The following is a 57063-nucleotide window of genomic DNA, read 5'->3' on the forward strand; positions in this document are numbered from 1 at the left end:
TGGGTCTTGCAAATGTAGATCTGTCCGTTCTGCGTGTGATGTCGAGAGTAGCGGATAATGGGCACAACGTGCCGCAGGACAAATTGGTCCAGAGGTTTCCTCGGACGCAGCTCGCCATTCGTGAAGCCGCGAAGGTCGCGGACGCGACAATCTTCACCGACAATAGCAGAGACGAGAAGCGGGCCTTTACCGTATCTCGCGTTCAACTGGGCGAGGAGGCGATCTTTGACTTGCGCGCGGAAGGTCGCATTGTTGCGCCCGTCATTTTGGAATGGCTCGAGAAAGTCAGTCCGGTCGATGTCCCCTAGCGCCCATGTGTGTACGTGGCGTTGGGCTTCTTACCATTGAACCAACGGCGGCATTGCGCCTCGCAATTTATTTGCGGCCAGAGAAAAATGGCCAACGCTTAGCAGGCTGGGTCGGTGCCTCAGTCATTGTTGAGATTTCCGAGGAACTCTCAACCTCGAATTTCCCTATTAGCTGACTGATCTCCCACTTTTCTAGATCAATGTATGTAGGTGCTGGCACATCAATCATGGGCCGAGGACTTTCCTCATACCATTGAAGAGCAACTCCATCTTTTTTTCTTTTCCCTTTTTGGAAGATATCGCGATATCGGTACGGAGAAATGCCCAAAAATGGCAAGAACGAGACTCGTCCTGCACTCTCTTGTGACGTGACCCCCTGGTTTCCACCAGCCGGGATTAGAGCCCAGCAGCTTTGTTGCGCATGAGCGCGGTGTAAGCAATGGCCTGCGCAGCGGAGCCCGAAGGGCGTAGCTGCGCAGGCCATTGCTTATGCAGTTCGGCGGCGAACGCCGCCGGTGTCTCATATCCAAGTGCCGAGTGCGGCCGCGACTGGTTGTAATCTTCGGCCCAGGCCGCGATCACTGTGCGGGCATGGTCGAGGTCGAGGAACAGCGTCTCGTTCAGAAGCTCATCACGCATCCGGCCATTGAAGCTCTCGACATAGCCGTTCTGCATCGGCTTGCCGGGTGCGATATAATGCCACTCGACGCCGACCTCACCGCACCATGCGAGCACCGCGTTCGATGTCAGCTCGGTCCCGTTGTCGCTGACGATCATCCCCGGCCTGCCGCGTTCCTCGATCAGATCGCTGAGCTCGCGCACGACCCGGCGCCCGGAGATCGACGTGTCGGGCACCGCGCGCAGGCACTCCCGCGTCACGTCGTCGACGATGTTGAGCACCCGGAACCGCCGGCCTGACGCCATCTGATCATGCACGAAGTCGAGGCTCCACCGCTGGTTCGGTAGCGCCAGCACCGGTGCGGGCGCCCGAGCACCGATCGCCCGGCGCCGGTTACGTCTTCGTCGGACCATCAGTCCTTCCTCCTGGTCTGCCCCCACCGAGTGGACCGATTGGTTTGTTAGTGCATTAAGCTCATCGCCGCCATATCCGGACGGAGGTGGAGCGAAGCGGAACCGGAGGCCGGATATGGCGGTGTCGCCGTTTCCGGTGCCGGTGGCCGGTAGCCCAAGCTGCTATGCGGGCGGACGGTGTTGTAATGCCGCCGCCATGCCTCGATCAGCACCCTGGCCTCGGCGAGGCTGTAGAAGATCTCGCCATTGAGCAGTTCGTCGCGAAGCGACCCGTTGAAGCTTTCGTTATAGCCATTTTCCCATGGTGATCCCGGCGCGATATAGAGGGTCTTTACGCCGATCTGCCCCAGCCATTTCTGGACGGCGGTCGCGATAAACTCGCTACCATTATCGGATCGTATATGCGCTGGCGGCCCACGCGAGATGAACAGGTCGGCCAGGGCCGCCAGAACATCCTCATGCTTGAGTTGCCGTGCAACGATGAGCGCCAGGCATTCCCTGCTGGCCTCGTCGATGATCGTGAGGATGCGGAACTTGCGACCGTCATGCGTCCGCCCCTCGACGAAATCGTAGGCCCAGACATGCCCCGGATATTCGGGGCGTAGCCGGATGCACGATCCGTCATTGAGCCATAGACGCCCGCGCTTTGGCTGGCGCTGCGGGACTTTCAGTCCTTCACGCCGCCATATCCGCTCGACACGTTTATGGTTCACCGTCCATCCCGCATGGCACAGCAACGCCGTGACCCGGCGGTAGCCGTAACGACCATATTGCTTCGCCAATGCAATGATGTCCTCGGTCAGTGCCTGTTCGTCATCCGCCCCGCGCGGCATCTTGCGCTGCGTCGATCGATGCTGACCCAGCACCCGGCATATCCGTCGCTCGGATACCCGGACTGGCAGATCCCGTCGTACCTGATCGATGCAGCGCCGCCGCCGCGCGGGGCTCAGAAGTTTCCCCGTGCAGCCTCCTGCAAGATCAGCTTGTCCAAGGTCAGGTCCGAGATCGCCCGGCGCAGCCGCTGGTTCTCCTTCTCCAGATCCTTCATCCGCCGCGCCTGGTCGGTCTTCAGGCCGCCATACTCCTTGCGCCACCGATAATAGGTCTGCTCGCTGACCGCGATCCGGCGACAGGCTTCAGCCGTGCTCGCTCCCTGCGCCAGCACAATCTCAACTTCACGCAGCTTGCCGATGATCTCTTCCGGCTTGTGCTTCTTGCTCGGCATTCAATGTCCCTTTCATGGTCCAGACTATCATAGTCTCTGGGCCACTCAGCGGGGGGCAGATCACTCCCGATACAGGCGCTGAGTCTTCTTCCTGTTGATCATCACGCCCTCCCGGCGCAGCAGGATATGCAGGCGTCGATAACCGAACCGGCGACGCTGCTGCGCCAGCTCGCGCAGCTTCTCCCGAACCTCGGCATCGTCACCACGCTGCGACCGGTAGCGCATGCTCTTCCGATCGGCCCCTGTGACACGGCACGCCCGCCGCTCGCTCATCCCATGGCAAGCCTGGAGATGGGCGACCGCTTCCCGCTGAACGGCGGGCGTCACCATTTTTTTGTGAGAAGATCCTTCAGCGCCGCATTGTCGAGCATCGAGTCCGCAAGCAGCCGCTTCAGCTTCGCGTTCTCGTCCTCGAGCGAGCGCAGCCGCTTCGCCTCGGACACCTCCAGGCCGCCATACTTGGCCTTCCAGTTGTAGATCGTTGCTTCCGACACCCCGTGTCGCCGCGCCAGCTCGCCGGTCTTCGCGCCCGCCTCCGCTTCCTTCAATACCCCGATGATCTGCTCTTCCGAAAACCTCAAACGCTTCATCTGTCCGTCCTTCCTTCAAGGCCGGACTCTAATCACTGTTGGAGGAAAATCAGGGGGTCACGTCATCGTCCTTAATCTCGTCGGTGATCCGTATGTTGATCGTCTTATAGTCGACAGCTTGCAGCGCATTGGTGAGCGTTTGAGAGATTGCATCGATATCGATGCCGATGGGGCCCGCGATCCCAAAAACCAATTCAGGGTGTGCAATCGCATTCGGTTCGTCGAACATTGGTACCCTCTTGTATGATTGTGCTGGAAAGGGGATCATAAATCGGGCATCAAATGCGCGCGGCAAATGGGAGGCAAAAAATGACAATCAGAGATCAGCGTACTCTAGATGTCATAAACGAAGTTTCTCGAACTGCTGATCGTCTTGCTCGTAGAATGGGCGGTCACTACGTTTTGAACAGGGATGTGAGAACGGCATTGGACGAGCGTCAAGACGTTCGGGCCCGAGCTGACGCGCAACAATTTCGATAAGCCTCCCAATTAATTTGGAGGATTATTATATCGAGCTGTCGGTTCGCGCAAGAAATTCGCGTGCCGCGATTCAGCACGAGATAATTTCCGGTGCGGATTTATCTTCGGTAAAATTGCTCAGGCTTATCACTAAGCGATACGCCGCTGTCAGCGCACAATTCGATCACACCTCGCCTCACCCAGAAATGCGCGAAGGAACCTACTGTCTGCCTTACCGAAGGGTAGATAGTTGGCCGACCGAGAAAATCCCATTTAACCCGCCAGCAAGGTCTATGATTCCGCATCAACGATAACTGGATAATCTCCGTCTGATCCTCTGGGCAACGGAAATAGGCCCATTTCTGAAAATCCCGACCACCCACTACGTAAACAAATCCATCCTTGATCTCATCGTCCATCGGATGTTCATTCACCAGGCAAACCAGAAGTTGTGGCCTTGAAATGATTCCAAGAAAAATCAGAAGTCGGCGGGTTAGCTTTATCATCGTGGTCTGCATGTTCAACCAACCCGGCCGATAAACGGATCCGCATCCCCTCGGCCCCAGAGGCCGTCATCATCGCAGATGCGGCAACCCGTCCTCGGACGATAGCCGGGACGACGATCTTCGCAGAGATGGAACTTGCGAACCCGGTTTGCCGCGCTTCCCTCCAATTTCCGAAACCCCACCATCCTCTGCAGCAGCTCGTTAACCGCCATACAGGCGACCTCGGTGGTGAAGGTGACTACAGCCGGAGCTGGATTTCCTTCGCCGACAACATACGCTTCTCTCTTTTGCTTTTCATAATCATCTGGATTTTGGCGCTTCAAAGCTTCCGCGCGTGCAATTTCGGGATCGACGAGTCCGCTACATACCAGACACGGATTTTCAGGCCCGAGCACACTTACTCGACCATCCATTGCCTCGATCTCGGGCGGATCTCCGTCTGAAACATCGATCGCAAGGCCCATATCTACTACCGGAACAAGATAGTAGTAAGCGAACCGGTTCAAAAACATACGGCCATCGTGATCGTCGGTGCAGCCGAAAATTACATCGCATGATCGGAGTGCATCACGATTCTCCTTCGCACCGATCCATTCTTCGAAAGGCAATACCCTTACGCCCAGCCCCATTTGTGCAATATGAGCCGCGACGACGTTGACTTTGGAGTTCATACCATCGGCGTCGCACTGCGTGGCTCCGTGAAGCCGATTGAGATTACTGGCCTCGACGATATCGTTGTCGAACAGTGCGATTTGTCCAACGCCGAGCCTCGCAAGTAACATGGCAAGGGCGCTGCCGGTGCCGCCGCAACCTACCACACCGACACGCATCCGCTTGAGATCACTATTGAGTGCATTCCCGAACGCCAATGCCTGGCGCGCTAGAACCGTAGAAGATTGGGCCGGGTCGGTGTCGGCAAACCAAAACCGAAGATCGCTTCCCCACGCCCGGATTGCGCGCAATTTTTCCCAACCCTTGTTAGCGGGACGCAGCCACACTCGCCCAAAAAGCTGGTTCTCGCCAGCGAGAACCAGGCTAATCAATTTTGTGCCGGGACCATTGCGATTGACAGCGAGTTGAGCAAGGTCTTGCTCGTTTTCATCGTCCTGGCCCGAAAACTCGGCGAAACCGGACGGATGAGAGTGGACGATGGCCACGATGTGATTATTCGCCTCGGCATCACGCAGAGCCCTCACATAGGAGTCCGTGAGCCAGCTAACATGAGTGCCGTCCGCGCTTACGATATCCTCGGGCGGAATCTCGCGAACGTTCACGGATAGGAACTTCTCGTGTGACTCCCGATCCCACGGATCGCGTTGAATATCGGCAGAACTGAAAAACACGTACGCCGCATGCTCCTTGCCGTCATCGTGGCGGAGTAACGATTTCAGGCGCTCGAGATGCCGTTGTTGTAGTGTGGCACTGTACTGGGTCATGCGGCAACCAATAGGGCGTGCTCAACACGCTTGAGCATCGTCCAAATGCCGTCGATGCCAGGCCGCCAATCGTCACAATGGCGTGACCAGCGCTGCCAATTCTGGCCATTAAATATTACGGGTTGGTCCGCCGCGTTTGGATATTTGTTCCCAGTCCTCAGTTTCACCCAAGGGATCAGGTGGAACATGTCCGGCCGAACGTCAGGATATCCGTTAGGTATGAGGATGAGGACATCCGCTCGCTCCGCGTCATACATCCCATCAGGTAATAGCCAGCCGCGAATGATAACGGCATTAGCATTCCCCTCCGTGAGTTCTTCGAAGCTAGTGCCCCTTGCTTGAAGGTACTCTAAATCCTCTGGCGGCAGAAAGCTCATTCAGCCCTCCGTGGAAGTTTTCTTGCCGGTGAAAAATTTTTCAACGCCGGGCTGGGTGAGGTCAACGGATTGGTCATCCGCAATGGGGAGGTCTTCCGGTCCTGCGACGTCTTGCCAGACATTATAATTGGCAACGTCCACGCCGGCGAGATTTTTGATCTGCAGCCCGGTGATGGTGTCCTGGCTCCAGTCGTACTTTTTACGGTCGATAAAGATGTGGTCGGGCTTGTTAGGCTTGTTCGCCATCGAAGTTCTCCTGTTTCAGCCTTTGGGGGGAAGGGGGTCGTTGCCGTGGCTGTCGCTACTTGCGATCCGGCCGTCACGATTGTGAATGCGAAATTCGGTTGACTGATTACGGCTGATCTCGCGGCCCCGATCGATCGCCTCGCGCTTCGTGTCGTGATGGCTGCTCGCGCGAGCGCCACCACCACGTTTCACATCCCATCCGCCATCCGGGTTGGGCACCACATGATGAGTCTTTGGTCCTTTGGGCATCTTGTTCTCCATCACTGAAATCCGTTATTCTGCGAATCCGCTAATTAGCGTACTTCGATTTATGCAAATAGGCAATGAAATTTAATTTGATTTCTTTCAATAACTTACCTGTTGAACAGCGATGGGCCAGCGTCGGCGGCACCAAGAACGCCAAGCTTCAACAGGCGAATCCTAGCTGCGTCCGCCGAAACCTGAAATGCGGTTTGGACAGTCTTTATCAAAGCCTGCCCATGGCGCCCATTTATGCCAATGGTACCGAACAGGCCGTTTGCTTCCTGATAATCGCCAACAATCCGACGAATAAAGGAGGCCGGCATCAGGAATGCGCCGCAGGCATAGCCAGCCTGCCACTCCATCCAATCTGATTGGGACGCGTCCAAAATGCCATCACGTTTGCAAATCTGCTTATTGGCGTTGGGACTTCTTCGAAGAAGGTCGGCTCCCGGCGGCTCGATTTCCCAAAGGTAGGCATGGAAGTGCACATGCCCATATTCGTGGGTCAAGGTAGTCCGGAGCCGATTTTCGCGACGTTCATCAACAGAAAGCGCTTCGGCAATCTTAACGTTGGGCTTTTTGCCCAGTTGAAATTCCGTAACCCCTTCTACATCATCCCCGTAGATTAAAAGGTCAGCATATGGATCGAAATCCTCCGTGTCCCTTTCGATCAGCAGGGTTAGATCGTCCGTAGAGACAGGGAATTCGATCTTCCCGTATCTGTCGCGAAGAAACTGGGTGATGATTGACTCGCATTCGCGATCAAGTTCTTCCGACTTGTAGTGGGGTCTTTGTGAGAAACGCCCTGTCATGTCCCGCACGTATCTCACCGATCGCTCCTAATGCCTATTCGGTTTGCCTCGGAACGCCATCATGGCCGTGGTAAACTGCGTTTCAGACAATCTTTCGTTTCGAACGTCCGCAGGAAATCGGCCGGCGAGGTAGTAAAGCCAGTCAGCCTTGATGTTGAGCACCTCGGCAAACTGCTGAACCATTCGATCGGATGATGGGCTACGCCGATCATGTTCGATATCGTTTAAATACTGTGGCGAAATGGGTTCCTCATCCTCACGGAAAATCCTCGACGCCAGCTCCTTCTGGCTCATACCCAAAGCCTTCCGTGCTTGGCTAATTGCTCGGCCAAAAGTCTGATCTCTATCCTTCATAACGCCCTTGAAATGATGCTTATACGCTAATTAGCGTACTTCGAATTTGAGTTTGCGTCAAGGTTGGTGGTTTGCCCTGCGTGCTGTGGCGTCCGCTCAGCCACCCTGAATGTCCGCTTCCCGCGATCTAGGTCCGAAAACGGACAGTCTCAAACCGGCCATAAGCGACGATTTCCCGAAAAAGAACGCCCGCCCGATCGAAATCGGACGGGCGTAAGATGAAGAGCCGTGTTTCCTGAAAGGAAGAGCCCTCCTGGGTCGCATGGCGCGGTTAGCCTCACTGGTTGACCTGATATTGTACCGCGACGCCAAAAAGAGCAGCGCTGACACCTCAGGGCTTGGCCGCAACCGGAAGGCGGAATGGTGCGCCGAGCCTGTTGAAGGCGTTCATCGCCGCAATCGCGATCGTCAGGTCCACGAGGTCTTTCGGTTCGAAGGCTTTGGCGGCCGCTGCATAGGCCTCGTCGGAAGCATGGGTCTCGCTGACGCGCGTGACTTCCTCCGCCCAAGCCAGTGCTGCACGATACTGGTCGGGGAAGAGATGCGGGACTTCATGCCACACCGGAAGGAGCGCGACCTTGTCGATCGACATGGTCTTGAGCAGGTCCCGGGTATGCAGATCGATGCAGTGCGCGCATCCGTTGATCTGGGAGACCCGGAGGAAGACGAGGTGGACCAGTTCTTCAGGGAGGGCCGTGTTGTTGGTGACATAATGGTGCACACCGTAGAGCGCCTTCGCTCCGGCGGGAGCGACTTCGGACCAATTCAACCGATTCATCTGATCTTCCTTTCTTCCTGAGCCGATATCGGCGTCACCATGACTGACGAGCGGGAGCCCGCCGCTGTGACATCCCGAGCAAATAAAAATGCCGGTTCGACCGGATGTTGGCGAAAGGGATTGGAAGAAAGGTCCGAGATTGATCTAGCGCAGTGTACCGATCAGGCCGCGCCAGGAAACGAGGGGCCACGGCATTGTCGTACCGCTACAGAATGTCCGCTTATCTGGAATCGGAGTTGAAAGCCGCCTGGCCCCAATCGGCCAGTCATACCCATCGAATGCCTCCCCGTTGGTTCGCTTCCCCGATCTCGCACCTGCCAACTTCAGGCCTCAAATCTTCTGGTGATAAATAGATTGTATTGTTGTCGATCTGCGATGGAGTACAAAAGAAAATATTGGACAATCGCAGCGAACAATGGCAGATGAGTTGCACGGACTGAATCATGAGTTCAGATGCGCGGTGGAGCCGTGTGGGTCCGAAATTACGCGGACGTAATTTGAAAATATATTTCAAATACATAGGTTTAACTTAACAAAACCACCCTGTCCGCCAGAGCGCGGCCCGTCGCGGGAGAGGACGCCATTACGCGAGTTGCCCGATATCTTGCCGACAGGCCTCTCCGGAGATGGCCGCTCATCCTTTCGGCGATCGCGTGTGCAGCCGTCGTGACATTTTCGATCAGGCCGGCGCCCCTCAGAACGCAGATTGCCGGCTTTCTTGCCGAAGAGCATATCGGCGGAGCAGTGATAGCCTATGGCAGGATCGGATCGCGGCCGACCGTCATCGCGATGGAGCAGGCCACACCCGATCGGCCGATGCGACCCGACGACCGCTTTCGTCTGGCCAGCCTTGCGAAACCGATAACCGCCGCCGCTGTGCTGCAGCTTGTCGATCAGGGACGCATCGCTCTGGATAGCCCCGTACCCGAAGCGGGACCGGGGATCACGGTCCGGCACCTGTTGCAGCATAGCGGCGGATGGGACCGAAGCCGGTCTATCGATCCGATCGGGAATCCGGAGGCGCTGAGTAAAATCGGTATAACCGGTGCCTATGGCTGCGAAGATGTGGCGGCGCGCCTGCCGCCGACGCAGTTTCGCCCGGGGGCGCGATATGCCTATTCCAATATCGGCTATTGTCGGCTGGGCCAGTTGGTCGAGCGCATCTCCGGCATGTCCTATGCGGCCTACGCCGAACGATATATTCTGGCACCGCGCGGCGCCACGCTTACCTATAATGGCGCCCCGACCGTCCGCCATCCCAGCACGTGGCCAGACAGCGCCTACCGGGCCCTGGGCCCGGGCGGCGGCTGGACGGGAACCGCAAGCGCTTACTGGGCTTTTGCCACAGGCCCGCTTGCGCCGCAGGTGACCGAACGGCCGCGCTATGCCAAGGCCGGGGAATCCTATTATGGCCTCGGCTGGCGGGTATGGCCTGACGGCACGCTCAGCCATTTCGGCGCGATACCCGGCGCGTACACGATGGTGGTGCGAAAAAACGATCACGTTGCCGTCCTGCTGTTCAACGGGCGCCCTGCCGATGACGAAAAGGCGTTCCGGCGGCTCAGGGCGATGTTGAAATCGGCGGGCATATAGGCTCCCGCTCGACCGGTTGCCGTCAATTTGATCGCCATGGAAGAATTTTTCCAAGGCTGCCGGAACATGGCGCCGTCTTGTGATTGTCCCGGGAGGACATCCCGATCGCGATCACAAGAGGAACCCAATGCGCAAGATCCTGCTAGCGTCCACCTGCCTGGCGGCGGTGTCGGCCACCCCCGCCCTCGCCGAAACCACCATCACCACCGCGACCACCGCACCCGTCCGCACCTCGACGGTCAAGTCGGGCGCGCCCGACGACGTGAAGATCACCTCGGCCGGATCGGTGAAGCCGACCAGCGGCACCGCGGTGACGATCGACAGCAATCACAAGGTGGTCAACGAAGGCACGATCCAGATCACCAATTCCGACAATGCCCGGGGCATCTTCGCCAACGCCGGCACCGTCGGTTCGATCACCAATAGCGCGTCGGGCAAGATCATCATCGACGAAAGCTATGCGCCGACCGACATCGACAAGGACGGCGACATCGACGGCCCCTTTGCGGTCGGCAGCAATCGCGTCGGCATCGCAACCGGCGGCGCCTTCACCGGCAATATCGTCAATTCGGGCACGATCACGATCGAGGGCAATGATTCGGCGGGCATCCGCCTCGGCGGCCCGCTGACCGGCAATTTCACCAACGACGGCACCATCTCGGTCCTCGGCGACCGTGCGCTCGGCGTCGGACTTCAGGACGTCACCGGCAACGTCCGCCTCGCGGGCACGATCAGCGCGCAGGGGCTCGACGCCGTCGCGGCACGGCTTTCCGGCGACATCACCGGCGCGCTCGTCGTCCAGGGCACCGTCGTTGCGACCGGCTACCGCACCACGACCCCACCCGCCGACCCGTCGAAGCTCGACGCCGACGACCTGCTGATCGGCGGCCCGGCGCTGTCGATCGAAGGCGACGTCACGGGCGGCATCGTCCTCGCCGTACCGCCGAAGGACAATGATAAGGACGACAAGGACGAGGACAAGGACGGCATCGAGGACGCCAAGGAAGGTTCGGCTGCGGTCAGCTCGTTCGGCTCGGCGCCGGCGCTGCGCATCGGCGCCGCGAACCGCGACGTCACCATCGGCGCCGTCAACGGCACCGGCACCGGTTTCGGCCTGATCATCGACGGTTCGGTGCAAGGCAACGGGCTGTACGCGGGCACGGCAGGCAATGCGATCCAGATCGGCGGCATGGGCGGCAACGTCACCATCGCCGGCGGCATCGGCATCGGCGGCACCGTCACGGCGAATTCAAAGGATGTTGCGGCAACCGGCATCCGCATGGGCAGCGGTTCGACCACTCCCGAAATCCGCGTCGCGGGCAAGGTCGAGGCAACGAGCGGCGGCAACAGCGCCAATGCGGTCGCGACCGGCATCCTCGTCGAAGCGGGCAGCGATGTCGCCCTGATCCGCAACAGCGGCACGATCGCGGCGAAGACCGGTGGCGACAACGGCAGCGCGCGCGCCATTGTCGACCTGTCGGGCAAGGTCGATACGGTCGAGAACAGCGGCGCGATCAGCGCCAGCGGCGCGGCGGCAGCGTCGGGCCGGAATATCGCGATCGACCTGTCGGCGAATGCCGGCGGCGCGACGGTCAAACAGACCGCGGTCGCATCGGGGGTTACCGCGCCGAGCATCGTCGGCGACGTGCGCTTCGGCGGCGGCAACGATGTGTTCGACATCGCCGATGGCTCGGTCAAGGGCGACACCTTCTTCGGGGCAGGCACCAACCGTCTCGCACTGTCGGGCGACGCGACCTATGACGGCACCGCCCACTTCGGCAGCGGCGCCGACGCCATGACGCTCGCCGGGACCTCTAAATTCACCGGAACCGCCGATTTCGGCGGCGGCGCCGATACGCTTAGCATCGGCGGCACTTCGATCTTCTCGGGGCGCCTGCAGAATTCGGGCGGGCTGGCGGTCACCGTTGGCGGCGGCACCTTCGACGTCGTCGGCGCGGCAACCATCTCGTCGCTGTCCGTCACCGACAAGGGCGTGCTGGGCGTGACGCTCGACACCGGCAGCACGGGCACGGCGTTGCAGGTCACCGGCAACGCCAGCTTCGGTGCCGAATCGACGCTGGCGCTCAAACTGTCGAGCATCGAGAATGCCGAGGGCGAGCATATCGTCCTGACCGCGGGCTCGCTGACCGGCGCCAGCAATCTGACGACGTCGCAGACGTTGCTGCCGTTCCTCTACAAGGGCACGCTGACCTCGAATGCGACGCAGCTCATCGTCGATGTGTCGCGCAAGAGCACGACCGAACTCGGCCTCAACCGCTCCGAAGCGAGCGCGTTCAACGCCGTCATCGACGCGCTCGGCGGCGACGAGGACATCGAGGACGTATTCCTCGACATCGTCGACGGTGGCCAGTTCCGCAACCAGTTGCAGCAGATGCTCCCCGAACATGAAGGCGGCGTCTTCGAAACCGTCACCTCCGGCTCGCGCGCACTGTCGCGCTACCTGCAGGACCCCAACGCACCGTTCCAGGACGAAGGCAAATGGGGATACTGGGTCAACCAGGCCGTCTGGGGCACCTCGAAGAGCCTCGGCAACACCTCGAGCTACGACGTCAGCGGCTGGGGCATTTCGATGGGTGCCGAGATCGAGAGCGATGTCGGTAACTTCGGCGCGTCGATCGCCTACCTCAAGGGCAAGGACGGCAACGGCAGCAACGACAATGAAGTCAGCACCAGCCAGTTCGAAGGCGCCCTGCACTGGCGCCTGCGCTCGGACCGCCTGATGGCGAACGCCCGTATTTCGGGGGCGCCGATCAAGATGAAGGGCACGCGCATCTTCCGCGCCGAAGCCGGGGCCGAGGACATCGAAAAGACGATCCGCGGCAAGTGGGACGGCACGCTTTGGTCGGCGTCGGGTTCGGTTGCCTATGACGCGGTCACGAACGGCGGCTTCTCAATCCGCCCCGTCGTCGCGGTCGATTATTACAAGCTGACCGAGAAGGGATATCAGGAAACCGGCGGCGGCGACTCGCTCGACCTCAAGGTCCTCGGCCGCGACAGCGACGAGCTGGCGGTGTCCGGCACCGTCGCGGTCGGCTTCGACTTCGGCGGCCGCGACGAATATGACGGCTGGACGCGCTTCGAAATCGAGGGCGGCCGCCGCCAGATCGTCGGGGGCTCGCTCGGCGCGACCACCGCGTCGTTCAAGGACGGCACCCCCTTCACTCTCGTTCCCGACGACCGCACCAGCGGCTGGGTGGGCCGCCTGCGCGGCATCGCCGGCAACTCGGCGTTCCAGGTCGGGGGCGAGTTCTCCGCGGAAGAACAGCAGAGCCATATGGGCTGGTCTGTCCGCGCCAGCTTGCGGGTCGGTCTCTAACAGCCCCCCGGGGCCGACCTTGCCGCAAGGGGGAAGCACCCTCCCACTCTCGCTTCCCCCTTGCTACGGCACGAAGAGAATGAAGAAACCGATGTTCGCATATGCCGCCCCCTTCCCGTCCAGCCTCCCGCCACCGGCGGGTGCGCCCCGGCGTGCGCCGCGGTTGCACGGCTGGGCGATGGCGCTATATGACGGGATCATCAGGGGGCCGGGCGGCGCGCGGGTGCGCGGCGCCGAACAGCGACAAACGGCATTCCAGACAAAGCGATCGATGACAGAGGCGACTGAACGAACCGACGCCGGACAAGGCATCGAAGGCGTATTGCTCGCCAACCGGGATCGGATCGTCCGTTTCCTGATGGTTCGCGGCGCCGGCGATGCCGCGGAAGACCTGTTCCAGGATCTGTGGATGCGCCTGACCGACCGCAGTAGCGGGCCGATCGCCGATCCGCTTTCCTATGCCATGCGCGCAGCGAACAATCTGATGCTCGACCGCTATCGTTCGGCGCAGCGCAGCGAACTTCGCGACAAGGCGTGGGGCGAAAGCGCCGCCTTGCCGAAACCCTCGGCCGAAACGCTGCTCATCTCGCGCGAACAGCTTCTTCTCGTCGAACGGGCGATCGATGCGACCGGTGAACGTCCGGCCGCTATTTTCCGCCGTTTCCGGATCGACGGGATCAGTCAGCGCGACATCGCCGGCGAAATGGGCGTCAGCCTGAGCACCGTCGAAGCCGATTTGCGCAAGGTCTACGCCATGCTGGCCGATCTCCGGAGGCAGTTCGATGCCGGCTGACCCCCGCACCCTCGCCGAAACGCGCGCCATCGACTGGCTGATCCGCCAGCGCGATCCCGGCTTTGCCGATTGGGACGGCTTTGCCGACTGGCTCGCCGAAGACCCCGGTCATTCGGCGGTGTATGACGCGATGGCGAGCCTCGACCTCGACCTCGACGCCCTGCCGAAAAGTGCGCCCGAGCCGGCCAAGCCGGCGGTCGTCATCATCCCGCACGACGCCCCGCGCCGCCCGTCGCGCCGCGCCTGGTTCGGTGGCGCGATCGCCGCCGCACTCGTCGGCGCCGTCAGCCTGTCGAGCCTCGGCCTGTTCGGCGACGCGAACCGGATCGAAACTGCGGCGGGCGAGCATCGCACAATCGCTCTCGCCGGCGGCTCACGGATCGAGATCAACGGCGGTTCGGTGATCGAACTCGACAAGGAACGCCCGCGCTTTGCCCGGCTCGCGTCGGGCGAGGCGATGTTCCATGTCGTCCACCGCGACGGCGACCCGTTCGTCGTCGAGGCGGGCGCGTCGAAGATCGTCGACCTCGGCACCGCCTTCAACGTCGTGCGGCGAAACCGCGCGACCTCGGTCGCGGTTTCCGAGGGGGTCGTCGTCTACAATCCGGGCAAGGACAATGTCCGCATGAATGCCGGCAAGGCGATCGACGCACACGACGACGACAAGGCGCCACCCGCAGTCCGCGATGTCGATGTCGGCAGCGTCGGCGGTTGGCGCACCGGCCTGCTCGTCTACAACGGCACGCCGCTCACCATCGTCGCCGAAGATCTGAAACGTACCGCCGGTCTCGACATTTCGGTCGCGCCCGAGGCGGCCGGCGTGTCGTTCCGCGGCGCCCTGATCGTCGACAAAAATCGCGCCCGTACCGTCGCCGACCTCGCCGCGCTGTCGGGAACGAAGGCGGCACGGCAGGGCGACGGCTGGACCTTGACCCGCTGACGATGACGCGCGCCCTGCCCCTTCTGATTGCAGCCGCACTGACGAGCGTTCCGGCGCAGGCGCGTGCGGCCGAGGAGCGCGCATTCGATGTGCCGAGCGGCAGTCTTTCGGGCTCGCTGCCGATCCTCAGCCGACAGGCCGGGGTCAGCATCAGCGTCGCCGATGCCGGGCTCTGGCAATCGCGGGTGAAGCCGGTGCGCGGAAGGATGAGCGTCGAAAAGGCGATCAAGCGGATGCTCGCCGGATCGGATGCCCGCATCGTCCGGGTCAGCGCGACGAGCTGGCGGATCGAGCGCCGCCCCCCGCCGCCGAAGGTCGCGCGCCGCGCCACCTCGCCGCCGCACGCCGCGCCGCCGCCGAGAACGCGGGCGCCGGACAATCTGGTCGCCGGGCCCGACGACGAGATCATCGTCACCGCCTCGAAGACCGACATTCCCTACGCAAATTATGCGGGCGTCGCCACCGTTCTCGATGGCGACGATTTGGCGTTCGGCGGCGAGCGCGGGATGGATTCGATCCTGTCGCGTATGGCGACCGTTTCCTCGACCCATCTCGGTTCGGGGCGCAACAAGCTGTTCATCCGCGGCATTGCCGATTCGAGCTTCACCGGCCCGACGCAGGCGACGGTCGGACAATATCTAGGCGATATCCGCCTCAGCTATAATGCGCCCGATCCCGACCTTCGCCTCTACGACATCCAGAATGTCGAAATCCTCGAAGGACCGCAGGGCACGCTCTACGGCGCGGGCTCGCTCGGCGGCATCATCCGCGTCGTCCCGACGCCGCCCGATCCCGACCGTCAGACAGTACAGGCGATCGCCGGCGTCTCGCTGACACAGCACGGCGACCCCGGCGGCGACCTCGGAGCGATTGCCAACGTCCCGCTCGGCGACAACGGCCATGCGCTGCGCCTTGTCGGTTATATGCTCAGCGACGGCGGCTATATCGACAATCCGCTGCGCGGCCAGAACGACGTCAATCGCGTCAACGTCTATGGCGGCCGCGGCACGCTGCGCCTCGATCTCGGCGACGACTGGACCGTCGACCTCGGCGGCGTCTATCAATCGATCACGTCCGAAGACGCGCAATATGCGGATCGCGACGCACCGCCGCTGATCCGCAACTCGATGGTCGAGCAGAATGCCAGGGCGCGCTACGGCCTCGGCACCCTCGTCGTGATGAAGGACTGGGACGGGCTGCATTTCCGTTCGTCGAACGCCTACGTCAATCACCGCCTGTTCGAACGGTTCGACGCGACCGCACCGGACAATCCGCCGCGCATCCTCGACCAGAATAACGACACGCGCATGTTCGTCAGCGAAACGCGCCTGTCGCGCCCCTTCCACAATGACTTCGGCTGGGTCGTCGGCGCCAGCTTCCTCGACAACCGCACCCGACAGAACCGCGAGATCGGCGATGCCTTCACCCTGACGCCGCTGACCGGGGTGACCAACAGCATCACCGAATTCACCGGCTATGTCGAGACGACGGTCGAGATCGTTCCCCGTGTCATCGCCTCGGGCGGCCTTCGGCTCTCCCATGCAAGGCTGGGCGGCAGCGGAGAGGATGTGGCATTCGACATCGCCTACGCCGGGCGCGAGGTTACGGCGCACCGGACGGAAACCGACCTCCTGCCCTCGGCGTCGTTGCTCGCATCGCCGCTGACCAACGTCACCCTCTATATTCGCTATCAGGAAGGCTTCCGTCCCGGCGGTCTTGCCGTGGACAGCCAGTTCGTCCGTCGCTTCCGTAACGATCAGGTCCAGACATGGGAGGCGGGCGTCCGCTTCGGCGAAAAGGGCCGGACGCCGTTCGACGCGAGCCTTGCCGTCTCGCGCAGCCGCTGGCGCGATATCCAGGCCGATTTCATCGATGCCAATGGCTTTCCCACTACCGCCAATATCGGTGACGGGCGGATCACCAGCATCACCGGCGCCTTCGCGGTGCGACCGACCTCGGCGCTGTCGTTCGAAATCGGTGCCGTCTACAACCACAGCCGCGTTTCCGAACTGTTCGACGCCGAACTGCGCGCCATTGCGATGCGCGCCGCCGCCATGGATGGGCAGGTCGGCGTGACGATCCCGCAAGCGACGCTGCTCGCCCGGCTGGGGCAAATCCCGAATGTCGCCCGCTACGCCGTGCGCGGCTCTTTCAACTATGCCGCACCAATGGGCGACGAGGACTTCCGGCTGAACGGCTGGGCCAATTATGTCGGCCCGTCGCGGCTCGGCATCGGGCCGATCCTCGGCGAGGGTCAGGGCAAATATCTCGACACCGGCCTCGCCGCGCGGATCGGCGACGACCGGCGCGGCCTGTCGCTGACCCTGACCAACCTGTTCGACGCCCGCGGCAACCGTTTCGCGCTCGGCACGCCCTTCGTCGAAGGCAGCGCCGGCTTCCTTACTCCGCTGCGCCCACGCACGCTGCGGCTAGCGATCGATATCGCTTATTGACGGCGGTTATGGGGTGGCGAGGGGACGTTCGCCCGTTTTGTGTACCCCGGCGAAGGCCGGGGTCCAGAGCGTTGAAATACCAGCGCCGCGCACCTGCGCCCTGGACCCCGGCCTTCGCCGGGGTGCATGTCAGTTACGGCGGCAACCGGCCGCCAGCCGCCGCCCCCGCTCAGTCCGCCAGCACGATCCGTTCGTACCGCCCCAGATGATGATCGGCGCTGCCGAACTGGCCTTCGATCATCGTCGCGCGCTTGAAATAATGGCCGATCGCCAGTTCCTGCGTGATGCCGATGCCGCCGTGCGTCTGGATCGCGTTCTGGCCGACGAAATTCGCGCCGCGCGCGACCTTCGCCTTGCACGCCGACACCGCCGCCATGCGCTCGTTCGCGGGCAGGTCCAGCTTCAGCGTCCCCATGATCGTCATCGAGCGCGCCTGTTCGACTTCCATGAACATGTCGACCATGCGGTGCTGGAGGACCTGGAACTTGGCGATCGGCACGCCGAACTGCTTGCGCTGCTGCGTATACTCCAACGTGCCTTCGTGCAGCTTCTGCATCACGCCGGTGGCCTCGGCGCAGACCGCGACGGTCGCCTCGTCGACGATCTGTTCGATCAACGGCAGACCGCCCCCCTCGGCACCGAGCAGCGCATCGCCGGGGATCGCGACATTCTCGAAATAGATTTCGGACGCGCGGCTGCCGTCGACGGTCGGATAGTCGCGGCGGACGATGCCCGGCAGCTTCGCGTCGATCAGGAACAGCGAAACGCCATCCTTGTCCCGCTGCCCGCCGCCGGTGCGTGCGGTGACGAGCAGGTGGCTCGCCCATGGTGCGGCGTAGACGACGCTCTTGTGGCCGCTCAGCACATAGCCGGCGCCGTCCTTCTTCGCCGTTGTCTTGAGATTGGCAAGGTCGTAGCGGCCCTGTGGCTCGGCATAAGCGAAAGCAACAATCGCATTGCCGGCGATGATCTCCGGGATCATTGCCTCGGCCTGCGCGCCGCCGACCGCCTTCAACGCTCCGCCGGCGATGACCACGGTCGGCAGATAGGGCTCGATGCCGAGCACCTTGCCCAGTTCCTCCATGACGATCGCATTTTCGAGCGCGCCGCCGCCCAGTCCGCCATGCCCCTCGGCAAAGGCAGCGCCGAGCATCCCGAGTTCCTGCGCCAGCGCGGTCCAGATCGCCGGGTCGCGGCCCGTGTCGGTCGCGATGAACTTCTGGCGCGTCTCGAAATCATAGGTATCGGCAAGGAAGCGCGACAGCGTGTCGCGGATCATGTCCTGCGTTTCGGTGTAGGTGAAGTCCATTGTCGTTATCTCTTTCTATGTTCCTCGGCGAAAGCCGGGGCCCATTGCCGCAAACGGCCCCCAAGGCCGATGGAGACCCCGGATCAGCTCCGGGGCGGTTTCGGGATCACAATCCCAAAACCATCTTCGCGATGATGTTGCGCTGGATTTCGTTCGACCCGCCATAGATCGTCGTCTTGCGCATGTTGAAATAGGTCGGCGCGGCGCGATGGGCGTAATCGGGCCCGATCGGATGCTCGTTGTCGCCTTCCCCGAACCCGCGGAAATAGGGCGCGCCATAATGGCCGACGGCTTCGAGCGTCAGCTCGGTCAGCCGCTGCTGGATTTCGCTGCCCTTGATCTTGAGCAGGCTCGATTCAGGCCCCGGTCCCTTGCCCGCATTCGGACCGGCTAGGCTGCGCAGCTCGGTAAATTCGAGCGCGGTCAGGTCGATTTCCAGTTCGGCCAGCTTGCGTTTGAAAAAGGCGTTGGCGATCAGCGGCTGGTCGCCGTCGAGCTCGGTCCGCGCGATCGCCTTCACCTTCTCGATCCCGCGCTTCGACGCGGCGACGCCGGCGATGCCGGTGCGTTCGTGCGCGAGCAGGAATTTGGCGCAGGTCCAGCCCTTATTCTCTTCATAGACGCGCTGCGACTGCGGCACGCGGACATCCTCGAGCCATACTTCGTTGACTTCATGCTCGCCGCCCAGCGTGATGATCGGGCGCACGGTGATGCCGGGCGATTTCATGTCGATCAAAAGGAAGCTGATGCCTTCCTGCTGCTTCGCTTCCTTGTCGGTGCGGACGAGGAAAAAGCCCCAGTCGGCGTGCTGGGCCAGCGTCGTCCACGTCTTCTGCCCGTTGACGATATAATCGTCGCCGTCCTTGACCGCCGCGGTGCGCAGGCTGGCAAGGTCGGACCCCGATCCGGGCTCCGAATAGCCCTGGCACCACCAGTCCTCGCCCGACAGGATGCGCGGCAGGAAATGCGCCTTCTGTTCGGGGGTACCGAAGGTGTAGATGACGGGCCCGACCATCGCGAGGCCGAAGGGCATCAGGCGGATACAGTCGGCGCGCGCGGTTTCCTCCGACCAGATGAAGCGCTGCGTCGGGGTCCAGCCGGTGCCGCCATATTCGACCGGCCAGGCGGGAGCGATCCAGCCCTTCTTGTACAGGATCTTGTGCCAGGAAAGGAAATCCTCCTTGGACATCTCCTCGCCTTCGTCCTGCTTGTCGCGCAGTTCGGCGGGGTAATTTTCGGCGATGAACTCGCGCACTTCCTTCTGGAATGCGAGGTCTTCGGGGCTGAACTCCATGTCCATGACGATTCTCCCTTGGGCAATGCCGCCCTTATATTATCGGTTCACGCTTACGTAAAGGTAAGTTGTCTTTCGCAACGCGATGCATGACACCTTCAACAACTTCCGCCGCATGTCCAGCGATCGCACGCAACTGCACCCCGCCGCCCGGGGGCGGCAGGGGCTATGGAGCGCGATAAGATAGTCCTAGCCGGCGCTGTACCGGGTCACGAGCACAACTGCCCCCTCGCTGGCATAGGCGCCGCGAACCTCGGCAATCGACAGCATGACGTCGATCGCGATCCCGTCGCGGGTGACGATCTGCGAAGCGATACGTACCGGCTCGCCGCTGCGGAACACGCTCTCGATCGCATCCGAAAAGGCGGCGCGATGTCCGACAGCAAGCAACGCCGAAAAGCGCACCCGCCGGATCGCCGCCGCGTCGACCCCGACCATGGCCGTCAATGCCTCGTTCGCGGTATCGACGGTTTCGCGCACCGAGAGCCGGGCATGACCGACGCTGCCGTCGATATCGATCACGGTCGCCAGCGCCTGCCGCACATCGGTCGCGGCAATATCGTCCATCGCCTCGCTGACATCGCGCAGCAGGATTGCGCCGCCGACGGGCAACGGCACCAGATCGACATGCAACCATTGGCGCGGACGCAGAAGGCCCGGCATATCGCCCGAAAAGCGCTCGCGATGGTCGAGCAGGCGGATGATGCGCTGGAACAGCAGGCTTCCGCCGAGCTCCGGCAGCGCGGCGGCGAGTTCCGCTCCGATCAGGTCCGCCGCAGCGCGTTCGATCATGTCGCTCGCAGCCGGGTTGACCGACAGGATGCGCCATTGCCGGTCGATGACGATCGCGCCTTCCGCGATCGATTCGATCAGGAGCGCCAGTGAATCCTGTAATGCATTGGCCGATGTCGCCGCGCCGCCATTGTCGAGGCGCCGATAGTCGTCGAGCGAGATCAGCACATGCGCGTCCTTGCCATGGTGCGTCACGACGACCGGCTTTCGCGCCGCCTGCATCCGCCAGTTCGCGAAACCGCGGATGAACTCCGCCGCCGATACGCGTTGCGGTTCGCGTGCTGTCGCCACATCGCCCTCCTGAAGCTCGCGCCCTCACCGTGCGTATAATCGAGGATCAGCGACATTGGGTCTGGAAGGGATGCATCGGCGTCGCATTTTTGCCCGTTCTGATACCATTGCGGAGATTCAAACCAGCTTCGCTCTCCCGCAGCGCAGCGCATTGACCCGCGCGTCGGCCTCGCCGACATGCACGCCGAGTACCCCGGTGATGTCGGCAATCAGCGCGTCGAGCACCGGCGCTGCCAACCCTACGGTATCGCCGACCAATGAGGTGAGCGCCTTGGCATTGAGCCCCAGCCCCAGGATGTTCACCCGCAGGTCCATGCGGTCGGAGAGCGACTTGGCGGCCCCCGCGACGAGCCCGGTGCTCTCGACCGTCTTCATCTTTCCCGCATCGATCTCGGCGCGCGAAAAGCCGAGCGGCTTTTCGGCGAGGTCCGACAGCACCAGCTCGGCCTCTCCATCGACGCTCGCCAGCGGCAGGCGCAGCAGCCGCGCGGGCTGCGGATCGAGTTGCCGCTGCATGTTCTGGAAATCGGCGCTGGCGACCGTGCCGATCGCCAGCGTGGCCGGGGTGGTCGTCACCGCTAGCGAGACAGAACCACTCCCCGCGCCCTGACACTGGATGTCCGAAATGCGCGCCGACGCCGACCCGAGCTCGGCCAGCACCGGAATCTGCACCGCGGCGAGCGGCGTCGATACCTTGGCGTCGAGCTTGAACCGCACCTGCGCGGTGCGCACCACGACATCGTTGGTATCGGTCACCGCAATCAGCGGCGAATGCGCGGGCGGCTCACCGATCATCAGCGCCAGATCGACCCCCGACCCGCCGGGCAGGCTGCTCGCGAGCGACAGGTCGAGTTGCCGGTTGGCATTGCCGAGCAGCAGCATCGCGCGGGCAAGGTCGAGCGCGTTGACCTTCACCGGATTGGCCGCGTCGATGCGGATGCTCGACGAACGTGGCCCGAGGTCGATCGCCCGCGAAGGAACCAGCGCGCGCGGCAACGCCTTCGAAGCAAGATGTTCGAGCGCGGTCGCCACCTGCCCGTCCGACGCCTGCGCCAGCGCCGACAGCACCTGCGGCGTCGTCACCTGCGTGTCGAGAGTCTGGCCAAAGGTCAGCACGTCGGCGCCTATCTCGGTCCGCAGAGCGTCCGAAAAGGCAAGCAAGTCGATATCGGCGCTCGCCAGAGCGTTATAATCCATCACCGACAAATTGACCTGGCTGCCCGTCAGCGCCGACAGCAGCGCATTGGGCACGCCGCCGTGCACCGCCGCCACCCGCGAACCCAGCGAGAAGGCGGCATAGCCACGCCGCGCGCCGGTTGCGGTCGCGCTGATTATGCTTTCGCTGCGACCGGTCAGGAAGCGGCCGAAGAAGAGCGGGCGATTTCGGGTCAGCGTCACCCGCACCGCATTGGGCGAGCCGCCGCCCGCGACGAACCGCCTCTCGGCCTCAACCGCCGCGTCGGGAGTATAGGTGCCGCTGGTCAGCGCTGCGATGGTGATCGTGCACGCACAGCTTGCTGCGATAATCCGCTGTGCGGCGACCCGCTCTTCGCCGGGTCTGGCGGCGGCGGCCATTGCCGCAGCGTCGGCGATCCCCTGCAGCTTGCGGCGGTCAAGATAGAGCGAGCCGACATCGACCGCGAGCGCGGCCGAACCGATCAGCATCGTCAACCCCAGCGCCGACATGATGCTGATCCCCGCGCGCCGGTCGCGGACGAGGATGGACAGGAACGAGAAGAAGGTCATGGCGTCACTCCACCGGCAGTTCGAAGGTCGCGTCGGCGCGGATGACGTTGCCGGGCACGGGAACGATCGACGTGCGCAGGAAGCTGTCTGCCGGGACGGTGTAGGTCACGCCGACCGTAATCGCGTCGCCCGTTTCGGAGACGGCGATGGTTCGCTTGTCGGGTGTGATCTGTGGTGCGCCTTGCAGGCTCCGGTCAACCGCGCGCGTGGCGATGGCGCGGCGGTCGGCCGCATCGAGCCCGACGATCGCGGCGCGCGCGCCGTCGTTCGCAGCCTGCTGCACGCTATGCGCGAGCAGGAAATATTGCCCGTAGACGAGGATGCCCATCAGCAATGCGAGGAAGAGCGGCAGGACGAGTGCCATCTCGATCATCGCCGCGCCGCGCTCGTGCCGTACCAGCGCTTGGCGGACTTCGACGAATGGGCGGGTCAACCGCGAAAGGAAAAGCGGATCTGTCATGCGGCCCAGGATGGGCCCACATGATGAAAGCCGGGTCGCCTCGCAGCGACACCGGTTTTTCGTATTTTACGCAAAAATGGCTTGCGACACACGGGCGGTGCGGCGAGGCGACGAGGCAGAAAACTGCCTCTTCGCTGCGAAACCTCCACGAAACCCTTCCGAAACCTTAACGCCGGCCGGACGCCCGCTTCTGCAAATACCGCATTTCGGAAGAATGACGTGCCTATTCGGCCGCAGGCTCCGGCGCCAGCTTGTCCTGCGTCCGCAAATCGAAATCGGATGCGTCGTGACGCTCGTGGAGCTGGCTGGCCGGGTCGCCCGTCACGCGATTGACCATTCGCCCGCGCTTGACCGCCGGGCGCGCCGCAATCTGGTCGGTCCAGCGCTGGACATGCTTGTAATCCTGCACCTGCAGGAACTCGCCGGCGTCATAGACCAGCCCCTTCACGAGCGCGCCGTACCAGGGCCAGACCGCCATGTCGGCGATCGTATAGTCGGCCCCGCCCAGATATTCGCTCTCCGCAAGGCGTCGGTCGAGCACATCCAGCTGCCGCTTCACTTCCATCGCATAGCGGTTGATCGGATACTCCTGCTTGGTCGGGGCATAGGCGTAAAAATGGCCGAACCCGCCGCCGAGAAAGGGCGTGCTTCCCATCTGCCACATCAGCCACGACAAGGTTTCGGCGCGCTTCGCCGTTTCGGTCGGCAGGAAGGCACCGAATTTCTCGGCGAGATAGATCAGGATCGCGCCCGATTCAAAGACGCGGATCGGCTCTGAACCGCTGCGGTCGACCAGGGCGGGGACCTTACTGTTCGGATTGGCACCGACGAAACCGCTCGAAAACTGGTCGCCGTCGCCGATATTGATCAGCCACGCGTCATATTCGGCGCCGTTGTGGCCCGCAGCAAGCAATTCCTCGAGCATCACGGTCACCTTGACGCCATTCGGCGTGCCGAGCGAATAGAGCTGCAGCGGATGCTTGCCGACCGGCAGATCCTTGTCGTGCGTCGGCCCAGCGATCGGGCGGTTGATATTGGCAAAGCGCCCGCCGCTTTCCTTGTCCCAGGTCCAGATGCTGGGCGGCACATATTCATTCTGCTCGGTCATCGCGGACTCCATCGTTCAATTTCATACTGACCGGTACTTAAACATGACCGCCTGCGACGTCCACCGCCAATGGCTCAAATAATCCTATCTCGGCGCAAAGCCGAAATGGCTTCGTGATCATATCCCAGCTCCGCGAGGATCGCCTCGCCATGCTCGCCGACACGCGGCGCAGGAGAAAGCTCGGCCTTGGCGTTTGCAGACAGCGTGATCGGCGTCCGCACGATCGGCGCCGTGCCTTTGATTCCCGGATATTCCATCGGTTCGACAAGGCCGGCGGCCGCGACCTGCGGTTCCGCCAGCGCTTCCGATGGCCGTAGCACCGGCCCGGCGGGAACGCGCGCCGCGCCGAGTTCGGCGATCGCGTCGTCGGTCGTCCGCGCGGCGCACCATTCCGCCATCAGTATGCTCAATTCGGCGCCATGTTCGCCGCGCGCGATGTCCGATCCAAAACGCGGATCGTCGGCAAGTTCGGGCCGTCCGATCAGCGCGGCCCAGCGCGCGAAGATCGGGTTGCCGACCACCTGCGTCATCACCCAGCCGTCGCGCGTCGCGAAAATATCGGTCGGCGCCGAACTGAAGGCGCGGCTGCCCATCATGCCGCGGTCGACGCCATTGAGGGCATGGTCGATCGTGAGCCCGTTCGAGATGGCGAGCGCCGAGCCGAGCAAGGAACCGCTCACCCGCTGACCCTTGCCCGTCCGTTCGCGTTCGCGCAGCGCGAGCATCACCCCGAAGGCGCAGTGGAGCGCGGTGGTGAAGTCGACATAATTGACCTGCGCGCGCGCGGGAGCCCCGTCGGAACCGCCGAGATACACCGCGCCCGACATCGCCTGCCCCACCGCGTCGAAGCCGACCCGCTGCGCGAGCGGCTCTTCGCTGCCGAACGCCGAAGCGGTAACGAGGATGATCGCAGGATTGAGCGCCGAGAGCGTCGGATAGTCGAGCCCCAGCTTTTCGAGCGCGTCGTCGGGCATGTTCGCCACCACGACATCGGCGGTGCGGACCAGCCGCCGCACGACCTCGCGTCCCGCCTCGCTGCCCGGCTTCAACCCAAGGCTGCGCTTGTTACGGTTCATCTGGAGGAACATCGCCCCCGACCCGTCGTCGGCGACCGGAACCGAATAGCGATCCTCATTGCCTTCGGGGGCCTCGATCCGGATGACGTCGGCGCCATAATCGGCGAGCAGCGCGGCGCAATAGGGCCCGGCGATATACCGCCCGAAATCGATGACACGAATTCCCGTCAAAGGCACGCCTTGGCTCTCCCCGAATTCCGCCAGGCAAGCGGCGATCGCGATCCGCCGCCCGTCGACCCTGCCAGTTCTTCGTCGAAGACTGTCACTTGCAAGTCCGGACTTCAACCATATGGTCGCCCGATAATTTCGACAGGGGATATTATATGACGCGTTTCACCCTCGCCGTTCTGGCGACTCTGGCCTGCTCGACCTCGGCATTCGCACAACAGGCCGCGCCCGCGGCTGCAGCGGCCGATGCGACGGCGGAAAAGTGGGACGTCAATGCGCCGCCGGGCATGACGACACGCAAGGTTCCGATTGCCGTCGACGAAGGGAGCTGGATGAATGTCGACGTCGCCCCCGACGGCCGCACCATCGCGTTCGACCTGCTCGGCGACATCTATACCATGCCGATCGAGGGCGGCACGCCGACGCGGATCGCCGCCGGACTGGCCTATGAGCATCAGCCGCGCTTCTCGCCCGACGGCCGCCGCATCGCTTTCGTGTCCGATGCCGGCGGCGGCGACAATATCTGGGTCATGAACCGCGACGGCAGCGACCGGCGCCAGCTCAGCAAGGAGGATTTCCGCCTTCTCAACCAGCCGGGCTGGAGTCCCGACGGCCAGTTCATCGTCGCCAAGAAGCATTTCACGACGGGACGTTCGCTCGGGACCGGCGAGGTATGGATGTATCATGTCTCGGGCGGCGCCGGCGTGCCCTTGGTCAAACGGGTGAGCGAAAAGCATCAGAAAGAACTCGGCGAACCGGTCTTCGCGGCCGACGGCAAGGGCATCTATTACACGCGCAACGTCACGCCGGGGCCGATCTTCGAATATGCGCAGGACAGCAACACCGACCTCTTCCACATCGAACGTTATGATCTGAACGACGGCGAGGTCACGACAGCCGCGTCGGGGGCCGGCGGCGCGGTTCGTCCGACGCCTTCGCCAGACGGCAAGCGCCTCGCCTTCGTTCGCCGCGAAGGCATGGATTCAAAGCTTTACGTCAAGGACCTCGCCTCGGGCATCGAGCGCAAGGTTTATGACGCGCTCGATCAGGATGTGCAGGAAACCTGGGCGGTTACCGGCGTCTATCCGAATATGGCATGGACCCCCGACAGCAGCGACATCGTCCTCTGGGCCGGCGGCAAGCTGCGCCGCGTGAACGGCAATGGCGGCGAAGCGCGCATCATCCCCTTCAGCATCAACGACGATCGCGTGATCGTCGACGCGACGCATCCCGCGGTCGAAGTCGCACCCGACAGTTTCGCGACGAAGATGCCGCGCTGGGCCGAAGTGTCGCCCGACGGACGACAGGTCGTGTTCGAAACGCTCGGCAAATTGTGGGTGAAGCCCGCGACCGGCGGAACCGCCCGGCGGCTGACCACGGCAAAAGACGGCGCCTTCGAAATGTGGCCGAGCTGGTCGCGCGACAGCCGCTCGCTCGCATTCGTCCGCTGGACCGACGCCGGGCTCGGCGAAGTGCACGTCGTCGGCGCAGGCGGTGGCGCCTCGCGCAAGATCACGGCCACCCCCGGCCATTATGCCGAGCCGCGCTTCTCGCCCGACGGCCAGACGATCGTCTTCGAGCGCCGGGCCGGCGGCAACCTGACCTCGGAGCGCTGGGGCGACAATCCCGGCATCTATCGCGTCGCGGCTTCGGGAGGCACATCCGATCGCGTCGCCGACAATGGCGCCAAACCCCAGTTCGGTGCGGACAACGACCGTGTCTTCATGATCGTGGTTGCCGACGGCAAAAGCCAACTCGTCAGCACCGACCTCAGCGGGCAGGACAAACGCGTCCACGCCAATGGCGAACTGGTCAGCGATTACGAGATTTCCCCCGATGGCCGCACGCTGGCTTTCCGGGAGAATTTCGACGCCTATGTCACACCGTTGATGCCGGGCGGGCAGGACGTCTCGCTGGGGACCAAGAGTGGCGCCCTCCCCGTTACCCGCGTCAGCGGCAGCGGTGCCGATTATATCCACTGGTCGAACGGCGGTAGCCGTCTCCACTGGACGCGCGGCCCGACATTGTTCAGCGCCGACCTTGCCAGTTTCTTCGCCAATGCCCCGACCGACGACAAGGCAGCGAAGTTCACGCCGCCTACCGATGGCGTATCTCTGTCGATGACGCAGGTGGCGTCAAAGCATCGCGGGACTGTCGTGATCACCGGCGCAAAGATTGTCACCATGGCGGACAAGGACGGCGGTATCATCGACAATGGCGCGATCATCATTGAGGACGACCGCATCACTGCGGTCGGACCTGCGGGTGCGATCACCGTCCCGGCTGGCGCGGTGACCGTTGACGCCACCGGCAAGACGATCGTCCCCGGCTTCGTCGATGGCCACGCGCACGGCCCGCATGGCGACGACGAACTGGTGCCGCAACAGAACTGGTCCGAACTCGTCAATCTCGCGATGGGCACGACGACCAGCCACAACCCGTCGTCGCGCGCCGCCGAAATCTTCGTCTCGTCCGAAATGCAGCGTGCCGGGCTGATCCTCGCACCGCGCATCTTTTCGACCGGCGAGGTCATCTATGGCGCGAAATCGCTGACCGGCTATTCGGAGATCAACAGCTATGACGACGCGCTGGCGCATGTCCGGCGGCTGAAGGCGCAGGGGGCGTACAGCGTCAAGAATTACAATCAGCCGCGGCGCGAACAGCGCCAGATGGTCGTCCGTGCCGCGCAGGCCGAAGGGATCACCGTCGTGCCCGAAGGCGGCTCGCTCTACACGCAGGACGTCACGCTGATCCAGGACGGCAACTCGACCGTCGAGCACAATGTCCCGCTCCACACCTTCTACAAGGATCTGGTGCAGCTCTGGGGCCAGACGCAGGTCGATTATACGCCGACGCTCGTCGTTACCTATGGCGGGCCTGCGGGCGATCCCTATTGGCGCGCGCATACCAATGTCTGGGAACAGCCGATCCTCGCGCGGCATATCCCGCCGACGATCCTCGCCGCCGACAACAAGCGCCGGGTCATCGCGCCCGAGGGCGATTATGTCGACGACGATTCGGCGCGCGAAGCCGCCAAGATCGCCGCAACGGGTCGCAACGTGTCGATTGGCGCGCACGGCCAGCAGGCCGGCGTGGGCGCGCACTGGGAGATATGGTCTTTCGTCCGCGGCGGCTGGAGCAACATCGATGCGTTGCGCGCCGCGACGATCATGCCCGCAACCGCGCTCGGCTACGCGAAGGATGTCGGATCGCTTGAGGCGGGAAAGCTCGCCGACCTGCTGATCCTCGACGCCGACCCGACGGAAAACATCCGCAATACCGAACATATCCACCGTGTGATGCTGGGCGGACGGCTTTACGACCCGCTGACGATGAACGAGACGGAGACGGGCAGCCGCAAGCGCGAGCCCTATTGGTGGGAGGCCGACAAGCCCTGATTCCCTCTAAATTCGGCAACCCGCCGCGATTTTGTGACGAGAGGGTTGCAAGTCGCGCGGGGCGCCGCTAGGGGCGTCTGCCTCAGCGAGGAGAGTTGGCTGAGTGGTCGAAAGCGTCGCACTCGAAATGCGAAGTGCCGGCAACGGTACCGAGGGTTCGAATCCCTCACTCTCCTCCATTTTACCTTGAAATCGACCAGCGGCGGACAGCCGCCCCGGACTTTGCCGGGACGGCTGGCGCGCGTCAGCCCCTGACACTGAGCAGCGATGGCGCGGTCAGTGCGCCGACGACCGCCCCGACGATCAGGAACAGCACGATCGCGACGACGACCACTACCACCGTATAGCCGAGCGCCTTTTCCTGCGGCACTTTCATCAGCACCGGCAGGCCGAGGTAGAGAAGATAGAGGCCATACAGTGCAAACAGCGCCCCGATCAAAGCCAGCGCGGGAAGCAGCCCGAAAACGCCGCCGACCCAGCCCGCGGTCGCCGAATAGGCAGCAACCTTGAGCGCCTGGACCTGATCCTTTTGTCCGCCGAAATTCGGCGCCAGACCGTCGATGACGAGCGCAAGGATGAAGACGGTCGCAAACGTCAGACCATAGGACAGTATCGCCGAAACCAGCGCAGTTCCGATCGGCGGGTGATAGGTGATCCCGAAGGCGGTAAATCCGAAGACCTGTCCACCGATGAACTGCGCGATCGGGCCGATCGCGGCGAGCACGACGACATAGGGCACAAAGATGGACTGGGTGGTGGCAGGCTCCGCGGCGATGACGGGCCAGGTCTCTTTCGGCTTGAGAATGATATCCTTCGCCCGCTGGACGATGCCCGATGCCGGGCTGGAGCTATTGGGTGGTAGGTCGGCCATTATGCGTCTCCCCTGATGATGGCGGCCCGCAACCTCATCCGGAAATGCGAAGCCGCAGGAGCATTTAGCCTGAACGGCCGATACTTCTGTAACCTCGATCACAGCCCGATTCGGCAAACCGCAGCGCCGGTGAATTTAACGGACTTGAAACAGGCGTAAACCGCCATAGATTGTTCCTATGACGCCCGAATCCTCTTCTGAACTTCCCAAAGCGGTTACCGCGCCGCTGATCGAACGCGCACGCTTTGCGCCGGGCGATATCGTGCGTCATCGCATGTTCGATTTCCGCGGCGTCGTGTTCGACATCGATCCGGTCTTCGCGAACAGCGACGAATGGTATGAGGCGATCCCCGAGGCGATCCGTCCCGCGAAGGAACAACCCTATTACCACTTGCTCGCCGAGAGCGAGGATTCCTCCTACATCGCCTATGTCAGCCAGCAGAATCTGGTCGCCGACGGCGACGGCGGACCGATCGACCATCCGCAGATCGATGCGATGTTCGACGGGCTCGAACGCGGGCGGTACCGCATCCGGGCGATCCATCGCCACTGATCGGCCAGATCAGGCTTTCAGTTTCCAGCCCGACGCGAGCAGGCGATAGGTCAGCACGCCGAGCACGATGTTGACCGCGACCAGCGCCAGCGCCGCGGTGAGGACCGGGTTGGCGATCGTGGAATCGACGGTGCCGATGAAGCCGTAGCGAAAACCCATGATCGCATAATAAACCGGGTTGCCGTGCGCGATCGACTGGAACCACGGCGCCAGCCGGTCGACCGAATAAAAGGTTCCGGACAGCAGCGCGAGCGGGGTGACGACAAAGTTCGTCACCGCCGCCGCATGGTCGAACTTCTCGGCCCAGACCGAGGTAATCAGACCGAGAAAGCCGAGCATTGCGGCACCCAGCACCCCGAACAGCACCACCGCCCACAAATGGTCGGGGATCACATGGACGCCGGGCCACAACAGCATCGCCAGCCACAGCGCCAGCCCGACGAGGATCGCGCGCGTGATCGCAGCGCCGATCAGCGCGATGATCAGCTCGCCGACCGCGAGCGGCGGCATCAGATAGTCGACAATCGTCCCCTGGATCTTGCCGACGAGCAGCGAGAAGCTCGAATTGGCGAAGCTGTTCTGCAGCATCGCCATCATGATCAGCCCCGGCGCGATGAAATCGGCGAAGGGCACCCCGATGACCGTGCGCCCGGCGCCGCCCAGCGCAACGGTGAAAATCACGAGGAACAAAAGGGTGGTGATCGCCGGGGCCCAGATAGTTTGTAGCTGGACCTTGAAAAACCGCCGCACCTCCTTGACATATAGGGCCTGCATGCCCGGAACGTTCAGGGTGTGGATATGCGGGACGCCCGGTTCGGCAAAAGCCGGAACTGCGGCGAAATCGCCCGAGTCGGAGTGCGAAATTTGGGGCTGGTCGTTCATGGCGTTCTCGCCTATCGCCTCCCCGATCCTACCGCAAGCTGGGCCGTGACGGAGCCGATCCCCGAACCGGATCGCCGAACGGCCCGCGGCGTGGAATGATAAGGAATTGAACATGTCATGGACCGATGAGCGCATCGAAAGCCTGCGCAGCATGTGGGAAAAGGGCCTGACGGCCAGCCAGATCGCCGACGAACTCGGCGGTGTGAGCCGCAATGCGGTGATCGGCAAGGCGCATCGCCTCGGCCTCAAATCGCGGCCCTCGCCCGTGAAGGCGACCGAGAAGGTCGCCAAGGCTCCCAAACCCGCTGCGCCCAAGCCAGCAGCGCCGCCGCCTGCCCCGCGTGCGGCAGCGCCTGTCGCGCCGCGCCCGGTGGCGCCGGCGAGGCCCGAGCCCAAGCCCGCGGTCGACGTGGCGGAAAGCCCCGCCGCCGGCGACGCGCCGCCGAAGCCCGACGCGCCGCGCATCGTCTCGATCGGCCCCGGCGGCTTCATCCGCCAGGGCCCCGGCGATCAGCAGGCGCCGATCCCGCCCGCACCGCCGCGCCGCCTCGTGCCCGCGAAGCCGAGCCCGGAGATTGCCGACAAGACGAGCCTGCTCGATCTCAACGACCGCATCTGCCGCTGGCCGATGGGGCATCCGGGCGAGCCCGATTTCCACTTCTGCGGCGAAGCGGTTAACCCCGGCTTCCCCTATTGCGTCGAGCATTGCGGCCGCGCCTATCAGGCGCAACTGCCGCGCGGCACGCGCCGCCCGCCCCCGCCGCCGCCGTTCGGCGGACCGCGCGTCCGGTGAAGCCCTTCGGGCAGGAGTTCGAATTTGCGCGTCTGCTCGGCTTCCAGCTGGTCGAGCGTGGCGACGGGCGTTGTACGATGGCGATCGATATCCAACCGGCGCGTCATTTCAGCCCGCAGGGCGCCGCGCATGGCGGCGTCGCCTATTCGCTGGCCGACACGGCGATGGGCGGTGCGCTCACCAGCATGCTCGGCGACGAGCAATGGTGCGCGACGCTCGAAATCAAGTTCAACTATCATGTCCGCGTCGGCGAAGGCCGCCTGACCTGCGAGGCCGAGGTCCTGCACTGCGGCAAGCGCATCGCCAATGTCGACGCGCGCCTTTATCAGGAAGGCCGCCTGGTCAGCAGCGCGAACGGCAATTTCGCGATCTTCGCAGCGCCCGCCGCCGCATAAGGAAAGGCGCCGGATCTTGCGATCCGACGCCTCCTTCCCGCTCCCAAGAGGTCAGAAGCGGAAGCTCACGGTTCCCCGGATGCTGTGCGTCCGGAAGTGCGGATCGCTGCGCTGGATATCGGTGCCGCCCGCTTCGATCAGGAAGGGGTTGGTCGCGGGGGCGGTGCCCGGGCCGACATTCACCGTATAATCCTTATCCTTCACGTCGGTGTAGAGATACTCGAGGCCAAGTCCGATGTTGTTGGTGACCATGATCTCCGCACCGCCGCCGGCCGAATAGCCCCAGGCGTTGGTCTTGCCATTGTCGGCAAAGCTGTTCGCGGTGTTGGTCGTCACGAACTTGTTGTCGAGCCGCGCATAGGCGCCGCCGCCGGTGACATAGAAAAGCGCGCCGCCGCCCGGCGTGTAGCCGGCGCGTAGGCGGGCACCCGCCTGATAGTCGGCCTCACGGCTCATGGTATAGGCCGCGGGGGTGGTCGAAAAACCCGATACGCTGTCGCGGGCTTCGCTGCGACCGCCTTCGAGGACCGCACCGACGACGAAATTGCCCATGCGGCGGTCATAACCGACGCGGGCGAAATATTCGGCACCGTCCTTGTCGTTGCGGCACGCCCGATTGGCGGTGCCGGTCGCTGCGCCGTTGCAGAAGCCGGGCGAGAAAGCATTCGCGCCACCCGAGGTGTTCACGGTGTCGCCATAGGTGCCGTCGAGATCATTGTCGAAGACCAGCGTTTCGCGGCGGTCGTTGCCTTGGACGGTGTAGCCGCCACCAAGGGCGATATAGGGTCCGTTGAAGTCCTGCGAGATGTCGCGGCCGCCGCCCGTTGTGTCTTGGGCCATGGCGGGAACGGCCAGCGCGCTGACCGCCGCAGCGGCGAGGAGAGAAGCGAATTTCATTGTTATTACTCCACTTTTTGATGACTTTGCAGTCGGGAGCCAAACCCTCCCCGCCAATCCAAAGTTCCCCGCGAACCCGGAAATGCGATGAACCGAGCCCGGCGCGAGATATGCCCGAGGCCTTGAAAACCGCGCTTGCCAGCGGCCTTTCCCGCCCCCTATAGCCAGCCATATGAGTCACGATTTGTTCGACAGCTCCGCCCCCGCGACCGACAGCTATAATGCCTCGCAGATCGAGGTGCTCGAAGGGCTCGAGCCCGTTCGCCGCCGCCCCGGCATGTATATCGGCGGCACCGACGAACGCGCGCTGCACCACCTCGCCGCCGAGGTCATCGACAACAGCATGGACGAGGCCGTCGCGGGCCATGCGAACCGGATCGAGGTGACGCTCGACGTCGGCAACCGCCTGACCATCGTCGACAACGGCCGCGGCATGCCGGTCGACCCGCATCCGAAATTCCCGGGCAAGTCGGCGCTCGAAGTGATCCTGACCATGCTCCATTCGGGCGGCAAGTTCGAGGGCAAGGCTTATGCGACGTCGGGCGGTCTGCACGGCGTCGGGGTCAGCGTCGTCAACGCGTTGTCGGTCGATACCGAGATCGAGGTCGCGCGCGGCAAACAGCTTTATCGCCAACGCTTCTCGCGTGGCACGCCGCTCGCGCCGCTGGAAGAGCTCGGACCGACGCCCAACCGCCGCGGCACGAGCGTTTCCTTCGTTCCCGACCCCGAAATCTTCGGCGAGCATGGCCGTTTCAAGCCGCAGCGCCTCTATCGCATGGCGCGGTCGAAGGCCTATCTGTTCGCCGGCGTCGAAATCCGCTGGAAATGCGCCCCCGAGCTGATCGGCGACGACACGCCTGCCGAGGCGGTGTTCCAGTTCCCGGGCGGGCTTGCCGACCACCTCAAGGAACAGATCGGCACCCGCGAATGTGCGACCGCCGAACCCTTCGTCGGACGGCAGGATTTCCCCGGCGATCAGGGCCGCGCCGAATGGGCGATCGCTTGGCCTTTATGGTCCGACGGCTCATACAGCTGGTATTGCAACACCATCCCGACCCCCGCCGGCGGCACCCATGAGGCCGGGCTGCGCGCCGCGCTGACCAAGGGCCTGCGGGCATTCGGCGAACTCATCGGCCAGAAGAAGGCGGCGCAGATCACCGCCGAGGATGTTTTCAACGGCGGCGAGATGATGCTGTCGGTGTTCATTCGCGATCCGCAATTCCAGAGCCAGACCAAGGACCGGCTATCGAGCCCCGAAGCGGCGCGCTTCACCGAAAACGCGGTGCGCGACCATTTCGACCATTTCCTGTCGGATAATATGGACCGTGGCCGCGCGCTGCTCGGCCTGATCCTCGAACGCATGGACGAGCGGCTCAAGCGCAAGGCCGAGCGCGAGGTCAAGCGCAAGACCGCGACGAGCGCGCGCAAGCTCCGCCTCCCCGGCAAGCTCACAGACTGTGCGAATGACGGCCCCGAAGGCACGGAATTGTTTATCGTCGAAGGCGACAGCGCCGGCGGCAGCGCGAAGCAGGCGCGCGACCGCAAGACGCAGGCGATCCTGCCGATCCGCGGCAAGATCCTCAACGTCGCCAGCGCCAGCGCCGACAAGATCCGCGCCAATCAGGAAATCGCCGACCTCGCGCTCGCGCTCGGTTGCGGGATGCGCAAGGATTGCGACGCCGACCGGCTGCGCTACGAGAAGATCGTGATCATGACCGATGCCGACGTCGACGGCGCGCATATCGCGACGTTGCTGATGACCTTCTTCTTTCAGGAAATGCCCGACATCGTCCGCAACGGCCATGTCTATCTGGCGCAGCCGCCGCTCTACCGCCTGACCGCGGGCAGCACCTCGGCCTATGCGCGCGACGACGAGCATCGCGCCGAGCTCGAAGCGACGCTGTTCAAGGGCAAGAAGGTCGAGGTCGGCCGTTTCAAGGGCTTGGGAGAAATGAACCCCAACCAGTTGAAAGAAACGACAATGGACCCGGCGACACGCTCGATGCTTCGCGTCACACTGCCGCAGGAATATGAGGAACGCCATCTCGTCAAGGATCTGGTCGACCGGCTGATGGGCAAGCATCCCGAGCATCGCTTCCAGTTCATCCAGGCCAATGCGGCGAGCCTCGACGAGGCGGCGATCGACGCTTGAGAAGGAGCTCTATGCGCAACCGGTGGCACGCCCTGATCGCAGCGGCGCTATGCATCGGCGGACTTCCCCAGACCGCCGGGGCGCAAGCGCCCGAAACGCATAGCGCCCAGACGACAGCATTCGACCGGCGCGCAGGCGAACTCGTCGACCTCTTCAATGGCAAGATCGCCTTCGCCGACTATTTTGCCCCATCCTTCCAGCAGGCCATTCCCGAAGCCCAGTTCAAGGCGATGACCGCTGGCCTGATCGCGCAATACGGCCGCGCCATCGCCATCGAACAGGTGATTTCGAAGGATGGCCGGTCGGGGACGCTGCAACTGCGCTTCGAAAAGGGCACCGGCAGCGTCATCCTCGACGTCGGGGCCGATGCCGACGAGCGCGTCATCGGCCTGCGGCTCACCGGCTTCCAGATGGCCAACGACAGCTATGATAGCGTCGCCGCCGAACTCGCCGCCCTACCCGGCGCCACCGGCTTCCTCGTTGCCGAGCTCGATGGCGCGTCGATCCGGCCGCTCGCTGCGGCAAATACCGACAAGCAATTCGCCGTCGGATCGACCTTCAAACTCTATGTGCTCGACGAACTCGCGGCGCAGATTGCTGCGGGCGAACGCCAATGGAGCGATGTCGCGCCGCTGTCGCACCCGAGCTTCTCCTCAGCCGGTACCGCGAACTGGCCGCGGAACACGCCGGTCACGCTCCAGACGCTCGCCAACTGGATGATCTCGGTCAGCGACAATGGTGCGACCGACACGCTGATCCACCTTCTCGGTCGCGAACGCATCGAGGCGCGGATGCGCGCCGCCGGGCATAGCGATCCGTCGCGCAACACCCCCTTCCTGACCACGGTCGAAGCCTTCGCCCTCAAAGGCAATAATTTCGCCGATATCCGCCCCGCTTTTATCGCTGGCGACGACAAGGCGCAGCGCAAACTGATCGAGGCGAACCGCGGTCGACTGGTTCTGGCCAACGTCGACGGAGTCAGCTTCATCGAAGGCCCGCGTTTCATCGACAGCCTCGAATGGTTCGCCAACCCGAACGACATCGCACGGGCATTTATCGCGCTGCGGGCGCGGCGTTCGACGACGCTGATGTCGGTGCTCGCCATCAACAATGGCGTCGGCCCGGCCGCCAGCGAACCGTGGCGCTATCTCGGTTACAAGGGCGGCTCGGAAAATGGCGTGCTGTCGATGAGCCTGCTCGGCGAGCGCAAGGCCGACGGCAAATGGTTCGTCGTGACGACGAGCTGGAACGATCCGAAGGCCAACCTCGACGCCGACAAAATGGTTGGCCTCGTCACGCGGCTGCTGGCGCTCGCCGCGAAATAGCAATCGTCGCCCCCGCGAAGGCGGGGGCCGCCGTCGGTTTACGCAGCGCTGTAGAATATGGCTGCCAGCGGGCCCCCGCCTTCGCGGGGGCGACGGACTTTACGCGGTCAAAGCCGCCACCAGCGCCTTCACCTTCGCCTGCCGCCATTGCGGCGTCGGCGCAACCAGCCAATAGCCGCGCTTGACCGCAAAGGGTTCCTGCACCAGCCGCACCCGGCCCGCGGCGATGTCCGCTTCGGCGAGCATCGCCGGCACATTTGCCTGTCCGAGCCCGTTCGCCGCCGCATCGATCGCCAGCCCGGCATCGCCGAGCCGCAGCGCCGGTTCGCCGTCGTCGACAGGACAGCCCGGCCACGCGATGCGCGTGTCGCTACCGCTGCCGGGCCCTGCAACCGTCACCATCATCGCGTCGGCCAGTTGCACGCCCTCATGGTCGCCCGCACCGTCGGTCCAGAAAATCGCGAGGTCGAGGTTCGCTTCGGTAAAGTCGATTCCCGTGTCCGCCGACACCAAAGTAAAGCGCACGTCGGGCGCCTGCTGGCTGTAACGCGCCAGCCGCGGCGCCAGCCACTTGGCGGTCAGGTCGCGCGGCGCGGCGATCGTCAGCGACTGCGACGATTGCCCAGCCTGCATCGCGCGCACCGATTCCTCGAACTGCAAAAAGCCCTGGCGCAGCGCATCGAGCCCGGCGTTCGCTTCTCCCGTCAGCTCCAGCCCTTTCGGGGTCCGCCGGAACAGCACGACGCCCAGCATATCCTCGAGCGCGCGAATCTGCTGGCCGACCGCAGCAGGCGTCACCGCCAGTTCGTCGGCAGCACGCGTGAAGCTCAGGTGCCGGGCAGCGGCATCGAAAACGCGAAGCGCGTTGAGCGGCAAGTGGGTACGCTTCATGACGCGGTCGCAGGCGCCACGAGCGGGAAATGCGGAATGGCGACCAGCATTTCCGAACCGTCACCCATTTCCATCATATAGCTTCCCACCATCGATCCTTCGGGTGTCGGCAGCGGACAGCCCGATACATAGTCGAACGCGCCGCCGGGGCCGATCAGCGGCTGCTCGCCGACGACGCCTTCGCCCTCAACTTCGCTGATCTGGCCGCGCCCGTCGCTGATCCGCCAGTGCCGCGTCAACAGCTGCACCGCCACATCGCCGTGATTTTCGACCCGGACATGATAGGCCCAGAACCAGCGCCCCAGCGCCGGGTGCGACTGTTCGGGCAGGTAGCTGACCGACACGCGGACGGTGATCGACCCGGTGGTCGCCGCAAAGGGAAAGAAGGAGTCGATCATCACCGCGCCAAAGTCGCCTAAAGCCCGACCTTGGTCAATGCCTGCTCCAGATCGGCGATGACGTCGCGCGGATCCTCGAGCCCGATATTGATCCGCAGCATGCCTTCGACGACCCCCATGTCGGCGCGCGCTTCGGCGCTGACGCCATAATGGGTGGTCGACGCAGGATGGCAGCAAAGGCTGCGCGAATCGCCGATATTGTTGCTGATGTCGACGAGTTCGAGCGCGTTAAGGAACGCCATCGCCTGCTCGCGGCCACCGTCGAGGATGAAGGAGAAGATCGGCCCGCAAGCTTCCATCTGGCTTTTCGCCAGATTGTGCTGCGGATGGCTGGCCAGCCCCGGATGGAGGATGCGTGCGACACGGCCTTCGATCGCTTTCCCGACCGCGAGCGCATTCTCGGACTGGCGCCGGGCCCGCAGATCAAGCGTTTCGAGCCCCTTCAGCACTACCCACGCATTGAACGGCGACAGGTTCGGCCCGGTGTTGCGCTGGAACGGCAGCAGCACGTCGTTGATGAACTTTTCGCTGCCGCATACCGCGCCGGCGAGCACCCGCCCCTGCCCGTCCATCAGCTTGGTTGCCGAATAGGCGACGACATCGGCGCCGAAATCCATCGGACGCTGGAGCACCGCGGTCGCAAAGGCATTGTCGACGACGCTGGTGATGCCATGCGCCTTCGCAAGGCCGCACACATGCCTCATGTCGACGATATCCATCGTCGGGTTCGCCGGGGTTTCGAAGAAGAAGACCTTGGTGTTGGGCCGGATCGCCTTTTCCCAGGCGTCATTGTCGCGCCCGTCGATGACGGTCGTCTCGATCCCGAAGCGCGGGCAAAGATGGTCGACAAGCCAGCGGCACGAGCCGAACGCCGCCTTCGCTGCGACGATATGGTCGCCCGCCGAAAGCTGACACAGCAGGGCGGTCGTCATCGCCGCCATGCCCGTCGCCTGCGCGCGGCACGCTTCGGCGCCTTCCATCAGCGCGATACGTTCCTCGAGCATCGCGACGGTCGGGTTCTGCAACCGCGAATAGGTCATGCCCTGCGCTTCGCCGGCAAAGCGCGCCGCGACCTCTTCGGCACTTTCGTAAGTAAAGCCGGAGCTCAGGAAGAGCGCTTCCGACGTCTCGCCATGCTCGCTGCGCCACGTCCCGCCGCGCACCGCCTGCGTGGCCGGACGCCAGCTCTTCGTCTTGTTGCGATCGAAACCCGTCGTCTTCTTCATCTCGTCACCCGTTCAAAGCTGTCACGACCGCATCACCCAGCGCTGCCGTGCCCATGGTACCGCCGAGATCGGCGCCGCGGCAGCCGTCGGCGAGGACCTTTGCCACCGCCGCCTCGATCCGCGCCGCACTCGCTTCGTCGCCGCCCGAATGGCGGAGCAGCATCGCCAGCGACAGGATCATCGCCAGCGGATTGGCGATGCCCTTGCCGGCAATGTCGGGCGCGCTGCCGTGGATCGGCTCATACAGCCCCTGCTTGCCCTCGCTGAGCGAAGCCGAAGCGAGCAAGCCGATCGATCCGACGCACATCGACGCCTGATCGGACAAGATGTCGCCGAACAGATTGCCGGTGACGACGACGTCGAACTGGCCCGGATTGCGGACCAGCTGCATCGCGGCATTGTCCACATACATATGGCTCAGCGCCACATCGGGATAGTCTGCCGCAACCTCGATCACCACGTCGCGCCACAGTTGCGAGGTTTCGAGGACGTTGGCCTTGTCGACCGAGCAAAGCCGCTTCGCCCGGCCCTGCGCGGCGCGGAAGGCGACATGGGCGATGCGCCGCACCTCGCTCTCGCTATACGACATGATGTCATAGCCTTCGCGCTCGCCGCTCGCCGTTTTGCGCGTGCCCTTTTCGCCGAAATAGACGTCGCCGTTGAGTTCGCGGACGATCAGCAGGTCGATCGCCGAGGCAACCTCGGGACGCAGCGCCGAGCTGTCTTCCAGACCGGCAAACAGCTTCGCCGGGCGAAGATTGGCGAACAGCCCGAGTTCGGAGCGGAGACCGAGGATCGCCTGTTCGGGGCGCAGATGACGCTCGACATTGTCGAAACGCGGATCGCCGACCGCGCCGAATAGAATGCCGTCGGCCGCCTTGGCCTTGGCGAGCGTTTCGGGCGGCAGCGGATGGCCGGTCGCTGCATAGGCCGCACCGCCGACCAGCGCGCGGTCGAGCGTCACCGGCAGCGTAAGCGCCGCAAGCACCTTCTCGGCCTCCGCCATGATTTCCGGACCAATGCCGTCCCCGGCCAGCAACAGGATCTTCAACGCTTCGCCCTTTCGTATCTCGCCAGCCGCTTAGGGAGCGGCGGCGAGTCACGCAACCGCCCTGTTGAGACGGTCGATCAAACGTGCCCTTACGGCAAGCAGGTCGCGGTTGCGGCCTTCGAGCAAATCGCGGTCGATAAAGGCCCCGGTGATACGCAGCCCGTCGAGGACATCGCCGAGCGAAGGAGCCGCATCGGCGCCGCGCAGAAAGGCCGGCAGGCGCAGCAGTCGTTCCTCATAACCGGCAGCCGCACCGGCGCTGACCGCGCCGCCCGATTTCGGACTGACGAACGCCAGGTCATCCGACGCACCGGTTACGACGCATTCGTCGAGATTGAGCCCGAAACCGAGTTCGGCGAGCAGCAGCAGTTCGTATCGCGCCAGCGCCGCCGCCCATTGCCGCGCCGACGGCGCAACACCGATCGCGTCGAGCACCGCCGACAATGCGGCGTAAAGCGCCGGATAGGGCTGGCTTTCGGGAAGGATCGCCGCGGTCACGCTGGTCAGCCAGTCGATCGCCGCGGCCGCCAGCGGTTCGGCGAGCAGCGGCGCCCGGCTCGCAAGCAGCTCTGCTGTCGCCCCGGCCAGTTGCTCCTCGGTCCGCGCGCGCAATTCGAGCGCGACGAGGTTGCCGGGCACCAGAATCGGCCGCACCCGCCGCGACCGTCCGCCGCGTACATAGCCCGCGACCAGCCCCGCCTCGGCGGTCAGCGCCCGCACGATCGCGCCATGCTCGCCATGCGTGCGCACCGCGCAAACGATGGCTTCGGCGGTCAGGCTGGCCAAAGCACCATCTGCGTTTGCGTCACCAGCGCGACCTCGGCGCCCTCTTCGGTGCGAATCCGGGTCTGCCATACTGACACGCGCTTGCCGATTTTAACCGGGGTGGCTTCGCCGACCAGCATCGCGCCCACCGGCCCGGCGCCAAGGAAATTGGTCTTGCTCTCGATCGTCGTCGTGCCGCTCGCGCCCTCGGGCAGGGTCAGGAAGGCACCGACCGCGCCGAGGCAGTCGGCAAAGGCCATGATCGCGCCGCCATGGACGATATTGCCCGCAGTGCAGATTTCGGGCTGCACCAGCAGCTTGCCGGCGACGCGCTCCTTGCTGCCCTCGTGGATCATCACCCCCAGCGTTCCCGCCAGCGGCATCATCGCCGCGAAATCCATAGGCCTCCCTCTCTCAGCTTCCCGGATGATAGAAATCATAGACCGCCTGCGCGACCGCCGCACTGACCCCCGGCGCCTTGCGCAGATCTTCGAGGCTCGCATTGCGCACCGCGCGGCCAGTACCGAAATGCATCAGCAGCGCCTTCTTGCGCGACGGGCCGATCCCCGGGACCTCGTCGAGCGGCGACGAACCCATCGCCTTGGCGCGTTTCTGGCGGTGCGCGCCGATCGCAAAGCGATGCGCTTCGTCGCGCAGCCGCTGGATATAGAATAGCACCGCATTGTTCGGCGGCAGGGTGAATTCGCGCCCGTCGGGGTGGTAGAAGGTCTCGCGCCCGGCATTGCGGTCGGGCCCCTTGGCGACTCCGACATAGGGCAGATCGTCGATCCCCAGTTCGGCAAATACCGCCGACACCGCCGATACCTGCCCCTTGCCGCCGTCGATCAGCACCAGATCGGGCCATTCGCCCTTCGTCCGCTCGGGGTCTTCCTCGATCGCACGCGCAAAGCGGCGCTGGAACACTTCGCGCATCATCGCGAAATCGTCGCCCGGTTGCGTCTCGGCGCGCTTGATATTGAACTTGCGGTACGCGCCCTTGATCCAGCCCTCGGGCCCGGCGACGACCATCGCGCCCAAGGCATTGGTGCCCTGGATATGGCTGTTGTCGTAGATTTCGATGCGCTGCGGGGGGTCGTCGAGATCGAACAGATCGGCGAGTTCGCGGCCCAGCTTGGCCTGCGAGCTGCTTTCGGCCAAGCGCCGGTCAAGCTCCTCGCCCGCGTTGCGCACCGCCTGTTCGAGCAGGCGACGACGGTTGCCGCGCTGCGGCACGCTGATCTCGATCTTGCGCTCCGCCACTTCACCCAGCGCCTCGGCGAGCAATGCGCATTCGGCGGGTTCGCGGTCGACAAGGATCAACTTCGGCGGCGGCACGCCTTCGTAAAACTGCATCAGGAAGCTTTCGAGCACCTCTTCTTCGGGCACCCCGGCCACATGCGCGGGGAAGAAGCTGCGATGCCCCCAATTCTGCCCGCCGCGGATGAAAAAGCCCGCGATGCAAAGCTGCCCGCCCTTCGCCGCCAGCGCAAACACATCGGCATCGCCGAGGCCATCGGCGTGGACCGACTGGCTGCCCTGAATGAAGGTCAGCGACTTCAGTCGGTCGCGCAGCACCGCCGCCTGCTCATAATCCATCGCCTCCGCCGCTTGGGTCATGGCGTCGCCGAGCCGCTTCTGGACCGCGGTCGAGCGGCCTTCGAGGAAATCCTGCGCGTCGCTCACCAGCCCGGCATAATCCTCCTTCGAGATGCGATCGACGCACGGCGCCGAACAGCGGCGGATCTGGTACAGCAGGCACGGCCGCGAGCGGTTGGCGAAGAAACTGTCGGTGCAACTGCGCAGCAGGAAGGTCTTCTGCAGCGCATTGAGCGTCCGCGCCACCGACCCCGCGCTCGCAAACGGTCCATAATAGCGCCCCTTGGCGCGCCGCGCGCCGCGATGCTTCTGCACGCGCGGGAAGTCGTGATCCATGCGCAGGAGGATGAACGGAAAGCTTTTGTCGTCGCGCAGCAGCACATTGTACGGCGGGCGATAGCGCTTGATCAGCTGCGCCTCGAGCAGCAACGCCTCGGCCTCGCTCGTCGTCGTGATGATCTCCATCGCGCGCGTCTGCGACACCATGCGCTGCAACCGCTGCGGCAGCTTGGCGACCTGCGTGTAATTGGTGACGCGGTTTTTCAGCGCCCGCGCCTTGCCGACATAGAGCACGTCGCCGCGCGCATCGAGCATGCGATAGACGCCCGGGCGCACCGGCAATTTGCGCACGACGCTACGGATCGCCTCGGCGCCGCGCTCAAGGTCGGGCTTGTCGCCGTCCTCGCCGCCGCCGCGAACGACATAGGTCGCTTTCTCTTCGTTGAATCGGTCGGGAGCATTCGGGCGAACCATGATTTTGCATGTAGGCGAAGGCGATCCGCCTCGCCATAGTGTCGGAGGTAAAACGACATAGGAGGGGTCTTATGGATGTTCGCGGCAAGCTGGCGCTCGTAACGGGCGGCAGCGACGGGATCGGGCGCGAAATCGCGCTGCAATTGCAGGCCGCCGGCGCGCAGGTGATCGTCACCGGGCGCTCGGCGGAAAAATTGCAGGCGATGGCGGCGCTGGGCTTCGGAACGATCGCCGGCGACCTGTCGACGCCCGCCGGGGTCGATGCGGTTGTCGATGGCGTCGCGGGCAGGCCGCTCGCGCTGCTCGTCAACAACGCCGGGGTCGGCAGCGAATATGAACTCGATGACCCGGCCTCGCTGGCCAGCGCCGAAGCCTGCATCCGCACCAATCTCGACGCGCCGGTGGCGCTTTGTACGCGGCTGTTACCCACCCTGCGCGCGCAACCCGAAGCCGCCATCGTCAACGTCACCTCGGGTCTCGCCATCGCGCCGCGCGCGGGCGGTTCGATCTATTGCGCGACCAAAGCAGGCCTCCGCAGCTATACGCAGGCGATCCGCCACCTGCTCAAGGACAGCAACGTCCGCGTCATCGAGGCGCTGCCGCCGGTCGTCGAAACCAATATGACCGCCGCGCGTGCGGGCAAGAAGATGAGCGCGCATGATTGCGCGGCCGAGATCGTCCACGGCATCCGCACCGGAAAGCGCGAGGTCAACGCCGGCATGGTGAAGCTGCTTCAGTTCGTGAACAGCATATCGCCGGCACTTGCCCGGCGGATCATGATCCAGTTTTGACCGGGGGCTTTTTGGCCCAACCTACCTTCGTCATCCCGGACTTGATCCGGGATGACGGAGAAGGAGAAGGCTGAGATCGGCCGAAATCGACCTCAATCGCCGATCATATAATCGGCGATGCCATAGCAATGACTCGCCTGATACGCGTTCCGGCCCCGGTTCATGTGCGTCAGATTGAACCTCCGGATCGCACGCAGCACCCGATCGGAGCCCATGAAGCGGCGGGTCGATGCGGCGCCGCGCACATTGACGATGAATATATCGGCCCCACGCGGAAAATAATGGCTCACATCCTCGGGCGCCGCGACGGCCCCCTCCAGAAACGCCTCGTCGAGATGGTCCTGCATCACCGAGCCGTCATCGGTGAAATCCGACAGGTGGACGATGAAGCGCGACCGGATGCCTTCGCCGTCCGCATAGAGGGTGAACAACTCCATCCAGCTCGCATTGACGCGGATCAAGGGCTTGTCCGATGTCGACGGAAGACACGAAACCGACCAATATTCGCGCTCGGTCCGGCGCGGCATCGGGATGCAGGTCGCACCATAGAGTCCGAGGATGTCCAGAACCTCCTGCGCCTGCGGGCGCCGCAGCAGCTTTTCGACCCGCGCGGCATATTTGAACCGTTGTTCGAGCGACTCCGAACGCGCATCGGCATCGCCCAGATCGGCCTTGCCCTCGCTCCAGCCCTGCTGCTCGTCGAGATCGAGAAACTGGCGCAGACCGGTGGCGCGGCGGCGTGCTTTGTTGCTCATGCCGGACACCTAGCAGGTCCGGCGCCATCCTGTCAGGGAATCGCGTAGGTCACGTTGGCTTGACCCACCGGCTTGTCGGCGTCGTCGGTCCAGATGCGGATATCCATCACCGCGAGCCGCTTGCCGAGCCGCAACAGATGCGCATCGGCGAACAGCGGGCCCGGGCGGCACGGGCGCAGAAACTGGTAGTTGAGCGCGCTGGTCACTGCCATCGCGACCGGGCCTATATGCGCGAGGACGAGCGCATAGGCGGCCATGTCGGCAAAACCCATCTGCGTCGGCCCCGAGATCAGCCCTCCGGGGCGCAGCGCCTTGTCGGTGGGATCGAGCCGCGCACGGACATGTCCCGGCGCGGCCGACACGACATGACCGCGCGAGCCGGGTTCCGATTGGGGAAAGGCCTCCGCCATGAAAGCGTTGAGCGCGTCCGCATCCAGGCGGATCGCGCCTGAAGAGATTGGCTCCGATATTGGCGCTTCCTCCGACATCGGGATCAGCGCGTCAGCTTCTTGTAAGACGTCGCGTGCGGGCGCGTCGCATCGTCGCCGAGGCGGCGGATCTTGTCTTCCTCATAGGATTCGAAATTGCCTTCGAACCATTCGACATGGCTGTCGCCCTCGAACGCGAGGATGTGCGTCGCGAGGCGATCGAGGAAGAAGCGGTCGTGGCTGATGACCACCGCGCAACCCGCGAAATTTTCAAGCGCTTCCTCGAGCGCGGCGAGCGTTTCGGTGTCGAGGTCGTTGGTCGGTTCGTCGAGCAGCAGCACGTTGCCGCCCTGTTTCAGCATCTTTGCCATGTGGACGCGGTTGCGCTCACCGCCCGACAGCTGGCCGACCTTCTTCTGCTGGTCGACGCCCTTGAAGTTGAACGCGCCGACATAGGCGCGCGTCTGCATCTCGTGCTTGCCGATGTTCATCAGCTCGTGGCCGCCCGAGATTTCCTGCCAGACATTGTTGTCGGGCTTGAGGTCGTCGCGGCTCTGGTCGACGAAGCCGAGGCGGACGGTGTCGCCGATCGTGACCTTGCCGGCATCGGGGGTTTCCTGCCCCGTGATCAGCTTGAACAAGGTCGACTTGCCCGCGCCGTTCGGACCGATCACGCCGACGATGCCGCCGGGCGGCAGCGAGAAGCTGAGGTTTTCGAACAGCAGCTTGTCACCATAGGCCTTCGAGATGCCGTCGACCTCGATGACCTTGCCGCCAAGGCGTTCGGGGACCTGGATGACGATCTGCGCCTTGCCCGGGATACGCTTTTCCTGCGCTTCGACGAGTTGGTCGAAGCTCTTGATACGCGCCTTCGACTTGGCCTGCCGCGCCTTGGGCGACTGCCGGATCCATTCGAGCTCATCCTTGATCGCCTTCTGGCGGCCGGCATCCTCGCGCGCTTCCTGTTCGAGGCGCTTGCCCTTCTTTTCGAGATAGGTCGAATAATTGCCTTCGTAGACGAAATAGCGGCCGCGATCGAGTTCGAGGATCCAGTTCACGACATTGTCGAGGAAGTAGCGATCGTGGGTGACGAGGATGACGTTGCCCGGATAGTCGACGAGATGCTTTTCGAGCCAGGCGACGCTTTCGGCGTCCAAATGGTTGGTCGGTTCGTCGAGCAGCAGGATCGACGGCTTCTCGAGCAGCAAGCGGGTCAGCGCGATGCGGCGGCGTTCGCCGCCCGAGAGATTCTCGACGCTCCAGTCACCGGGCGGGCAGCGCAGCGCTTCCATCGCGATTTCGAGCTGGTTGTCGAGCGTCCAGCCGTCGACCGCGTCGATCTTTTCCTGCAGCGAACCCATTTCTTCCATCAACGCGTCGAAATCGGCGTCGGCGGGCGGATCGGCCATCAGGGTGCTGATCTCGTTGAAGCGCTCCATCATGTCGGCAACGCCGCGGACGCCGTCCATGACGTTTTCCTTGACCGTCTTGGTCGGGTCGAGCTCGGGCTCCTGCGCCAGATAGCCGACGGTAATCCCCTCGCCCGGCCACGCTTCGCCGGTGAATTCGGTGTCGATGCCGGCCATGATCTTCATCAGCGTCGACTTGCCGGTGCCGTTCGGGCCCACGATACCGATCTTGGCATCGGGATAGAATTGCAGGCTGAGGTCCTTCAGCGTCGGCTTTTGCGCGCCGGGATAGGTCTTGTTCAGACCCTTCATCACGAAACTATATTGGGCGGCCATGGAAATGCTCCGGTATGGGCTGGGCCACAGATGCGCGGCCGGAAGAGTTGGGCGCCGGTTAGCGAATGGGCGCGGGCTTGGCAATCGGCGCTTGCGCCCGCGGGTCGGACCGTTACGACAGCGGCATGAAAACTATGCCTTCCTTTACCCGCCTTGCCGGGATTGCCACCCTTCTCCTGACCACCGCCGGCGCTTCCGCCTCGCTTCCGCCGCCGCCGACGGCGGTCGATCTGGCGCAGCGCGGCGACGACATCGCATGGTCGATCACCGAGGATCTGACGACCGAGATCGGCCCGCGCATGGCCGGTACCGAGGCCGAAGCCGCGGCGCGGCGCTGGGCCGTCGCGCGGCTACAGTCGATGGGTTTCGCCAACGTCCGCGAAGAGCAGTTCGATATGCCGGTCTGGGTCCGCGGCGCGGAAGAAGCGTCATTGATCGGCCCTTTCCTGCCCCAGAAACTGGCAATCGCCGCGCTCGGCAACAGCGCTTCGACCGGACCGAAGGGAATCGAAGGCGAGATCGCCTATTTCGCGACCTATGACGAGTTGGTCGCCGCCCCTTCCGGGCAGGTAAAAGGCAAGATCGTCTTCATCGACCATCAGATGAAGGCGGCGCAGGACGGCAGCGGCTATGGCCAATATGGCCGGGCGCGCTTTACGGGCGCCAACGTCGCGGCGAAGAAGGGCGCGGTCGCGGTCGTGATCCGCTCGATCGGAACCGACAGCCACCGGGTGCCGCATACCGGCGGGACCAATTTCGAGGCGGGCGTCACGCCGATCCCCGCTGGCGCCCTGTCGAACCCCGACGCCGACCAGTTGGTACGGCAATGGCAGCGCGCGCAGCGCCTCACCAATCCCGCCACGGCGAAGGACGATGCCGAGCCGCTTCGCATGAAGCTGGTCCTGACGCCGCGGAACCTCGGCACGAAACATTCGGGCAATGTCATCGCCGAAGTGGCGGGCAGCGATCCTGCCGCGAGCCCGGTCATCATCGCCTGCCATCTCGATAGCTGGGACCAGGGCACCGGCGCGATCGACGATGCGGCGGGCTGCGGCATCATTACCGCTGCCGCGAAACATGTGATGGCGGCCGGCCAGTCGCGCCGGACGATCCGGCTGCTCTGGGCCGGCGCCGAAGAGGTCGGCGTCTTCGGCGGAAAGGCCTATTTCGAGGCGCACGGGAAAGAAAAACACGCCGTGGCGATGGAGTCAGACTTCGGCGCCGACCGGATCTGGCGGGTCGACTTCAAGCTGCCCGACAGCGCCAAGGAACTCTCGCATCGCATCGCCCTCGCCGTCGCGCCCTTCGGCGTCACGATGGGCCAGCATCCCGCTGGCGGCGGTGCCGATGTCGGCGCGCTGATCGCGGCAGGGGTACCGGCGATCGACCTGCAACAGGATGGGACACGTTACTTCGACCTGCACCACACGCCCGACGACACGCTGGACAAGGTCGATCCCGCCCAATTGCGGCAGAATGTCGTGGTCTGGACGGCAGTTTTGGCGATTCTCGCCAACAGCAGCGATGCCGAGCTGCCATGAACGTTTCAACTAAATGACAGAATTCCGAGCCCGCCAGCCATCTCAATTATTTTTGTTGACGATTCATGCGGAACGGCTAAATCCCGCCGCTCGCGGTACGGGAAGTTTTCCCGGACGCGGAAAGGCATTTTAGGGAGCCCACACATCATGAAGAAGTTTGCTGCTATCGCCGTTGCTGCCAGCATGTTCGCCCTCGCCGCTTGCGGTGAAAAGGCTGCTGAAGAAGCCACCACCGACGCCCCGGCTGCTGAAGCTGTTGCGGAAGAAGGCGCTGACGCCGCTGCTGCTGGCGCCGACGCCGCTGCCGCTGGTGCCGACGCTGCCGCTGCTGGCGCCGACGCTGCTGCCGCTCCGGCCGCTGACGCCGCTGCTGCTCCGGCTGCCGACGCTGCCGCTCCGGCTGCTGACGCCAAGGCTGCTGCTCCGGCTGAAGAAAAGAAGTAAGTCGCAGCCCTTCGGGGCAATGACTGAAACGAAAAGGGACGGTCTTCCTTCGGGAAGGCCGTCTTTTTTTGTTTGGCTTCCGCCATCCGGAACGGTCGGGCGCCGCCATGCGTCCATTCGGCAAGCATGAGGATGGAGACGCGCATGTCCGAAACCACGATCCCCTTCACGATGGCAGGTCTCGACCATGTCGTCCTTCGTGTATCCGACATTCGGACGATGCTCGATTTCTATCATGACGTGCTGGGATGCAGCGACGAGCGCACCCAGTTCGAAATCGGACTGTTCCAGCTCCGCGCCGGTCGTTCGCTGATCGATCTGGTGACGATCGACGGCAAGCTGGGCGCCGCCGGGGGCGCCGCACCGGGCCGCGAGGGCCGCAACCTCGACCATTTTGCACTGGCTATCCATCCCTTCGACGAAAATGCGATCCGCGCGCATCTGGCCCGTCATGGCGTCGCGATCGAGCAGTCGGGGCCGCGTTACGGCGCCGAAGGCGAAGGTCCGTCGGTCTATTTCCGCGATCCCGAAGGAAATCTGATCGAACTCAAGGGCCCCGCAGAGCACAGCGTATAGACTTGCCCTTCGACGCCGTCTAAGGCGCCCACGGCGTCGGGGAGTGGCGCAGCCCGGTAGCGCGCTTGCTTTGGGAGCAAGATGTCGCAGGTTCGAATCCTGTCTCCCCGACCACTCTCTCCGCCGTTACCCCGCCGACGTCGCGATCAATCGCGCATAATAATCGATCATGCGGCGAAAGCTGTCGATCGTCATATGCTCGTTGGTGCCGTGGATCATTGCGGTTTCCTTGAGCGTGAAGTGCATCGGCATGAAGCGGTACACATCGTCCGAAATCGGCTCCATGCTGCGGCTGTCGGTTGCCGCGACGACGAGATAGGGCGAAACCACCGCATCGGGAGCGTCGGCGCGCGCTGCGGCGACGACATATTTCCAGCCCGGCGAACTGCTCGACGACACGCGCGAAGGCTCGTTCGGCGGTTTGACCCAGGTCAGTTCGACCGGCGCGTCGCCGACCGCGGCCTTGGCGCGCGCCATGACATCGGCCGAGCTGTTCCACGGCGCAATGCGATAGTTGATCAGCGCCGATGCCGATTGCGGCAGCACATTCTCTTTCGGGCTTCCTTGCAGCATCGTCGGCGCGATCGTGGTGTGGAATGCGGCGGCCGACGATGGCGAGCCCGCCACCTCGCGCTTGACGAGCGAGCCGAGCAGCCACTGGTTGGCGACCGCCATCTTGGTCGTGCCGCCCTTGTGCGCCGCCAGTGCCTCGATCATCGCCGCGCCGGGGCCGCGCATCTCGATCGGGAAAGGTTTCTCGGTGATCGCCAGCACGGCGCGCGCGAGCGTCGTCACCCCGGTTTCCGGCGGCGGCATCGAACTGTGCCCGCCGGGAGCGTTGGCGGTGACCTTGAGCGTCGCATAGCCTTTTTCGGCGACGCCGATCAGGATCGCCGGGCCATTGATCACCGGCGTATCGCGCAGCACGACGCTGCCCTCGTCGAGCGTGAACAGCGCGCGGACGCCGTCGGCCTTGAGCTTCGCCGCCGCCGCGACCGCGCCCGAACCGCCGGCTTCCTCATCATGCCCCGAAACCAGATAGATGCCGCGTTTCGGCTTGAAACCCTGCGCCGCCAGCGCCTCCAGCGCCTCGAACAGGCCGATCAGCGATCCCTTGTCGTCGACCGTACCGCGGCCCCAGACGGCGTTTTCGGCGATCGTTCCGGCGAAGGGCGGATATTTCCAGTCGCCTTCGGTGCCTTCGGTGACCGGGACGACATCCTGATGCGCCATCACGATGATCGGCTTCGCCGCCGGATCGCTGCCCGGCCAGTGATAGATGAGCGTCCGGTTCGGCAGGATGGTGCGCGTCATCGCGCGATGCATCGCCGGATAGGTCTTCGCCAGCCAGCCGTGCAGCCGGTCCCATTCGGCAATCTCGTTTTCGGCGGGGTCCTGATGCGAGATCGTGCGGATCTGCGCCGCCGCGCTGAGATGGGCGACGGCGGCATCAAGATCATAGGGCGGCGCGGCGGCAAGGCGGATGTCGCTGCCGTCGGCGATATCCTTGGGCGCGAAGCCTGCCGTGCGCACTGCGACCGTTCCCGCCGCCAGTGCTAGCACCGCAAGACCGCCCAGGATGATGATCCGCCGTTTCGCCATAATTACTCCCCTCCGCCATCTGCGGCCAATGGACCGCGATCGGTTGCAAGATGCAAGGGAAATGCCGGTGCGGCGGGAGAAAATGGTGGGCCCGGCAGGACTCGAACCCGCAACCTAGCCGTTATGAGCGGCCAGCTCTAACCATTGAGCTACAGGCCCCTCCTTTACCCGGCGGGGTGTGCGGGCGATAGCGGAGCACCCGGCGGATTGGCAAGCGGCAACGCGCTCAGACCGCACTTGCCCTGCGTTCGGCCATCGCCAATATCTCCGCCGCGGTCGTCGCTTCGACACCCCGCCGAGCCAGATGCTCCAGCAAGACGTCCCACCAGCGATAGAAGAGGTCGAGATCGGCGCTGCTGCGGACATAGGGCGTATTGCCGGGCTGCAGCGACGGCGAGTGAAAGGAGAAGTTGAGGACCGGCACCCGCTGGTCGAGGGCGATATCGACCGCCCGGCAGGCACGCTCGGCGGGAATACCCTCGGGGGTCAGGGCGATCCGCTCGACGAGCCCCAGCCGCGCGAGCGCTGCGCCGACATGGGTGCCTTGCCGCGCAAGCCGATGGTAAAGGCTGCTGCCCGCCCGCCCCAGCAAACCGCCGAACACCGTCGTCACAGGCACTTCGAGGATATCGCCCTGCCCGGCCGGCACCCACCAGGGCGCGAGCGGCGCGCCGCGATAGTCGGGGCCATGTCCGGCGCGATAATCGAAGCCCGAGCGGACCGACGTATCGCAGCGGAAGCCGAGTTCGGCGAGGATCGTTGCCGTTTCGGGGCCCAGGCCATAGCGGCCGGCCCGATAGACGAGCGGCGAAAGGCGAAAACGGTCGCGGATCCCGTCGCGCAGCGCCGTCATCTTGGCGCGCTGGAGTTGGGCGGGCAAGTTGCCGGTATAGCTGTTTTGCTCGCTCACCTCCTCGTCGTGCGGCGGGGTCACCCAAGGATGAAGCTGCGCGCCGATTTCGCAGCGCCCGTCCGCCGCCGCCGCGCCCAATATCTCGACCGCGCGGTCGTCGGTGACGATCGGCCAGTCGACCAGATAAATGGGCCGCACGCCTGCACGCTCGAACCACGCCTGGCATTCGGCGAGCGCGGGAACCGAGTCGAGGCGATAGCCGCTGCGCGCAAAGGGCGCCCGCCAGTCGAAATCCTCTTCGGTGTCGATCGTCACCCAGAAGCGTGGCCGTTCGCCGGCATCGAGCAGGATCAGGCTCGACGCTGCTGGATGTGCCAAGAGATTGCCCGCAGGCTGCACCGCAATTTCCCCCGTCGGCCCCGGTCCGCGCTCTATTCGCTTTGCTGGACGTCCAGCCCGCTGCCAGCGCCCGGGTTGGCCGAGGGCAGATGCAAGGTCAAGGCGTTATGCCCGATTTCGAGTCGTCCCCCGGCGCCGCGCGCGAGGCTGTCGACGAGACGGAGCGAAAAGCCGAGGCTGAGGATCGCCGCGCCGGGCGCTTCGCCTTCGGGGCTGAAACCGGGATCGAGCAGGTTGGCGGCGGTCGCGAAGCGAATCGACGCCGGACGGACGATGCGTAGTTGCAGCATGTCGTCATGCGCCGTTTCGGTGACAAGCTGCCCGACCATGATCGTCCCCGGTTCGGAAACATCGACCAGCGCGGTAAGCAGGCGGCCGATCATCCGGCGCGCGTTGGCGTCGCCCGCCCGGGCGAAAAACGACCCGCCGACGCGCGAGATGCTGAGGTCGATCCGCTGTTCCGCGAGCAGCCCGGCAAGGTCGTGCTCGACCTGCGCCACGATCGCCGCGACGTCGACCGTTTCACCGACCGGTTCGGTTGCCACGCTTTCGCCGGCCCGCGCCGCAGTTTCGAGGTCGTCGATGATCGCCTGGATCGAAGCGGCGTCGGCGACGATCGTCTCCGCCATCCCGCGATACGCCCCGCTGACCGGACCGAACATCTGCCCCGAGATGATCTGGGCAAAACCGGAGATGGCGTTGAGCGGGCTGCGCAGTTCATGGATGAGCTGGCGGATCGAATCGCCCGAATCCGGCGCTGCCGGATGGCCGTAGGGTGTCTCGTTGCGGTAGGGTCGCCGCGCGGTACCGCGGTATCCGCGAAACTGTCCGGTCGCCGGGTCGAACCAGGGCAAGGCCGAAAAACGCCACTCGCCCGCATCGGCGGGCGTGCCGTCGAGGATCATGCGCGCGTTGATCATCTCCGCCCGCTGGCGAAACGCGCCCGCGGCGACGCCATCGGTGCCCGGCTCGCCGCCGAAGGCAGCCTCGGCGATCGACAGGCCGATCGCGCTGCCGCGTGCGATCCCGTCGACCCAGTGAATGACGCCATCGGGGCCGGTTTCGAAAAGGAAACCGGTGCGCGGCTTGCGCGCCGCCGTCGGCTGGCCGCGCGTCGACTGGAACTTGTCGATCCGCCGGACGAGTTCGCTGATCTGGTTCGACCCGGTATCGTTGGCCGGCGAAGCCGCCGCAACCTCGGCGCCGGTCTCGGCAAGCGCCATCGGCGTTTCGATCGCGTTCGCCGGCTGGGGCAAGGCGACCGATCCGCTGCCGAGGCTGGCCAACGCGCGGCGGACATTGACCGGCAGGTCGTCGCGTCCGGCGAGGATCGACCGCGCCATCGCCCCCGTCGCCGGGAGCAGCGCGAGCCAGTCGGCTTCCGACAAACGCGCGCCGCCGAGCATCGCGGCCGATACCGCGGGCACGTCATTGGCATAAAGCGCGACGAGCGGCGCAAACCGGCCATGGCGTGCGATCGCCCGCGCGCAATCACGGCGGACATTTTCGGGGACCTGCGGCCGCAGGACGGCGAGCGCATGCAAGCTGCGACGAATATCGCCATCGCGCAGTTGATTGCCGCGCTGCGCCAGAATATCGGAGAGTTGACGCCACGCAGCAATGCTCGCCCGGCGGTCCGAAGGCGCCTGGCGCAAGATGGTCGTAATCATCGAGTCAGCAGTCACGCGAAGCCGGCCCCACCCTCATTTCGTTGGTTAGCGTATCCTTAGCGGCTAGCGTGAATCAATGGGTCATGAAAGCACCTTAACCATCCTCGTCGCATTGTGGGACAATTGCATTCGCCTGAAATAATATTATGGTCAGCGGCTTGCAAGGACAGCGGAAGTTACAAAATGGCGAGCCAAAAATTCGATCAGATCGATTTGCAGATATTGGGCGAGCTGCAAAAAAACGGGCGGATGACGAATGTGGAGCTGGCGCAGATGGTCGGGCTGACCGCCCCGCCGTGCCTGCGCCGCGTCCGTGCACTCGAAGAATCGGGGGTTATCCGGTCCTACCACGCCGACCTCGACGCCGCGAAGCTCGGCTATGGCATCACGGTGTTCGCGATGGTCAGCCTGCGCAGCCAGGCCGAATCGGACCTCAAGGCGTTCGAGGATTATGTCGGCGGCCTGCCCGAAGTGCGCGAATGCTATATGCTGAACGGCGAGATCGACTTCTTGCTGAAGGTTGTCGCGCGCGATCTCCAGAGCTTCCAGTCGTTCCTGACCGCGCACCTGACGTCGGCGCCCAATGTCACCAGCGTGAAGACCTCGCTGACGATCCGCACCGCAAAGCAGCTCGCCGGCATCCCTGTCGAAGACTAGTCTGACGGTCCGCAATAAAAAAGGGCGCCGTCCGGGGAGGACGGCGCCCATTTCTGCATCGAGTAAAGGAATCAGCTTCCCGTTGCGGGTGTCGCGGCGGGCGCCGGCGCGGCGCCGCCATCGACCTTGATCACCCACAGATCGGCAAGCCGCTTGCGGGGGCCGGTGACCTGCGCGAAGCTGGCTTTCGCGCCGGCGGCATCGCCGGCCAGCGCCTGCGCCACACCCATCCGGTAGGTCCAGAGCTCCTTGTCGCCGCCGGCAGCGATCGCCGCCTTGTAGAGCGGCACCGCGTCGGCGTAGCGGCGATAGCTGACCAGAGCGTCGCCGGTCGCGCCCGCGACCTTCGGGTTCGACTGCGTCGAAGGCTTGGCGGCATAGGCGGTCAGCGTCGATTCCTCGTCGCCCGCGCGTTCGCCCTGCGTCTTCGCGATTCCGTCGAAATTGGCGTCGGGCGTCGGAATGACCTTGCTCGCCTTGCCTTCGGCGACCAGCGCAACGACTTCGCCGGGAAGCGCGGCTTCGGTGGCGAGCGCAGCATATTCCGAATATTCGGGGCGCTGGAGCATCGATTTGGTCGCGCGCATCAGCCGCAGCGTGTCGAGCGCGATTTCCTTGTTCTCACCGGTCTGCTGCAACAGGATGAACAGCGTCTGACGCCACACTTGCGGCTGGTTATAGTCGCGCATGCGGAGCGTCATCAGGTCGAGCGCCTCGGGATTGCGGTTCGCCTTTTGCAGCGCCTGGATCGGACGCACATAAAGCTCGTCCGAGGGACGCTGTCCGGCGGCACGGCTGGCTTCGATGCCGGCCTTGGCGATCGTGAGCCCCTGGTCGATCTGGCCCTGCTGCAAATAGCTGTCCATCAGCAACAGCGGCAGTTGCGCCTCGGTCGAACCCGCGGCCTTCGCCGCTTCGAGGCGCTTCACCGCCTTCGCATAATCCTTGGCGCCATAGGCAAAGTTGCCCGAGAAGAAATTATAGGTCGCGGCATTTTCCGCCGGCGTGACGCCCGTGTCGAGCATCGCGTCGAGCCCCTGGCTCTGCACCGCCTGATCCTTGTTCAGGATGCCGAGCTGGAGCTGGTAGAAGCCGGCGAGATATTTGTCGTCGGGGGTCGTGGCCGATGCCTGGCCTTCGGCCAGCGCGGCTTGCAATGCAGCGGCGTCCTTGGCCTTCGACGCTTCTTCCATCTTCTTGGCGGCGGGGATGAAGCCCTTGCTGACCGAAATGCCGCCTCCCTTGGCGGACTCTTCCTTCTTGTCCTTTTCCTTCTTTTCCTTGGCACCGGCGGGGGCAGCGGACATCATCAGCGCGCAGCCCAGCGCAGCGGCCATCGCCGTCGCGGGCATCGAGCGAAAACGCTTGAACATCGAAATCTCTCCTCAAAGATACGGCCGCCTCGCCTCGGCACACAAATGGGCTCGGCCGCGGTTCGGTAACGCGGCTAAACCCGTCGCGTTGCCAAGGCAAGACAGCCGGGGTCGATATTTATCATGTAGAGGCGCGGCTGAACGGGGATTGAACCCGGATTGGCGCAAGTGGAGCGTTCAGACCTCGTCGATCGCCCGGTTGATCTGACGCAGCACTGCGGGATCGCCGGGCGCGCCAGCCATCGCCGCTTCGGAAAGCTGGATGAGCGGCACGATTCCGAATGTCGCGGCCAGCCCCTTAAGCCGCAGGGCCGCGACGTGCCAGTTCGCATCGCAACGGGCGCGGCGCATCAGGTCGGCAAGGTCGCGGGCGCTGTCCGTGAACACGCTGCGCAGTTCGAGCGTGATCGCTGCGTCGTCACCGACGGCGGAACTCAGATACCGGTCGAGAGGGCCACTATCGAAAGACATTCCACAGGCTTGGCAGCTTGTGGTTAAGTTTCGGTTTCTCGGGCGACATTTGGTGCTAAGATGGGGGGATGACGGGGGAAAAGAAG

Annotated in this window: 54 protein-coding genes, 3 tRNA genes and 2 pseudogenes (2 of these 59 only partly in view); 21 read left to right on the forward strand and 38 right to left on the reverse strand. The window is 64.0% G+C overall.

Annotation, left to right across the window (positions count from 1 at the left end):
• Positions 1-308, forward strand: partial view of a zeta toxin family protein gene (locus tag LH19_RS08925; protein ID WP_054727189.1) — the 3' portion only. The gene continues 433 nt to the left of window position 1, outside the view; only the last 308 of its 741 coding nucleotides appear in the window; its start codon lies beyond the left edge, outside the window; its stop codon occupies positions 306-308.
• Positions 309-704: 396 nt separating this feature from the next.
• Here LH19_RS08925 and LH19_RS08930 read toward each other — a convergent pair.
• From LH19_RS08930 to LH19_RS08955, 4 genes and pseudogenes are all read right to left on the reverse strand, one after another.
• A pseudogene (locus tag LH19_RS08930) lies at positions 705-1355 on the reverse strand (IS3-like element ISSpma3 family transposase); the annotation flags it as partial.
• 32 nt (positions 1356-1387) lie between these two features.
• Positions 1388-2565, reverse strand: a protein-coding gene (locus tag LH19_RS08935; RefSeq protein ID WP_145923348.1) for an IS3-like element ISSpma1 family transposase whose coding sequence is annotated in 2 segments (ribosomal slippage) — positions 1388-2301 and positions 2301-2565 — 1179 coding nt in all. Because the reading frame shifts where the segments join, the coding sequence is not laid out codon by codon here.
• 63 nt (positions 2566-2628) lie between these two features.
• Positions 2629-3155: pseudogene (locus tag LH19_RS27910) on the reverse strand (IS3-like element ISSpma3 family transposase); the annotation flags it as partial.
• A 49-nt stretch (positions 3156-3204) separates the two neighbouring features.
• Positions 3205-3384 carry a hypothetical protein gene (locus tag LH19_RS08955; RefSeq protein ID WP_054727193.1) on the reverse strand — a complete coding sequence of 60 codons (180 nt, stop codon included), beginning with the start codon at positions 3382-3384 and terminating at the stop codon, positions 3205-3207.
• Positions 3385-3437: 53 nt separating this feature from the next.
• Here LH19_RS08955 and LH19_RS29845 point away from each other — a divergent pair, with 53 nt between their 5' ends.
• Positions 3438-3635 carry a hypothetical protein gene (locus tag LH19_RS29845; RefSeq protein ID WP_407696721.1) on the forward strand — a complete coding sequence of 66 codons (198 nt, stop codon included), beginning with the start codon at positions 3438-3440 and terminating at the stop codon, positions 3633-3635.
• 98 nt (positions 3636-3733) lie between these two features.
• Here LH19_RS29845 and LH19_RS29850 read toward each other — a convergent pair whose 3' ends face one another.
• The 8 genes from LH19_RS29850 to LH19_RS08985 form a co-directional block, all read right to left on the reverse strand.
• Positions 3734-4132, reverse strand: a complete 399-nt coding sequence (locus LH19_RS29850; protein WP_407696722.1) for a DUF6527 family protein — start codon at positions 4130-4132, stop codon at positions 3734-3736.
• A 2-nt stretch (positions 4133-4134) separates the two neighbouring features.
• Complete coding sequence (locus tag LH19_RS08960; RefSeq protein ID WP_054727195.1) at positions 4135-5556, reverse strand: ThiF family adenylyltransferase; 1422 nt, start codon at positions 5554-5556, stop codon at positions 4135-4137.
• On the reverse strand, positions 5553-5933 hold the full coding sequence (locus tag LH19_RS08965; RefSeq protein WP_054727197.1) for an E2/UBC family protein: 381 nt from the start codon (positions 5931-5933) through the stop codon (positions 5553-5555). Before LH19_RS08965 ends, LH19_RS08960 begins: the two co-directional genes overlap by 4 nt.
• On the reverse strand, positions 5934-6179 hold the full coding sequence (locus LH19_RS08970; RefSeq protein ID WP_054727199.1) for a multiubiquitin domain-containing protein: 246 nt from the start codon (positions 6177-6179) through the stop codon (positions 5934-5936).
• Between the two features lie 15 nt (positions 6180-6194).
• Positions 6195-6440 carry a DUF2188 domain-containing protein gene (locus LH19_RS27920; protein WP_234716118.1) on the reverse strand — a complete coding sequence of 82 codons (246 nt, stop codon included), beginning with the start codon at positions 6438-6440 and terminating at the stop codon, positions 6195-6197.
• Between the two features lie 92 nt (positions 6441-6532).
• On the reverse strand, positions 6533-7234 hold the full coding sequence (locus tag LH19_RS08975) for an ImmA/IrrE family metallo-endopeptidase (RefSeq protein ID WP_054727201.1): 702 nt from the start codon (positions 7232-7234) through the stop codon (positions 6533-6535).
• Between the two features lie 27 nt (positions 7235-7261).
• A complete protein-coding gene (locus LH19_RS08980; protein ID WP_054727203.1) occupies positions 7262-7588 on the reverse strand; it encodes a helix-turn-helix domain-containing protein in 327 nt (108 codons plus the stop codon).
• A 331-nt stretch (positions 7589-7919) separates the two neighbouring features.
• Positions 7920-8366 carry a carboxymuconolactone decarboxylase family protein gene (locus LH19_RS08985; RefSeq protein WP_054727205.1) on the reverse strand — a complete coding sequence of 149 codons (447 nt, stop codon included), beginning with the start codon at positions 8364-8366 and terminating at the stop codon, positions 7920-7922.
• A 666-nt stretch (positions 8367-9032) separates the two neighbouring features.
• Between LH19_RS08985 and LH19_RS08990 the strand changes: the two genes are divergently transcribed.
• The 5 genes from LH19_RS08990 (at position 9033) to LH19_RS09010 (ending at position 17482) form a co-directional block, all read left to right on the forward strand.
• Entirely contained in the window at positions 9033-9959 is a 927-nt protein-coding gene (locus LH19_RS08990) for a serine hydrolase domain-containing protein (protein WP_054727208.1), read from the forward strand.
• 127 nt (positions 9960-10086) lie between these two features.
• The gene (locus LH19_RS08995; protein ID WP_054727210.1) at positions 10087-13296 is read left to right on the forward strand and encodes an autotransporter outer membrane beta-barrel domain-containing protein; all 3210 of its coding nucleotides are present in this window, start codon (positions 10087-10089) and stop codon (positions 13294-13296) included.
• A 271-nt stretch (positions 13297-13567) separates the two neighbouring features.
• The gene (locus LH19_RS09000) at positions 13568-14089 is read left to right on the forward strand and encodes an RNA polymerase sigma factor (protein ID WP_054733254.1); all 522 of its coding nucleotides are present in this window, start codon (positions 13568-13570) and stop codon (positions 14087-14089) included.
• On the forward strand, positions 14079-15029 hold the full coding sequence (locus LH19_RS09005) for a FecR family protein (RefSeq protein ID WP_054727212.1): 951 nt from the start codon (positions 14079-14081) through the stop codon (positions 15027-15029). The genes LH19_RS09000 and LH19_RS09005 overlap by 11 nt, the downstream gene beginning before the upstream one ends.
• Positions 15030-15031: 2 nt before the next feature.
• Entirely contained in the window at positions 15032-17482 is a 2451-nt protein-coding gene (locus LH19_RS09010; RefSeq protein ID WP_054727214.1) for a TonB-dependent receptor domain-containing protein, read from the forward strand.
• A 169-nt stretch (positions 17483-17651) separates the two neighbouring features.
• Here LH19_RS09010 and LH19_RS09015 read toward each other — a convergent pair whose 3' ends face one another.
• The 7 genes from LH19_RS09015 to LH19_RS09045 all read right to left on the reverse strand — a co-directional run bounded on the left by LH19_RS09015 (position 17652) and on the right by LH19_RS09045 (position 25735).
• Positions 17652-18791 (reverse strand): acyl-CoA dehydrogenase family protein, encoded by a 1140-nt coding sequence (locus LH19_RS09015; protein WP_054727217.1) that lies wholly within the window; start codon positions 18789-18791, stop codon positions 17652-17654.
• Between the two features lie 106 nt (positions 18792-18897).
• Entirely contained in the window at positions 18898-20091 is a 1194-nt protein-coding gene (locus LH19_RS09020) for an acyl-CoA dehydrogenase family protein (RefSeq protein WP_054727219.1), read from the reverse strand.
• A 183-nt stretch (positions 20092-20274) separates the two neighbouring features.
• Positions 20275-21168, reverse strand: coding sequence for a PAS domain-containing protein (locus LH19_RS09025; protein ID WP_054727221.1), 894 nt, complete (start codon positions 21166-21168; stop codon positions 20275-20277).
• 117 nt (positions 21169-21285) lie between these two features.
• Positions 21286-22914 (reverse strand): TadG family pilus assembly protein, encoded by a 1629-nt coding sequence (locus tag LH19_RS09030; RefSeq protein WP_054727223.1) that lies wholly within the window; start codon positions 22912-22914, stop codon positions 21286-21288.
• A gap of 4 nt (positions 22915-22918) precedes the next feature.
• Complete coding sequence (locus LH19_RS09035) at positions 22919-23374, reverse strand: TadE/TadG family type IV pilus assembly protein (protein ID WP_054727225.1); 456 nt, start codon at positions 23372-23374, stop codon at positions 22919-22921.
• A 223-nt stretch (positions 23375-23597) separates the two neighbouring features.
• Entirely contained in the window at positions 23598-24482 is an 885-nt protein-coding gene (gene yghU / locus LH19_RS09040; RefSeq protein WP_054733261.1) for a glutathione-dependent disulfide-bond oxidoreductase, read from the reverse strand.
• A 74-nt stretch (positions 24483-24556) separates the two neighbouring features.
• The gene (locus LH19_RS09045; protein WP_054727226.1) at positions 24557-25735 is read right to left on the reverse strand and encodes a CaiB/BaiF CoA transferase family protein; all 1179 of its coding nucleotides are present in this window, start codon (positions 25733-25735) and stop codon (positions 24557-24559) included.
• A gap of 146 nt (positions 25736-25881) precedes the next feature.
• Between LH19_RS09045 and LH19_RS09050 the strand changes: the two genes are divergently transcribed.
• Positions 25882-29124, forward strand: coding sequence for an amidohydrolase family protein (locus LH19_RS09050; RefSeq protein WP_054727228.1), 3243 nt, complete (start codon positions 25882-25884; stop codon positions 29122-29124).
• 89 nt (positions 29125-29213) lie between these two features.
• Positions 29214-29303 (forward strand) — tRNA-Ser (locus tag LH19_RS09055).
• Between the two features lie 65 nt (positions 29304-29368).
• Here LH19_RS09055 and LH19_RS09060 read toward each other — a convergent pair.
• A complete protein-coding gene (locus LH19_RS09060; protein ID WP_054727230.1) occupies positions 29369-29995 on the reverse strand; it encodes a Yip1 family protein in 627 nt (208 codons plus the stop codon).
• Positions 29996-30173: 178 nt separating this feature from the next.
• Here LH19_RS09060 and hspQ point away from each other — a divergent pair, with 178 nt between their 5' ends.
• The gene (gene hspQ / locus LH19_RS09065; RefSeq protein ID WP_054587860.1) at positions 30174-30548 is read left to right on the forward strand and encodes a heat shock protein HspQ; all 375 of its coding nucleotides are present in this window, start codon (positions 30174-30176) and stop codon (positions 30546-30548) included.
• A 9-nt stretch (positions 30549-30557) separates the two neighbouring features.
• Here hspQ and LH19_RS09070 read toward each other — a convergent pair whose 3' ends face one another.
• A complete protein-coding gene (locus LH19_RS09070) occupies positions 30558-31430 on the reverse strand; it encodes an ABC transporter permease (RefSeq protein ID WP_054727232.1) in 873 nt (290 codons plus the stop codon).
• 112 nt (positions 31431-31542) lie between these two features.
• On the opposite strand from LH19_RS09070, the gene LH19_RS09075 reads away from it, so the two are divergent.
• Both LH19_RS09075 and LH19_RS09080 read left to right on the forward strand, forming a co-directional pair.
• Positions 31543-32223 carry a GcrA family cell cycle regulator gene (locus LH19_RS09075; protein ID WP_054727234.1) on the forward strand — a complete coding sequence of 227 codons (681 nt, stop codon included), beginning with the start codon at positions 31543-31545 and terminating at the stop codon, positions 32221-32223.
• Positions 32220-32618, forward strand: a complete 399-nt coding sequence (locus LH19_RS09080; protein WP_054727237.1) for a PaaI family thioesterase — start codon at positions 32220-32222, stop codon at positions 32616-32618. The genes LH19_RS09075 and LH19_RS09080 overlap by 4 nt, the downstream gene beginning before the upstream one ends.
• 51 nt (positions 32619-32669) lie before the next feature.
• On the opposite strand, the gene LH19_RS09085 is transcribed toward LH19_RS09080, so the two are convergent.
• Complete coding sequence (locus tag LH19_RS09085; protein WP_054727239.1) at positions 32670-33515, reverse strand: outer membrane protein; 846 nt, start codon at positions 33513-33515, stop codon at positions 32670-32672.
• 172 nt (positions 33516-33687) lie between these two features.
• On the opposite strand from LH19_RS09085, the gene parE reads away from it, so the two are divergent.
• Both parE and LH19_RS09095 read left to right on the forward strand, forming a co-directional pair.
• The gene (parE, locus tag LH19_RS09090) at positions 33688-35667 is read left to right on the forward strand and encodes a DNA topoisomerase IV subunit B (protein ID WP_054727241.1); all 1980 of its coding nucleotides are present in this window, start codon (positions 33688-33690) and stop codon (positions 35665-35667) included.
• 11 nt (positions 35668-35678) lie between these two features.
• Complete coding sequence (locus tag LH19_RS09095) at positions 35679-36992, forward strand: serine hydrolase (RefSeq protein WP_054727244.1); 1314 nt, start codon at positions 35679-35681, stop codon at positions 36990-36992.
• A 99-nt stretch (positions 36993-37091) separates the two neighbouring features.
• On the opposite strand, the gene LH19_RS09100 is transcribed toward LH19_RS09095, so the two are convergent.
• From LH19_RS09100 to uvrC, 7 genes are read right to left on the reverse strand one after another with little or no spacing between them, the layout of a single operon-like run.
• Complete coding sequence (locus tag LH19_RS09100; protein WP_054727246.1) at positions 37092-37883, reverse strand: LysR family transcriptional regulator; 792 nt, start codon at positions 37881-37883, stop codon at positions 37092-37094.
• Positions 37880-38281: a Co2+/Mg2+ efflux protein ApaG gene (apaG, locus tag LH19_RS09105; RefSeq protein WP_054587867.1), complete on the reverse strand. Its 402-nt coding sequence runs from the start codon at positions 38279-38281 to the stop codon at positions 37880-37882. The genes LH19_RS09100 and apaG overlap by 4 nt, the downstream gene beginning before the upstream one ends.
• A 17-nt stretch (positions 38282-38298) precedes the next feature.
• Complete coding sequence (locus tag LH19_RS09110; protein ID WP_054727248.1) at positions 38299-39507, reverse strand: trans-sulfuration enzyme family protein; 1209 nt, start codon at positions 39505-39507, stop codon at positions 38299-38301.
• A gap of 4 nt (positions 39508-39511) precedes the next feature.
• Positions 39512-40558, reverse strand: coding sequence for a 3-isopropylmalate dehydrogenase (gene leuB / locus LH19_RS09115; protein WP_054727250.1), 1047 nt, complete (start codon positions 40556-40558; stop codon positions 39512-39514).
• Between the two features lie 48 nt (positions 40559-40606).
• Positions 40607-41344 (reverse strand): DNA repair protein RecO, encoded by a 738-nt coding sequence (gene recO, locus LH19_RS09120; protein ID WP_054727252.1) that lies wholly within the window; start codon positions 41342-41344, stop codon positions 40607-40609.
• On the reverse strand, positions 41332-41724 hold the full coding sequence (locus LH19_RS09125; protein WP_054727254.1) for a PaaI family thioesterase: 393 nt from the start codon (positions 41722-41724) through the stop codon (positions 41332-41334). Before LH19_RS09125 ends, recO begins: the two co-directional genes overlap by 13 nt.
• A 13-nt stretch (positions 41725-41737) precedes the next feature.
• A complete protein-coding gene (gene uvrC, locus LH19_RS09130) occupies positions 41738-43672 on the reverse strand; it encodes an excinuclease ABC subunit UvrC (RefSeq protein ID WP_054727256.1) in 1935 nt (644 codons plus the stop codon).
• Positions 43673-43743: 71 nt separating this feature from the next.
• Here uvrC and LH19_RS09135 point away from each other — a divergent pair, with 71 nt between their 5' ends.
• Positions 43744-44463 carry an SDR family oxidoreductase gene (locus LH19_RS09135; protein WP_054727258.1) on the forward strand — a complete coding sequence of 240 codons (720 nt, stop codon included), beginning with the start codon at positions 43744-43746 and terminating at the stop codon, positions 44461-44463.
• Positions 44464-44555: 92 nt separating this feature from the next.
• Here the strand turns inward: LH19_RS09135 and LH19_RS09140 are convergent, their stop codons facing one another.
• From LH19_RS09140 to ettA, 3 genes are all read right to left on the reverse strand, one after another.
• Positions 44556-45218: a hypothetical protein gene (locus tag LH19_RS09140; RefSeq protein ID WP_054727259.1), complete on the reverse strand. Its 663-nt coding sequence runs from the start codon at positions 45216-45218 to the stop codon at positions 44556-44558.
• Positions 45219-45250: 32 nt separating this feature from the next.
• Positions 45251-45628: a PaaI family thioesterase gene (locus LH19_RS09145; protein WP_234716119.1), complete on the reverse strand. Its 378-nt coding sequence runs from the start codon at positions 45626-45628 to the stop codon at positions 45251-45253.
• Positions 45629-45711: 83 nt separating this feature from the next.
• The gene (gene ettA, locus LH19_RS09150; protein WP_054727263.1) at positions 45712-47391 is read right to left on the reverse strand and encodes an energy-dependent translational throttle protein EttA; all 1680 of its coding nucleotides are present in this window, start codon (positions 47389-47391) and stop codon (positions 45712-45714) included.
• Between the two features lie 134 nt (positions 47392-47525).
• Here ettA and LH19_RS09155 point away from each other — a divergent pair, with 134 nt between their 5' ends.
• The 4 genes from LH19_RS09155 to LH19_RS09170 all read left to right on the forward strand — a co-directional run bounded on the left by LH19_RS09155 (position 47526) and on the right by LH19_RS09170 (position 50066).
• Positions 47526-48932: a M28 family peptidase gene (locus LH19_RS09155; protein WP_407696740.1), complete on the forward strand. Its 1407-nt coding sequence runs from the start codon at positions 47526-47528 to the stop codon at positions 48930-48932.
• 205 nt (positions 48933-49137) lie between these two features.
• A complete protein-coding gene (locus LH19_RS28575) occupies positions 49138-49506 on the forward strand; it encodes a hypothetical protein (RefSeq protein WP_156344021.1) in 369 nt (122 codons plus the stop codon).
• A 14-nt stretch (positions 49507-49520) separates the two neighbouring features.
• Positions 49521-49952 (forward strand): VOC family protein, encoded by a 432-nt coding sequence (locus LH19_RS09165; RefSeq protein WP_054733266.1) that lies wholly within the window; start codon positions 49521-49523, stop codon positions 49950-49952.
• Positions 49953-49989: 37 nt separating this feature from the next.
• Positions 49990-50066 (forward strand) — tRNA-Pro (locus LH19_RS09170).
• 12 nt (positions 50067-50078) lie between these two features.
• Here LH19_RS09170 and LH19_RS09175 read toward each other — a convergent pair.
• The 4 genes from LH19_RS09175 to LH19_RS09190 form a co-directional block, all read right to left on the reverse strand.
• Entirely contained in the window at positions 50079-51554 is a 1476-nt protein-coding gene (locus tag LH19_RS09175) for a M20 family peptidase (protein ID WP_054727267.1), read from the reverse strand.
• An 83-nt stretch (positions 51555-51637) separates the two neighbouring features.
• Positions 51638-51713, reverse strand: a tRNA-Ile gene (locus LH19_RS09180).
• A gap of 67 nt (positions 51714-51780) precedes the next feature.
• Positions 51781-52785, reverse strand: coding sequence for a polysaccharide deacetylase family protein (locus LH19_RS09185; RefSeq protein ID WP_234716120.1), 1005 nt, complete (start codon positions 52783-52785; stop codon positions 51781-51783).
• Positions 52786-52838: 53 nt separating this feature from the next.
• Complete coding sequence (locus tag LH19_RS09190; protein WP_054727271.1) at positions 52839-54476, reverse strand: histidine kinase dimerization/phospho-acceptor domain-containing protein; 1638 nt, start codon at positions 54474-54476, stop codon at positions 52839-52841.
• Positions 54477-54659: 183 nt separating this feature from the next.
• On the opposite strand from LH19_RS09190, the gene LH19_RS09195 reads away from it, so the two are divergent.
• On the forward strand, positions 54660-55133 hold the full coding sequence (locus LH19_RS09195) for an Lrp/AsnC family transcriptional regulator (RefSeq protein WP_054727273.1): 474 nt from the start codon (positions 54660-54662) through the stop codon (positions 55131-55133).
• A 71-nt stretch (positions 55134-55204) separates the two neighbouring features.
• Here LH19_RS09195 and LH19_RS09200 read toward each other — a convergent pair whose 3' ends face one another.
• A complete protein-coding gene (locus LH19_RS09200; RefSeq protein WP_054727275.1) occupies positions 55205-56506 on the reverse strand; it encodes a hypothetical protein in 1302 nt (433 codons plus the stop codon).
• A 177-nt stretch (positions 56507-56683) separates the two neighbouring features.
• A complete protein-coding gene (locus LH19_RS09205) occupies positions 56684-56977 on the reverse strand; it encodes an Hpt domain-containing protein (protein WP_054727277.1) in 294 nt (97 codons plus the stop codon).
• A 68-nt stretch (positions 56978-57045) separates the two neighbouring features.
• Between LH19_RS09205 and LH19_RS09210 the strand changes: the two genes are divergently transcribed.
• A protein-coding gene (locus LH19_RS09210; protein ID WP_054727279.1) for a hypothetical protein crosses the window boundary here: on the forward strand, positions 57046-57063 show its 5' portion. Its footprint extends 2352 nt past the window's final position; only the first 18 of its 2370 coding nucleotides appear in the window; it begins with the start codon at positions 57046-57048; the stop codon falls past the right edge of the window.

It is taken from the genome of Sphingopyxis macrogoltabida (assembly GCF_001314325.1).
Taxonomy (GTDB): Bacteria; Pseudomonadota; Alphaproteobacteria; order Sphingomonadales; family Sphingomonadaceae; genus Sphingopyxis; species Sphingopyxis macrogoltabida.

Coding starts and splice junctions, on each gene's coding strand:
- LH19_RS08955 (WP_054727193.1), bottom strand. CDS start 3,384: ATGTTCGACGAACCGAATGCGATTGCACACCCTGAATTGGTTTTTGGG.
- LH19_RS29845 (WP_407696721.1), top strand. CDS start 3,438: ATGCGCGCGGCAAATGGGAGGCAAAAAATGACAATCAGAGATCAGCGT.
- LH19_RS29850 (WP_407696722.1), bottom strand. CDS start 4,132: ATGCAGACCACGATGATAAAGCTAACCCGCCGACTTCTGATTTTTCTT.
- LH19_RS08960 (WP_054727195.1), bottom strand. CDS start 5,556: ATGACCCAGTACAGTGCCACACTACAACAACGGCATCTCGAGCGCCTG.
- LH19_RS08965 (WP_054727197.1), bottom strand. CDS start 5,933: ATGAGCTTTCTGCCGCCAGAGGATTTAGAGTACCTTCAAGCAAGGGGC.
- LH19_RS08970 (WP_054727199.1), bottom strand. CDS start 6,179: ATGGCGAACAAGCCTAACAAGCCCGACCACATCTTTATCGACCGTAAA.
- LH19_RS27920 (WP_234716118.1), bottom strand. CDS start 6,440: ATGGAGAACAAGATGCCCAAAGGACCAAAGACTCATCATGTGGTGCCC.
- LH19_RS08975 (WP_054727201.1), bottom strand. CDS start 7,234: ATGACAGGGCGTTTCTCACAAAGACCCCACTACAAGTCGGAAGAACTT.
- LH19_RS08980 (WP_054727203.1), bottom strand. CDS start 7,588: ATGAAGGATAGAGATCAGACTTTTGGCCGAGCAATTAGCCAAGCACGG.
- LH19_RS08985 (WP_054727205.1), bottom strand. CDS start 8,366: ATGAATCGGTTGAATTGGTCCGAAGTCGCTCCCGCCGGAGCGAAGGCG.
- LH19_RS08995 (WP_054727210.1), top strand. CDS start 10,087: ATGCGCAAGATCCTGCTAGCGTCCACCTGCCTGGCGGCGGTGTCGGCC.
- LH19_RS09000 (WP_054733254.1), top strand. CDS start 13,568: ATGACAGAGGCGACTGAACGAACCGACGCCGGACAAGGCATCGAAGGC.
- LH19_RS09005 (WP_054727212.1), top strand. CDS start 14,079: ATGCCGGCTGACCCCCGCACCCTCGCCGAAACGCGCGCCATCGACTGG.
- LH19_RS09010 (WP_054727214.1), top strand. CDS start 15,032: ATGACGCGCGCCCTGCCCCTTCTGATTGCAGCCGCACTGACGAGCGTT.
- LH19_RS09015 (WP_054727217.1), bottom strand. CDS start 18,791: ATGGACTTCACCTACACCGAAACGCAGGACATGATCCGCGACACGCTG.
- LH19_RS09020 (WP_054727219.1), bottom strand. CDS start 20,091: ATGGACATGGAGTTCAGCCCCGAAGACCTCGCATTCCAGAAGGAAGTG.
- LH19_RS09030 (WP_054727223.1), bottom strand. CDS start 22,914: ATGACCTTCTTCTCGTTCCTGTCCATCCTCGTCCGCGACCGGCGCGCG.
- LH19_RS09035 (WP_054727225.1), bottom strand. CDS start 23,374: ATGACAGATCCGCTTTTCCTTTCGCGGTTGACCCGCCCATTCGTCGAA.
- yghU (WP_054733261.1), bottom strand. CDS start 24,482: ATGACCGAGCAGAATGAATATGTGCCGCCCAGCATCTGGACCTGGGAC.
- LH19_RS09050 (WP_054727228.1), top strand. CDS start 25,882: ATGACGCGTTTCACCCTCGCCGTTCTGGCGACTCTGGCCTGCTCGACC.
- LH19_RS09060 (WP_054727230.1), bottom strand. CDS start 29,995: ATGGCCGACCTACCACCCAATAGCTCCAGCCCGGCATCGGGCATCGTC.
- hspQ (WP_054587860.1), top strand. CDS start 30,174: ATGACGCCCGAATCCTCTTCTGAACTTCCCAAAGCGGTTACCGCGCCG.
- LH19_RS09070 (WP_054727232.1), bottom strand. CDS start 31,430: ATGAACGACCAGCCCCAAATTTCGCACTCCGACTCGGGCGATTTCGCC.
- LH19_RS09075 (WP_054727234.1), top strand. CDS start 31,543: ATGTCATGGACCGATGAGCGCATCGAAAGCCTGCGCAGCATGTGGGAA.
- LH19_RS09085 (WP_054727239.1), bottom strand. CDS start 33,515: ATGAAATTCGCTTCTCTCCTCGCCGCTGCGGCGGTCAGCGCGCTGGCC.
- parE (WP_054727241.1), top strand. CDS start 33,688: ATGAGTCACGATTTGTTCGACAGCTCCGCCCCCGCGACCGACAGCTAT.
- LH19_RS09095 (WP_054727244.1), top strand. CDS start 35,679: ATGCGCAACCGGTGGCACGCCCTGATCGCAGCGGCGCTATGCATCGGC.
- LH19_RS09100 (WP_054727246.1), bottom strand. CDS start 37,883: ATGAAGCGTACCCACTTGCCGCTCAACGCGCTTCGCGTTTTCGATGCC.
- apaG (WP_054587867.1), bottom strand. CDS start 38,281: ATGATCGACTCCTTCTTTCCCTTTGCGGCGACCACCGGGTCGATCACC.
- LH19_RS09110 (WP_054727248.1), bottom strand. CDS start 39,507: ATGAAGAAGACGACGGGTTTCGATCGCAACAAGACGAAGAGCTGGCGT.
- LH19_RS09125 (WP_054727254.1), bottom strand. CDS start 41,724: ATGGATTTCGCGGCGATGATGCCGCTGGCGGGAACGCTGGGGGTGATG.
- uvrC (WP_054727256.1), bottom strand. CDS start 43,672: ATGGTTCGCCCGAATGCTCCCGACCGATTCAACGAAGAGAAAGCGACC.
- LH19_RS09135 (WP_054727258.1), top strand. CDS start 43,744: ATGGATGTTCGCGGCAAGCTGGCGCTCGTAACGGGCGGCAGCGACGGG.
- LH19_RS09140 (WP_054727259.1), bottom strand. CDS start 45,218: ATGAGCAACAAAGCACGCCGCCGCGCCACCGGTCTGCGCCAGTTTCTC.
- LH19_RS09145 (WP_234716119.1), bottom strand. CDS start 45,628: ATGGCGGAGGCCTTTCCCCAATCGGAACCCGGCTCGCGCGGTCATGTC.
- ettA (WP_054727263.1), bottom strand. CDS start 47,391: ATGGCCGCCCAATATAGTTTCGTGATGAAGGGTCTGAACAAGACCTAT.
- LH19_RS09155 (WP_407696740.1), top strand. CDS start 47,526: ATGCCTTCCTTTACCCGCCTTGCCGGGATTGCCACCCTTCTCCTGACC.
- LH19_RS09165 (WP_054733266.1), top strand. CDS start 49,521: ATGTCCGAAACCACGATCCCCTTCACGATGGCAGGTCTCGACCATGTC.
- LH19_RS09175 (WP_054727267.1), bottom strand. CDS start 51,554: ATGGCGAAACGGCGGATCATCATCCTGGGCGGTCTTGCGGTGCTAGCA.
- LH19_RS09190 (WP_054727271.1), bottom strand. CDS start 54,476: ATGATTACGACCATCTTGCGCCAGGCGCCTTCGGACCGCCGGGCGAGC.
- LH19_RS09195 (WP_054727273.1), top strand. CDS start 54,660: ATGGCGAGCCAAAAATTCGATCAGATCGATTTGCAGATATTGGGCGAG.
- LH19_RS09200 (WP_054727275.1), bottom strand. CDS start 56,506: ATGTTCAAGCGTTTTCGCTCGATGCCCGCGACGGCGATGGCCGCTGCG.
- LH19_RS09205 (WP_054727277.1), bottom strand. CDS start 56,977: ATGTCTTTCGATAGTGGCCCTCTCGACCGGTATCTGAGTTCCGCCGTC.